Annotated in this window: 61 protein-coding genes, 1 tRNA gene and 1 pseudogene (2 of these 63 only partly in view); 10 read left to right on the forward strand and 53 right to left on the reverse strand. The window is 59.3% G+C overall.

All coding sequences use genetic code 11. The features are described 5' to 3' along the window. The 6 genes from ACO6TG_RS02345 to mgtE form a co-directional block, all read left to right on the forward strand. A protein-coding gene (locus tag ACO6TG_RS02345; RefSeq protein ID WP_422376704.1) for a hypothetical protein crosses the window boundary here: on the forward strand, window positions 1-590 show its 3' portion. Its footprint begins 361 nt before the window's first position; 590 of the gene's 951 nt are visible here — the last part of the coding sequence; its start codon lies off the left edge, out of view; the stop codon is at window positions 588-590. A 288-nt stretch (window positions 591-878) separates the two neighbouring features. Then, window positions 879-2,303 carry a circularly permuted type 2 ATP-grasp protein gene (locus tag ACO6TG_RS02350; RefSeq protein ID WP_422376705.1) on the forward strand — a complete coding sequence of 475 codons (1,425 nt, stop codon included), beginning with the start codon at window positions 879-881 and terminating at the stop codon, window positions 2,301-2,303. 7 nt (window positions 2,304-2,310) lie between these two features. Beyond that, a complete protein-coding gene (locus ACO6TG_RS02355) occupies window positions 2,311-3,261 on the forward strand; it encodes an alpha-E domain-containing protein (protein WP_422376706.1) in 951 nt (316 codons plus the stop codon). A 24-nt stretch (window positions 3,262-3,285) separates the two neighbouring features. After that, window positions 3,286-4,107, forward strand: coding sequence for a transglutaminase family protein (locus ACO6TG_RS02360; RefSeq protein ID WP_094071066.1), 822 nt, complete (start codon window positions 3,286-3,288; stop codon window positions 4,105-4,107). A 75-nt stretch (window positions 4,108-4,182) separates the two neighbouring features. After that, window positions 4,183-4,914 (forward strand): peptidase, encoded by a 732-nt coding sequence (locus tag ACO6TG_RS02365; protein WP_422376707.1) that lies wholly within the window; start codon window positions 4,183-4,185, stop codon window positions 4,912-4,914. Window positions 4,915-4,990: 76 nt separating this feature from the next. Then, window positions 4,991-6,415 (forward strand): magnesium transporter, encoded by a 1,425-nt coding sequence (mgtE, locus tag ACO6TG_RS02370; RefSeq protein WP_422376708.1) that lies wholly within the window; start codon window positions 4,991-4,993, stop codon window positions 6,413-6,415. Between the two features lie 124 nt (window positions 6,416-6,539). On the opposite strand, the gene ACO6TG_RS02375 is transcribed toward mgtE, so the two are convergent. Continuing rightward, complete coding sequence (locus ACO6TG_RS02375) at window positions 6,540-7,313, reverse strand: ATP12 family chaperone protein (RefSeq protein ID WP_422376709.1); 774 nt, start codon at window positions 7,311-7,313, stop codon at window positions 6,540-6,542. Continuing rightward, window positions 7,313-7,993 carry an HAD-IA family hydrolase gene (locus tag ACO6TG_RS02380; RefSeq protein ID WP_422376710.1) on the reverse strand — a complete coding sequence of 227 codons (681 nt, stop codon included), beginning with the start codon at window positions 7,991-7,993 and terminating at the stop codon, window positions 7,313-7,315. The genes ACO6TG_RS02375 and ACO6TG_RS02380 overlap by 1 nt, the downstream gene beginning before the upstream one ends. Window positions 7,994-8,516: 523 nt before the next feature. Between ACO6TG_RS02380 and ACO6TG_RS02385 the strand changes: the two genes are divergently transcribed. The 3 genes from ACO6TG_RS02385 to ACO6TG_RS02395 all read left to right on the forward strand — a co-directional run bounded on the left by ACO6TG_RS02385 (window position 8,517) and on the right by ACO6TG_RS02395 (window position 10,517). Next, on the forward strand, window positions 8,517-9,752 hold the full coding sequence (locus ACO6TG_RS02385; RefSeq protein WP_422376711.1) for a tlde1 domain-containing protein: 1,236 nt from the start codon (window positions 8,517-8,519) through the stop codon (window positions 9,750-9,752). 73 nt (window positions 9,753-9,825) lie between these two features. Next, window positions 9,826-9,996: a hypothetical protein gene (locus tag ACO6TG_RS02390; RefSeq protein ID WP_198338376.1), complete on the forward strand. Its 171-nt coding sequence runs from the start codon at window positions 9,826-9,828 to the stop codon at window positions 9,994-9,996. 29 nt (window positions 9,997-10,025) lie between these two features. Then, window positions 10,026-10,517 (forward strand): AAA family ATPase, encoded by a 492-nt coding sequence (locus ACO6TG_RS02395; RefSeq protein ID WP_422376712.1) that lies wholly within the window; start codon window positions 10,026-10,028, stop codon window positions 10,515-10,517. A gap of 17 nt (window positions 10,518-10,534) precedes the next feature. Here ACO6TG_RS02395 and ACO6TG_RS02400 read toward each other — a convergent pair whose 3' ends face one another. The 6 genes from ACO6TG_RS02400 to ACO6TG_RS02425 form a co-directional block, all read right to left on the reverse strand. Beyond that, a complete protein-coding gene (locus ACO6TG_RS02400) occupies window positions 10,535-11,554 on the reverse strand; it encodes an RluA family pseudouridine synthase (protein WP_422376713.1) in 1,020 nt (339 codons plus the stop codon). A 119-nt stretch (window positions 11,555-11,673) separates the two neighbouring features. Next, complete coding sequence (gene crcB / locus ACO6TG_RS02405; RefSeq protein WP_422376714.1) at window positions 11,674-12,057, reverse strand: fluoride efflux transporter CrcB; 384 nt, start codon at window positions 12,055-12,057, stop codon at window positions 11,674-11,676. Window positions 12,058-12,214: 157 nt separating this feature from the next. Next, window positions 12,215-13,003, reverse strand: a complete 789-nt coding sequence (locus tag ACO6TG_RS02410) for a sterol desaturase family protein (RefSeq protein ID WP_094071076.1) — start codon at window positions 13,001-13,003, stop codon at window positions 12,215-12,217. Between the two features lie 73 nt (window positions 13,004-13,076). Further along, window positions 13,077-13,850, reverse strand: coding sequence for a sterol desaturase family protein (locus ACO6TG_RS02415; protein ID WP_422378830.1), 774 nt, complete (start codon window positions 13,848-13,850; stop codon window positions 13,077-13,079). Beyond that, on the reverse strand, window positions 13,850-14,629 hold the full coding sequence (locus ACO6TG_RS02420; protein ID WP_422376715.1) for a sterol desaturase family protein: 780 nt from the start codon (window positions 14,627-14,629) through the stop codon (window positions 13,850-13,852). Before ACO6TG_RS02420 ends, ACO6TG_RS02415 begins: the two co-directional genes overlap by 1 nt. A gap of 101 nt (window positions 14,630-14,730) precedes the next feature. Then, entirely contained in the window at window positions 14,731-17,124 is a 2,394-nt protein-coding gene (locus ACO6TG_RS02425; protein ID WP_422376716.1) for a patatin-like protein, read from the reverse strand. A gap of 488 nt (window positions 17,125-17,612) precedes the next feature. Between ACO6TG_RS02425 and ACO6TG_RS02430 the strand changes: the two are divergent. Then, window positions 17,613-18,443: pseudogene (locus ACO6TG_RS02430) on the forward strand (adenylate/guanylate cyclase domain-containing protein); the annotation flags it as partial. 129 nt (window positions 18,444-18,572) lie between these two features. On the opposite strand, the gene ACO6TG_RS02435 reads toward ACO6TG_RS02430, so the two are convergent. The 45 genes from ACO6TG_RS02435 to tuf (ACO6TG_RS02655) all read right to left on the reverse strand — a co-directional run. Then, window positions 18,573-19,877 (reverse strand): replication-associated recombination protein A, encoded by a 1,305-nt coding sequence (locus ACO6TG_RS02435; protein ID WP_422376717.1) that lies wholly within the window; start codon window positions 19,875-19,877, stop codon window positions 18,573-18,575. An 8-nt stretch (window positions 19,878-19,885) separates the two neighbouring features. Then, window positions 19,886-21,337, reverse strand: coding sequence for a DegQ family serine endoprotease (locus ACO6TG_RS02440; protein ID WP_422376718.1), 1,452 nt, complete (start codon window positions 21,335-21,337; stop codon window positions 19,886-19,888). Between the two features lie 143 nt (window positions 21,338-21,480). Continuing rightward, window positions 21,481-23,583, reverse strand: coding sequence for a methyl-accepting chemotaxis protein (locus tag ACO6TG_RS02445; protein ID WP_422376719.1), 2,103 nt, complete (start codon window positions 23,581-23,583; stop codon window positions 21,481-21,483). 261 nt (window positions 23,584-23,844) lie between these two features. Then, on the reverse strand, window positions 23,845-24,270 hold the full coding sequence (gene rplQ / locus ACO6TG_RS02450; RefSeq protein WP_094071082.1) for a 50S ribosomal protein L17: 426 nt from the start codon (window positions 24,268-24,270) through the stop codon (window positions 23,845-23,847). 76 nt (window positions 24,271-24,346) lie between these two features. Further along, window positions 24,347-25,369 carry a DNA-directed RNA polymerase subunit alpha gene (locus ACO6TG_RS02455; protein ID WP_094071083.1) on the reverse strand — a complete coding sequence of 341 codons (1,023 nt, stop codon included), beginning with the start codon at window positions 25,367-25,369 and terminating at the stop codon, window positions 24,347-24,349. Window positions 25,370-25,459: 90 nt separating this feature from the next. After that, on the reverse strand, window positions 25,460-25,849 hold the full coding sequence (gene rpsK, locus ACO6TG_RS02460; RefSeq protein WP_006936427.1) for a 30S ribosomal protein S11: 390 nt from the start codon (window positions 25,847-25,849) through the stop codon (window positions 25,460-25,462). A 71-nt stretch (window positions 25,850-25,920) separates the two neighbouring features. Then, the gene (gene rpsM / locus ACO6TG_RS02465; RefSeq protein WP_094074593.1) at window positions 25,921-26,289 is read right to left on the reverse strand and encodes a 30S ribosomal protein S13; all 369 of its coding nucleotides are present in this window, start codon (window positions 26,287-26,289) and stop codon (window positions 25,921-25,923) included. A 177-nt stretch (window positions 26,290-26,466) separates the two neighbouring features. After that, window positions 26,467-27,063, reverse strand: coding sequence for an adenylate kinase (locus ACO6TG_RS02470; RefSeq protein WP_094071084.1), 597 nt, complete (start codon window positions 27,061-27,063; stop codon window positions 26,467-26,469). Beyond that, window positions 27,060-28,391 (reverse strand): preprotein translocase subunit SecY, encoded by a 1,332-nt coding sequence (gene secY, locus ACO6TG_RS02475; protein WP_094071085.1) that lies wholly within the window; start codon window positions 28,389-28,391, stop codon window positions 27,060-27,062. The genes ACO6TG_RS02470 and secY overlap by 4 nt, the downstream gene beginning before the upstream one ends. Window positions 28,392-28,438: 47 nt before the next feature. Beyond that, a complete protein-coding gene (gene rplO, locus ACO6TG_RS02480; protein WP_094071086.1) occupies window positions 28,439-28,906 on the reverse strand; it encodes a 50S ribosomal protein L15 in 468 nt (155 codons plus the stop codon). Window positions 28,907-28,929: 23 nt separating this feature from the next. Further along, a complete protein-coding gene (rpmD, locus tag ACO6TG_RS02485) occupies window positions 28,930-29,127 on the reverse strand; it encodes a 50S ribosomal protein L30 (RefSeq protein WP_006936433.1) in 198 nt (65 codons plus the stop codon). 41 nt (window positions 29,128-29,168) lie between these two features. Then, window positions 29,169-29,735 carry a 30S ribosomal protein S5 gene (gene rpsE, locus ACO6TG_RS02490; RefSeq protein ID WP_422376720.1) on the reverse strand — a complete coding sequence of 189 codons (567 nt, stop codon included), beginning with the start codon at window positions 29,733-29,735 and terminating at the stop codon, window positions 29,169-29,171. A 42-nt stretch (window positions 29,736-29,777) separates the two neighbouring features. Continuing rightward, the gene (rplR, locus tag ACO6TG_RS02495; protein ID WP_094071088.1) at window positions 29,778-30,140 is read right to left on the reverse strand and encodes a 50S ribosomal protein L18; all 363 of its coding nucleotides are present in this window, start codon (window positions 30,138-30,140) and stop codon (window positions 29,778-29,780) included. 13 nt (window positions 30,141-30,153) lie between these two features. Further along, window positions 30,154-30,687 carry a 50S ribosomal protein L6 gene (gene rplF / locus ACO6TG_RS02500; RefSeq protein WP_422376721.1) on the reverse strand — a complete coding sequence of 178 codons (534 nt, stop codon included), beginning with the start codon at window positions 30,685-30,687 and terminating at the stop codon, window positions 30,154-30,156. A 41-nt stretch (window positions 30,688-30,728) separates the two neighbouring features. Beyond that, window positions 30,729-31,127: a 30S ribosomal protein S8 gene (rpsH, locus tag ACO6TG_RS02505; protein ID WP_422376722.1), complete on the reverse strand. Its 399-nt coding sequence runs from the start codon at window positions 31,125-31,127 to the stop codon at window positions 30,729-30,731. Window positions 31,128-31,139: 12 nt separating this feature from the next. After that, window positions 31,140-31,445 (reverse strand): 30S ribosomal protein S14, encoded by a 306-nt coding sequence (gene rpsN / locus ACO6TG_RS02510; RefSeq protein WP_094071091.1) that lies wholly within the window; start codon window positions 31,443-31,445, stop codon window positions 31,140-31,142. Window positions 31,446-31,466: 21 nt separating this feature from the next. Further along, window positions 31,467-32,024 (reverse strand): 50S ribosomal protein L5, encoded by a 558-nt coding sequence (gene rplE, locus ACO6TG_RS02515; protein ID WP_094071092.1) that lies wholly within the window; start codon window positions 32,022-32,024, stop codon window positions 31,467-31,469. Continuing rightward, window positions 32,017-32,334, reverse strand: coding sequence for a 50S ribosomal protein L24 (gene rplX / locus ACO6TG_RS02520; protein WP_094071093.1), 318 nt, complete (start codon window positions 32,332-32,334; stop codon window positions 32,017-32,019). Before rplX ends, rplE begins: the two co-directional genes overlap by 8 nt. After that, the gene (gene rplN / locus ACO6TG_RS02525; RefSeq protein WP_008191626.1) at window positions 32,334-32,702 is read right to left on the reverse strand and encodes a 50S ribosomal protein L14; all 369 of its coding nucleotides are present in this window, start codon (window positions 32,700-32,702) and stop codon (window positions 32,334-32,336) included. The genes rplX and rplN overlap by 1 nt, the downstream gene beginning before the upstream one ends. 68 nt (window positions 32,703-32,770) lie before the next feature. Continuing rightward, window positions 32,771-33,001: a 30S ribosomal protein S17 gene (rpsQ, locus tag ACO6TG_RS02530; RefSeq protein WP_094071094.1), complete on the reverse strand. Its 231-nt coding sequence runs from the start codon at window positions 32,999-33,001 to the stop codon at window positions 32,771-32,773. 10 nt (window positions 33,002-33,011) lie between these two features. Beyond that, on the reverse strand, window positions 33,012-33,212 hold the full coding sequence (rpmC, locus tag ACO6TG_RS02535) for a 50S ribosomal protein L29 (RefSeq protein WP_094071095.1): 201 nt from the start codon (window positions 33,210-33,212) through the stop codon (window positions 33,012-33,014). Window positions 33,213-33,230: 18 nt separating this feature from the next. After that, complete coding sequence (gene rplP / locus ACO6TG_RS02540; protein ID WP_422376723.1) at window positions 33,231-33,644, reverse strand: 50S ribosomal protein L16; 414 nt, start codon at window positions 33,642-33,644, stop codon at window positions 33,231-33,233. A gap of 47 nt (window positions 33,645-33,691) precedes the next feature. Further along, window positions 33,692-34,420 carry a 30S ribosomal protein S3 gene (rpsC, locus tag ACO6TG_RS02545; RefSeq protein WP_094071097.1) on the reverse strand — a complete coding sequence of 243 codons (729 nt, stop codon included), beginning with the start codon at window positions 34,418-34,420 and terminating at the stop codon, window positions 33,692-33,694. Next, window positions 34,420-34,800, reverse strand: coding sequence for a 50S ribosomal protein L22 (gene rplV / locus ACO6TG_RS02550; protein WP_094071098.1), 381 nt, complete (start codon window positions 34,798-34,800; stop codon window positions 34,420-34,422). The genes rpsC and rplV overlap by 1 nt, the downstream gene beginning before the upstream one ends. A gap of 2 nt (window positions 34,801-34,802) precedes the next feature. Next, window positions 34,803-35,081, reverse strand: coding sequence for a 30S ribosomal protein S19 (gene rpsS / locus ACO6TG_RS02555; RefSeq protein ID WP_022998243.1), 279 nt, complete (start codon window positions 35,079-35,081; stop codon window positions 34,803-34,805). Window positions 35,082-35,092: 11 nt separating this feature from the next. Then, on the reverse strand, window positions 35,093-35,926 hold the full coding sequence (gene rplB, locus ACO6TG_RS02560) for a 50S ribosomal protein L2 (protein WP_094071099.1): 834 nt from the start codon (window positions 35,924-35,926) through the stop codon (window positions 35,093-35,095). A gap of 18 nt (window positions 35,927-35,944) precedes the next feature. Beyond that, window positions 35,945-36,238 (reverse strand): 50S ribosomal protein L23, encoded by a 294-nt coding sequence (locus ACO6TG_RS02565; RefSeq protein WP_029061773.1) that lies wholly within the window; start codon window positions 36,236-36,238, stop codon window positions 35,945-35,947. Continuing rightward, window positions 36,235-36,855, reverse strand: coding sequence for a 50S ribosomal protein L4 (gene rplD, locus ACO6TG_RS02570; protein WP_422376724.1), 621 nt, complete (start codon window positions 36,853-36,855; stop codon window positions 36,235-36,237). The genes ACO6TG_RS02565 and rplD overlap by 4 nt, the downstream gene beginning before the upstream one ends. Next, window positions 36,855-37,565, reverse strand: a complete 711-nt coding sequence (gene rplC / locus ACO6TG_RS02575) for a 50S ribosomal protein L3 (RefSeq protein WP_422376725.1) — start codon at window positions 37,563-37,565, stop codon at window positions 36,855-36,857. The genes rplD and rplC overlap by 1 nt, the downstream gene beginning before the upstream one ends. A 24-nt stretch (window positions 37,566-37,589) precedes the next feature. Beyond that, window positions 37,590-37,898 (reverse strand): 30S ribosomal protein S10, encoded by a 309-nt coding sequence (gene rpsJ, locus ACO6TG_RS02580; RefSeq protein ID WP_006936455.1) that lies wholly within the window; start codon window positions 37,896-37,898, stop codon window positions 37,590-37,592. A gap of 75 nt (window positions 37,899-37,973) precedes the next feature. Further along, window positions 37,974-39,164: an elongation factor Tu gene (gene tuf, locus ACO6TG_RS02585; RefSeq protein WP_422376726.1), complete on the reverse strand. Its 1,191-nt coding sequence runs from the start codon at window positions 39,162-39,164 to the stop codon at window positions 37,974-37,976. A gap of 46 nt (window positions 39,165-39,210) precedes the next feature. Next, window positions 39,211-41,286, reverse strand: a complete 2,076-nt coding sequence (gene fusA / locus ACO6TG_RS02590; RefSeq protein WP_422376727.1) for an elongation factor G — start codon at window positions 41,284-41,286, stop codon at window positions 39,211-39,213. A gap of 25 nt (window positions 41,287-41,311) precedes the next feature. Then, window positions 41,312-41,782: a 30S ribosomal protein S7 gene (gene rpsG, locus ACO6TG_RS02595; protein WP_094071104.1), complete on the reverse strand. Its 471-nt coding sequence runs from the start codon at window positions 41,780-41,782 to the stop codon at window positions 41,312-41,314. Between the two features lie 12 nt (window positions 41,783-41,794). Further along, on the reverse strand, window positions 41,795-42,166 hold the full coding sequence (rpsL, locus tag ACO6TG_RS02600) for a 30S ribosomal protein S12 (protein ID WP_094071105.1): 372 nt from the start codon (window positions 42,164-42,166) through the stop codon (window positions 41,795-41,797). Window positions 42,167-42,838: 672 nt separating this feature from the next. Beyond that, on the reverse strand, window positions 42,839-43,132 hold the full coding sequence (locus ACO6TG_RS02605) for a regulator (protein ID WP_422376728.1): 294 nt from the start codon (window positions 43,130-43,132) through the stop codon (window positions 42,839-42,841). A gap of 75 nt (window positions 43,133-43,207) precedes the next feature. After that, on the reverse strand, window positions 43,208-47,407 hold the full coding sequence (gene rpoC / locus ACO6TG_RS02610) for a DNA-directed RNA polymerase subunit beta' (RefSeq protein WP_094071107.1): 4,200 nt from the start codon (window positions 47,405-47,407) through the stop codon (window positions 43,208-43,210). Window positions 47,408-47,498: 91 nt separating this feature from the next. Next, window positions 47,499-51,638: a DNA-directed RNA polymerase subunit beta gene (gene rpoB / locus ACO6TG_RS02615; RefSeq protein WP_422376729.1), complete on the reverse strand. Its 4,140-nt coding sequence runs from the start codon at window positions 51,636-51,638 to the stop codon at window positions 47,499-47,501. A gap of 287 nt (window positions 51,639-51,925) precedes the next feature. Then, on the reverse strand, window positions 51,926-52,306 hold the full coding sequence (gene rplL, locus ACO6TG_RS02620) for a 50S ribosomal protein L7/L12 (protein WP_422376730.1): 381 nt from the start codon (window positions 52,304-52,306) through the stop codon (window positions 51,926-51,928). Between the two features lie 60 nt (window positions 52,307-52,366). After that, window positions 52,367-52,885 carry a 50S ribosomal protein L10 gene (rplJ, locus tag ACO6TG_RS02625; protein ID WP_422376731.1) on the reverse strand — a complete coding sequence of 173 codons (519 nt, stop codon included), beginning with the start codon at window positions 52,883-52,885 and terminating at the stop codon, window positions 52,367-52,369. Window positions 52,886-53,205: 320 nt separating this feature from the next. Then, on the reverse strand, window positions 53,206-53,904 hold the full coding sequence (gene rplA / locus ACO6TG_RS02630) for a 50S ribosomal protein L1 (protein WP_422376732.1): 699 nt from the start codon (window positions 53,902-53,904) through the stop codon (window positions 53,206-53,208). Between the two features lie 4 nt (window positions 53,905-53,908). After that, window positions 53,909-54,337, reverse strand: coding sequence for a 50S ribosomal protein L11 (gene rplK, locus ACO6TG_RS02635; protein ID WP_094071112.1), 429 nt, complete (start codon window positions 54,335-54,337; stop codon window positions 53,909-53,911). Between the two features lie 177 nt (window positions 54,338-54,514). After that, a complete protein-coding gene (gene nusG / locus ACO6TG_RS02640) occupies window positions 54,515-55,045 on the reverse strand; it encodes a transcription termination/antitermination protein NusG (protein ID WP_094071113.1) in 531 nt (176 codons plus the stop codon). Between the two features lie 54 nt (window positions 55,046-55,099). After that, window positions 55,100-55,297 carry a preprotein translocase subunit SecE gene (gene secE, locus ACO6TG_RS02645; RefSeq protein ID WP_422376733.1) on the reverse strand — a complete coding sequence of 66 codons (198 nt, stop codon included), beginning with the start codon at window positions 55,295-55,297 and terminating at the stop codon, window positions 55,100-55,102. A gap of 104 nt (window positions 55,298-55,401) precedes the next feature. Then, window positions 55,402-55,477: transfer RNA gene (locus ACO6TG_RS02650), tRNA-Trp, on the reverse strand. 109 nt (window positions 55,478-55,586) lie between these two features. Next, on the reverse strand, window positions 55,587-56,106 hold the 3' portion of the coding sequence (tuf, locus tag ACO6TG_RS02655; protein WP_422376726.1) for an elongation factor Tu. 671 nt of this gene lie beyond the right edge of the window; only the last 520 of its 1,191 coding nucleotides appear in the window; the start codon falls outside the window, past its right edge; its stop codon occupies window positions 55,587-55,589.

A 56,106-nucleotide genomic window follows, 5' to 3' on the forward strand; every position in this document is an offset into this window, starting at 1 on the left:
TCTACGTGCATTCCATTCCAACACCGCCCAATCCCAAGGTCATCAAGACCCCGAAAAAGATGAAACCGAAGCCGAAGAAAGCCTCCACCATGTGGGTCGGTATTGGCGAAAGCCACTCGGGAGATCTGGTTGCGGTCGGACGTTACAACTGGAATGGGCGCCTTTACCGCGCCAGTGCGGATGATGGCGGCTTTGTCGACTATGTCGACCTGATGGCCGATGGCTGGAAAATCGGCGGTGGCCTCGGCGGCAGCGTTGGCGCCATCGTCATCGTGGCCCATGGCGTGAAGTCACCGCAGGAGTTCAACAAGAAGGGCGAGTGGTCGGACTGGGATCTCGATCTGGCGATCGGCGGCAAGCTTGGCGATGTGCTGAAGGGCCTGAAGGGGATCGGCAAGATCGTCTCGACGATGGAAAAATACGAGGAACTGAGCCATGCGGCGATCGAAATCACCAAGAACAAGGGGTTCGTGAAAAAGGGCCTCTACACAATCCCCATGCTGGGTGTCGGTGCCGGTTTGCATGTCTGGACCGGTCGCAAATATGGCGATGTGACAGTCATCTCGACCGGTCGTACAAAGATGACCTAGGTCATCCGGCATCGGGCGGCGCGGCCTCCACAAGTCTCACCCGTTGCCGGACTGCCGACAAACTGAACAGCAAAGGCCGCTGTCCGTCAGCCGGCCGCTGCCCGTATGCCGTGCAACTTGCAAAGCCGTTCACCTTAATGGGCCTGTTTGCCCGGGAAAGCTTTTGGTTTGCCGCAAGTTTTTGTGTCCGCCTAAATTCTAGGCAGCAACGCCGCGACATTGCACTTTGACACCCTTCAGAATTTTGTCATGATTGCTCAAGAAGGTAGCAGTGACAAAGGGGAGGCAATGTCGAACGACCGCACGTTTTTTAACGAAATGCTCGACGAGACCGGGGGGCCACGCCAGTGCTACTCCAGGCTTGCCAGGTGGCTGGAAGACAAACCCTCCAATTTTCTTTCCCGCAAAAGCAAAGACGCTGAAACGATATTTCGACGCCTCGGCATCACCTTTGCAGTCTATGGCGCCGACGAGGCCACCGAACGGCTGATCCCATTCGATCCGATCCCGCGCATCATTTCCGCGTCCGAATGGCGCCGCCTGTCGGCAGGCATTGACCAGCGGGTGCGCGCGCTCAATGCCTTCCTTCATGACATCTACCACCGCCAGGAAATCCTGCGCGCCGGCAGAATCCCTGCTGACCTTGTCCTGCAGAACGAAGCTTTCCTGCCGGAAATGGCTGGTTTCACCCCAGCCCGCAAAGTCTATTCGCACATCATCGGAACAGATCTGGTGCGGGTCTCCGAGAACGAGTTCTACGTTCTGGAAGACAATACCCGCACGCCTTCCGGCGTCTCCTACATGATGGAAAACCGCGAAACGATGATGCGGCTGTTTCCGGAACTGTTCCAGACCCATCACGTCGCCCCGGTCGAACAATATCCGGAGAACCTCCTGCAGACCCTTGAGAGCGTTGCCCCGGATCCGGCCAAATCCAGCCAGACCATCGTTGTGCTGACGCCCGGAATTTACAACTCCGCCTATTTCGAACATGCGTTCCTGGCCGATTCCATGGGCGTGGAACTGGTGGAGGGCCGCGACCTCTTCGTGGATGCCGGGCATGTCTACATGCGCACGACGCGGGAACCGAAGCAGGTCGATGTCATCTATCGGCGCATCGACGACGCGTTCCTCGATCCACTCACCTTCAATCCGGACAGCATGCTCGGTGTCCCCGGCCTGTTCGATGCCTACCGTGCCGGCAATGTCACCATCTGCAACGCACCGGGCACCGGCATTGCCGACGACAAGGCCATCTATGCCTATGTCCCGGACATCATCGAGTTCTACACCGGCCAGAAACCGATTCTGAACAATGTTCCGACCTGGAACTGTTCGCGAGCGGATGATCTGGCCTATGTGCTCGACAATCTTCAGGACATTGTTGTCAAGGAAGTTCACGGCTCCGGTGGCTACGGCATGCTGATCGGCCCGACGGCCTCCAAGCGGGAGATTGCGGAGTTCCGCAAGGTGCTTGAGGCCAATCCGTCCAACTATATTGCGCAGCCGACTTTGGCTCTGTCGGCCTGTCCGACGCACGTCAATTCGGGGGTGGCTCCCCGCCATGTCGATTTGCGTCCGTTCGTTTTGATTGGTGACCAGGTGCGCATCACGCCAGGCGGCCTCACACGCGTTGCCCTCAAGAAAGGCTCTCTCGTCGTCAACTCCAGTCAGGGCGGCGGCACCAAAGACACCTGGGTTCTGGAGGACTGAAAGACAGATGCTCGGAAGAACCGCCTCGTCACTGTTCTGGATGTCCCGCTATCACGAGCGCGCCCAGAACATCACGCGCCTTTTGGAAGTCGCCTATCGCGGCGCCATCATGTCCCACTCCGGACAGGAACACGGCACCCATTGGACCTTCGCGCTCGCAAACACCGGATCAGAAGCCGGCTACAGGGAAAAATACGACGAATTGCAGCTTCGTCATGTCATGTCCTACATGATTTTTTCCAAGGACAATCCGACCAGCATCCGCTCCTGCCTGGAACTGGCGCGCAACAATGCGCGCGCCGTTCGCACCGGGATCACGGCTGAACTCTGGGAAGCCATCAACACCACCTGGATCGAATTTGCCGAAGCCAACCCGCAATCGATCACCCAGGACAAGCTGCCGGATTTCCTGGCCTGGGTGAACCAGCGGGCCCATCTGTTCCGCGGTGCCTTGCTGAACACGATTTTGCGCGATGACGGCTATTTCTTCAGCCAGCTGGGCAATTTCGTGGAGCGGGCCGACAACACGGCGCGGATCCTCGACACCCAGTACTGGGCGCTGCTACCCGATAATGACATCGTGGATGACGGTGCAATGGAGCGCTACCACTGGTCTGCGATCCTGCGCGCGCTCGGTGGCCGTCGCAGCTATCGCTTCGCTTATCCGAACTCCAGGCTCAAGGCTCACAACATCGCCGAGTTCCTGATCCTGCGAACAGAGATGCCCCGGTCCCTTGCCCATTGTTACGACTGGATCGCCGAGACGGCCGAAGACCTTGCCCAGTTCTACGGCTCAAGAGAACCCAGTCTCGATCTCGCAGCCGATCTCTCCCGCGAACTCTCTGAAAAGCAGATGCGTGAAATCTATCAAATGGGTCTGCATGACTTCCTGAACGACTTCATTGGAAAGAACAACGCCTTCGCAAGACAGCTCTCCGAAGACTATAATTTTGCCTGACCTTTCAACCCGACCCGGTGCCTCATGCGACTGACCGTCCGACACACCACCCGATACCGTTATGAAACGCCGCTGGCCAACGCCATGCAACAGTTGCGGCTGACGCCGGAGAACGGTCCGACGCAAACCATCGTCAACTGGACGATCGAAGCTCCGGGGATCGAACGTGCGACCACCTACAAGGACGCGTTCGACAACCAGGTTCACATGGTGTCACGCAGCGAGCCCGTCGAAGACGTTGAAATTACGGCGACCGGGACCGTCGACACGGTCGATACCAGCGGCGTCATCGGCCATGATCCCGGTGCAAGTGCCCCCAACAGGATCTACACGCGCGTCACCCCCCTCACCCAGGCCAATCAGGCAATCCGGAAGCTTGCCTCGCTCGCCGATGTCCATGACAAGATCGCCGGCTTCCATGCGTTGATGCATGCCATCCGTGACAAGGTCGACTACAAGGTGGGCGTGACGGAAACACATGCGCCGGCCGCATCTGTTCTGGCGGCAGGCGAAGGTGTCTGCCAGGATCACGCCCATATTTTCATCGCGGCCGCCCGCTCGCTGTCCATTCCCGCACGTTACGTGTCGGGTTACATGCTGCTGGAAGATGAACAGGCCTCCGAAGCACACCACGCCTGGGTCGAGGTCATGATCAACGGCCTCGGCTGGACCGGCTTCGACATATCCAACACAATGTGCCCCACAGATCGATATATTCGCTTGACGGTCGGCCTGGATTCCCGTTCTGCTGCGCCGATCAGGGGGATCCGTTTCGGCGGGCTGGAGGAAAACCTGCAAGTTGAGGTCGACGTGGCACAGGCCGCGTTTCAGCAGCAACAGCAGTGACCGTCATGCTCCGGACGCCACAAACCGTTTATCTCCTGATCCAGACTGACTGAACGGTTCCCGAAGGGCATTTGCATGACATATTGCGTTGGCTTGAAACTGGATCGCGGCCTTGTGTTCGCCGCCGATACCCGCACGAATGCCGGCGTCGACAACATTTCCACGTTCAAGAAGCTGCATGTCTGGGAAGAGCCCGGGGAGCGGGTCATCACGCTGATGTCCGCCGGCAATCTGGCCGTGACCCAGGCCGTCATTTCGCTGCTGACGGAACATATTTCCTCTGCGGAGAAAGACCGCACAACCCTGATGACCGCAAAGACGATGTTCCAGGTGGCACGGCTGGTCGGCAGCGCTGTGCGCGAGGTCAAGGCGATTGACGGCGAGGCCCTGGCCACTAGTGCAGAGAGTTTCTTCGTCACCTTCATTCTCGGCGGCCAGATCAAGGGCGAGGAACCGCGCCTGTTCCAGATCTACGCGGCCGGAAACTTCATCGAGGTGGGCAGCGACACGCCCTTCCTGCAGATCGGCGAGCACAAATACGGCAAGCCCATTCTGGACCGCGTGACACGGGCGGACATGCGCCTCGGAGAAGCCGCCAAGCTCGTCTTGCTGTCTTTCGACAGCACACTCCGGTCCAACCTGTCGGTCGGCATGCCGATCGACATGCTGCTTTACAACACCGACAGCTATTCCACGGACCGTCAGGTCCGGATCGAGCAAGATGATCCCTATTTCAGGAAGCTCTCCCAGGGCTGGTCCGACAAGCTGCGCGAGGCCTTTGCCGACATCGACGAATTCGAGGTCTGAGCAACGCGCGCGCTGTCAGCGGATCGTCACAATGCGGCAGTAGAAGCGGTCCGATCAAACGGTAAGGTGCGTATCCATGAACAGTTCAGGCGCTGTCTCTGACCTACAGGATCTGTCCTGGACCCGCGAACCTGCACAGGAACCGCTCGAGGAGAACGACGCGGTCCAGACTGCGGTGCGCGAGCTGATCAAGGCCGGCAAGCGCAATCAGGTGGTCGAGCTACTCAAGCGCTGGGACCCGATTGACGTCATGCAGCTCCTGACAAGGCTGCGCCTCAAACATGCCCGCAAACTGTTCCAGTGGCTGCCGGCAAATCCGTCCATCAAGGTGGTTGCGGAGCTGCGTCCGGAATTCCGCTCCATTCTCATGGAGGAATCCACGCTTGAACAGTTTCACGACATCCTGGACGGACTGGATCCGGAAGACGCCGTTGAAATTCTGAACGAGTTTCCGGACGACGTCGCCGACGAACTGATCGCCCGCCTGAAGGACATTGACGAGATCGGCACGCGCGGCAGTTATGCCGACGACACGGCCGGCCGCGTGATGGCACGGAAATTCGTTGCCCTGCCGGAAGATTGCACGACCGGCGAGGCCGTCGCCCAGATGCGCGCGGAAGCAGATCGCATCCGCCGTGTGTTCACCGTCTATGTCACCGACCGGGAAGGCAAGCTGACCGGGACCATCGAAGTCGGCCGCCTGCTTCTTGCCCCTGCGGACACGCCGCTTCGGGACATCATGAACCGGGACGTCCTGACGGTTTCTGCCGACACCGACCAGGAGGAAGTCCTGCGTGTGGCGCGAAAACGCGACATGCGGACTGTTCCGGTGGTCAGCGCGGAAGGACATCTGATCGGGCGTGTGACCCCCAAGCAGCTTACGCGTATTGCCTCAGACGAGGCCAACGAAGATATGCTTCTGATGAGCGGTGTCTCCGGCGAATCGCGGGCGGACGACACGGTTCTGAGAATCGTCCGCCGCCGCCTGCCCTGGCTGCTCGCCGGACTGGTCGGCGCCAGTGTTGCCGCGACCGTCGTCGGTTCTTATGAGGATCAGCTGGCAGAGGCGGCGATCCTGGCCGCCTTTATCCCAGTGACCATGTCCATGGCCGGCAATGCCGGTCTTCAGGCCTCTGCCGTTGCCGTCCAGGGCATTGCCACCGGAGCCCTCTGGTCCGGTGACATTTTCTTCCGGCTGATGAAGGAACTGGCAGCAGCGCTGTTCAACGGTGCTATTGCGGGCACGATCCTGGGCTGTCTGGTGCTGATCGCCTCTTTCGTGGTTCCCCTGGAAGAACCCATGCGTCTTGCGCTTGCGACATCCTTGTCGCTCCTGTGCGTCACCACCCTCGCCGCCATGGTCGGCGCCACGGTTCCGATCATCCTCGACAAGATCGGCATCGACCCCGCCATGGCCATCGGCGTCTTCATCACCTCGTCAAATGACGTCCTCGGTGTGCTGATCTTCTTCCTGATGGCGACAACGTTCTATCTGGGGTGAGACTGGACCGTGTTGCCAATCACTATGTCCAGCCATTGAATTTAGGAGCTTTCCCGGATCCCCGCGAAAGCGAGGAACCAGGACTCTTCATCATCAGCCGAATTTCCTCGAAAGGCAGTGCCCCTCACCCTTCCCTGAGAACCAGCGCGGCCGCGTCGAACTCGGTCCGCTTGTAGGCACGGATCTGGGTGGCTTCAGCGTCCGCGCCCCAGCGTTCGATGTTGAAGTCTTCTTCCACGTGTGCCGCTGCCCATACGGCATCTGCCTCCAGCCGGCCTTCCTTTAGCGCCAGTGCCAGCAAGGCCGATCCTGTCAGGCTGGTCGCCGTGTGCAAGGCGGCAAGGCGGAGCGGTGTCTCGTCGGCAATGCGGGCCCGGTAAGCAGCCAGCAGCTGTTCGGATTGCGGCACATGGATCAGGCCCTCGATCAGAACGAACCGGCCACCCAGCAGATCCCCGGCCCAGTCCACGACCGGGTCCCAGAGGCGCCGCTGTGTCTCCACTAGGCTGTCCGGATCGTCTGCGCGATAGCAGAGCGCGTCATTGCCGGCGAACTTCGTGATATCGTCCGCGACTTCGTCAAAGCGAACACTGACAGCGTCCTGCGCCGAGTTGGCAATCCGCGTCAGCGGCATGTTCGCCGGATTGATTTCCTTTTCCTGCGCCTGCCATTCGGCGGCAACGGCAGATCCGAGCGCCTGGTTCGGCAGCAGGAGCAGCGTTTTGCCTGGCGTCTTGACCGGGCGGCCATCCAGGTGAATGGCGTAGCCGCCGTCGACGGCAACATGCGCTGCGTCCTTGTAGAACCGCTTGGGCAATTCGCGCCGGGACAGTTCCCGGGCACGCTGTTCCGGATCCTTCGCTGCGTCTTCCTGCAAAACTTCAAGAAAGTCACGCATCAGATTGTTTCCTTGTCGAAATTCAAAATGTCACCCAGAGCCTCATCCAGATCTGAGTAAGAGCTGATAATGCGGTCAGCACCATTTTCCCGAAGCCGGGAATGATCGTGATAGCCCCAGGTCACCCCAAGTGCATGCGCCCCGGCAGCCTTTGCCATGGCCATGTCAAAACCGGTGTCACCAATCATTACGGTGTGCTCAGGCGCAACAGCTGTTTCCGCCATCGCCTGGTGCACCATGTCCGGATGTGGCTTCGACGGCGAGGTGTCCGCCGTCTGGATCGTAGCAAAGCGTCCATGCAGATCATGGTTGTCGAACATGTGCCGCACACCGCGCATGGCCTTACCGGTGGCAATCCCCAAAAGGATCTCGTCACGGCGGTGCAGTCTGTCAACCGCCTCGCGCGCACCTGGATAAAGCGGATCCAGATCCAGTCCCTGTTGTCGCCGGCTGATTTTGGCCTGCCGGTAAGCGGTTGCCATGGCGGGTACATTGTCAGCCTGCTCCGGTCCGACCAGATCCAGAAACGCTTCTTCCAGCGACCGGCCGACAATGGACAATGCCGTTTTCCTGTCCGGCATCTCCAGACCGACCGCTTCAAATCCCACCTCAAGGCCGTGCAGGATCGTGTTCTGGCTGTCTACCAGCGTGCCGTCGACATCAAATAGGATCAGATACATGAAGGACCTGGCTTTGGGGCTGTTGCGGCCCGCATGTGCAGGGTTTTGCGGAAAACGTCAAGATCTGCCTGTGAAAGTTCACCTGTTGAAACGAAGAGCGCCCTCCCCGCATGTCCAAACACGCAGATCATGCTCCAACGCCAAAAGGGTGTCCCACAGGAAAACGGACGCCCGAGACATCTACGTTTCAATTCTCCTCAGACGATCTTTCCAATTCACGCCTGATCCTAGTACTTTTAACAATAGGCAAAGATTACCGGCATTAACCTTCAATTAACCGCCAATCTTTGGATATCGACTATTTTGGGCGAGCGCCCGAAAATTGCCTCTTTATCTTGGGAAACGAACACACGATCCGGCGCTTCAGGATTGGTTAACCACGTTTCTAAACGCACTGGTTACCTTAACGGCTGATAATCATAAGCGCGGGTGGGCACGATCGTTTGGGGCAAGCTTGTCACCAAAACATACGAATTGACACACGCGGCCATGACAGGCTGCGCGACAGAATGGTTTTGTCTGAATGCTTGGGAAAAAACGGGAAAACAGCCGGCAAAAAGGTCACGCGAAGCGCAAGGGCGACCGGACCTTCTATGCTGTGCTTGCAAGCGCAACCCTGCTCATGTCCGGCCTTGCGGCCACGGTTGTCGGGATCGGAGCAACCCTGTCTCCAACACATCTGTCGGCCGACAAGGCCCCTTCCCGCAGCCTGACACTCACGCAGATTGAACCGACCTCCTTCATCGCCGGCGCTGACACGTTGCAGGTGCAGGTCGCCGCAGCAGCAAGGGCGCCCCTTGCCGGCGGAGGCCTGGCGCAAGCCTCCATCGATCTCCTGGAGGTCGAGCGGCAGAAGGCGGACGCAGCCCGGCAGGCAGCCAAGTCTGCCCTGGCGGTGAAACTTGCCAGATTGAAGCTGGCGCGGTCCCTGCTTGCTGCCCAGGCTCGCACACAAGCCGAACAGCCTACTCAGCTCGCTGAAACGGAAGACAATCTGCCGGCGCCGACGATAACAGTCGCTGCGCTGCAGACAGTTGGCACCGCCGCCTCGGCGACAGTTGACGTGAAAGCCGCCCCGGCGGCGAACCTGGTCGCCGGCCTTTCCACATCGGTTCCGGACAAACCGGGCGCAATCGTTCCCCCGCCACCAGGTGCCAAACCGGCCGCGCCGCGCCGTGTGGCCAGCGCAGACAAGCCGCGCCGCACGGCCAAGCCGGAAAATGCATCTCCTGTTCTGGCCTATGCCCGCCCGGGCAACCCGGAAGACGACGAAAACGGCGTTTTTGGCGGCCTCGGCAAACTGTTCAGCGGCCCTAAAGGCCTGCCGGGCCCGGCCAGCAAAGTCGCCGTCTACGACATCAGCGCCGCGACGGTGCATATGCCCGACGGCACCAAGCTGAAGGCACATTCCGGCATTGGTCACCGGATGGACAATCCGAAATACGCCTATGTGAAAAATCTCGGCCCGACCCCGCCGAATATCTATCGCCTGCGCATGCGGGAACGGCGGTTCCATGGCGTTGAGGCCATCCGCATGCTGCCCCAGGACCGGGCTGCCATGAAAGGGCGCGACGGCATGCTCGCCCACACTCCCCTGCTCCGCAATTCCAAGGGCTCTCATGGCTGCGTTGCCTTCCGCGACTACAACAAGTTCCTGAAAGCGTTCAAGGCCGGCAAGGTCAAGACCATGATCGTTGTGCCGTCCATGGAAAAGCTGCCCACCTATCTGGCCAAGCTGAACCGGGGCGCAGGCGCCTAATCACCTTGCGGCGGCGGCCCGGATTGGCTATGCCCGAAAGGCAAATGCCATTCCTGCCCCGCCGGAGGTCTTCTTGACCAAGATCCTTATCTTTCTGCTGTTTCTGGTCGCCGCCGTTCAGGTCATCAAACCGATCGGCTGGCCGGGCCTCAAGCAGCGAAAGGACGCCTGGAAGCTTGTCGCCGGGGTCGTTGGGGTGACCATAGCTTCCGTGATCCTGACCGCCCTGTTTCAGGGTCTCTGAGAGCCGACCAGGAACTGGTATCCCACGCCATGACCACGCCTATCCTTCACCTGTTGTGCGGCAAGGTTGCCTCCGGAAAGTCAACGCTGGCCGACAGGCTTGGCGATGCGCCCGGCACCGTGGTGCTGCGCGAGGACGCCTGGCTCGCAGGCCTCTTCGGCGAGGAGATGCGCACGCTCAGGGATTTCGTGACCTATTCCAGCCGGCTCCGGCGCACCATGGCGCCTCACATCATCTCGCTGCTGGAAAACGGCACATCAGTCGTGCTCGATTTTCAGGCCAACACGATTGAGGCCAGGCTCTGGATGAAGGAACTGATTGAAAAATCGGGATGCACGCACCGGCTCCACGTTCTCGACATTCCGGACGCGGTCTGCAAGAAGCGGCTCAGGCGGCGGAACGCTGCCGGCACACACCAGTTTTCGGTGACAGAAGACCAGTTCGACCGGATCAGCGCCCATTTCCAGCGCCCGACGGACGACGAGGGTTTCACCCTCGAAATCCATCACATCGCGGATTAGGGCTCTGACCCTGGGCCCTACCGCTTGTTGAGCGCATCGTCCGGATCATCGACTTCCGGATCGTAGTCCGTTGCATCGAACCCGAGCAGGTTCCAGGTCTGCTGCATATGCGGCGGCAGAGGCGCGGACACATCGATCTGGCCGTGACCGGAGGGATGCGGGATCACGATCCGGCGGGCGAGCAGATGCAGCCGGTTCTGAATGCCGCCCGGCAGCTCCCAGTTCTCGATGTTGAAATACTTGTCGTCGCCAATGATCGGATGGCCGATATGGGCGGCATGGGCCCTGAGCTGGTGGGTCCGGCCGGTGACCGGCTTCATCGTCACCCAGGACAGCTTCTGCCCGGATTTTTCAAACACCGAATAAAGCGAGACGGCGTGCTGGGCATCGTCGTCGCCCTGACGCACGACCTGCATGCGTTCATCGCCTTCATTGCGGGCCAGAAAGGTCGAGATGCGGCCCTGGAACGGCTTCGGCACGCCGGCCAGCATCGCCCAGTAGATCTTGCGTGTGTTGCGGTGACGGAACGCCTTGGTGAGTTCCTGCGCCGCCTGGCGTGTGCGCGCCACCAGAATGATGCCGGAGGTCTCCTTGTCGAGCCGGTGCACAAGGCGCGGCTTGTTGCCCTTGCGGTCCGTAAAGGCTTCCAGCATGCCGTCCAGATGACGCTTCAGGCCGGAACCGCCCTGGACCGCCAGACCAGCCGGCTTGTTCAGAACCATCACCTGATTGTCTTCAAACAGCAGCATGTCCTCGATGGCCTTGCGGTCATCGGCAATCAGCTTGGTCGATTTCGGACGGGCGTTTTTCTTGTCATCCGCAGGCAGATCGACGCCGAGCGGCGGAATGCGGATCAACTGGCCCTTGGCGATGCGGGTGTTGGTCTCGGCACGCTTGCCATCGACGCGCACCTGACCGGTGCGCAGCAGCTTCTGCAGTCGGCCGAAGGCGAGCCCCGGATAGTGGGACTTGAACCAACGGTCGAGGCGCATGCCCGCCTCGTCGGCGGTCACTTTGATCTGTTCAATCGCGGACATATTGTTCTCAGTCTTGGCTTGCGGGCCTGTCGCCGCGCAAATCCCCGGCCACCGCGGATATGCGGGGCAAAATCGTTCCGCTGCGTATAGGCGGAATCGCTGCGGAAAGAAAGCAGTTCTTAGCTAGCAACGTGCCGCATGATCATGAGACCGGCGAAAACAGCCCCGATGGAGAGGAGAACAGAAGCCAGAACATAGACCAGGGCCAAATGGGTGTCGCCCCGTTCCCAAAGGACCGACGTGTCCAGGGAAAACGCCGAGAAGGTGGTGAAGCCTCCCAGGAAACCGGTGGCGAAAAAGTACCGCAAGGACTGCAGGTTTCCGGTTTCATGTTTCACCAGCCAGCCGATGAACAGGCCCATCAGCAGCGAACCGACCACGTTGACGGTGAGCGTACCGACCGGAAACCCCAGGCCGAACAACCGCACCGAAAGCAGCGACACCAGATGGCGCCCACCTGCCCCGAGACCACCGCCAAGCATGACCAGAAGGAGATGTTTCAAACCCGCGCCCCATATCCGTTGAATTTGTCATCCCGGCCAAGCGCAACGCAGAGCCGGGATCCAGTATTCACTTGATTATCGAGTTGGACAACAAAGGCTTCGGGGTACCGGCTCCCGGTCTTGCCGCTGCGCGTCAAACCAGGATGACAAGAGTAGGCTATTCCCCCGGCGCAGCGGGCTTTTGCTCGACTGGCTGCCCCAGCTTCTCGAACACCTTGACCTGCTCGTCATATTTCGGATCGATCGTGCCGCAGACCCGGTCCCAGAACGAGAAGAAATTGGCGAAATTGTACTTGAACCGGGAATGATGCTGGTCATGGAAGGTGACGCAGACCATGGGCGACGGCATGCGCGACATGGGTGAGGCCCAGAACTCGAAACCCGAGTGACCGATGGTGCCGTTGAAATGATCCCACAGGCGGTGAACGATCAGCACCGGGATCGGAATCGGCAGGAAGATCACGGCCCACAGGTAATAGCTCTGCATCACGAAGGCATCGACCAGATCGTCGGAATAGGTGCTCCAGACGGTCGGGGCGACCGAGCGGTGATGTTCGGCGTGAAAGCGGTAGAGCCACTTGGTGTGCATCAGCCGATGGCCCCAGTAGAACCAGGTGTCGAAGGCAATGATGGACACCACGAACATCAGGATGGCCGACCACCAGGTCAGTTCCAGCGGTGCCACCAGCGTCCAGCCTTTCATCGACAGGAAAATCCCGCCTGCCAGGCAGCCGGCGGTTACCGTCAACGACCAGACGCTCGCGCGGATTTCCTTCCACATGCGCTTTTCGCCGCGCCGGTTCTGCTGAATACGCCGTTCCGGGTGGCGGTTCTGGATCTGCACCAGAACCCAGCCGGTCGCAAAATACAGAAACACGTTCACGCCGTAGCAAGCCGCATAGATCGGCAGAAACTCAAGCAATACTGTCAGCGCTTGATCAAGCATGTCTTGTCTTACATCCAGTTGGTCGGTTGGCTGACACGGCCAAAAGCGTGCGGGCTACCCGGTTGTCTTGAGGTCAGGCCTTGACCTTGGTTTCTTCCGTGTCCGGAATCTCGCCGGTCTCTTCCATCGACTTCACCAGCGCATCATATTTCGGATGCACCGTGCCGCAGACCCGGTCCCAGAACGAAAAGAAGTTACCGTAATTGTAGTGGAACTGCGAATGATGCAGATCATGGAAAGTCGTGCAAATCAGCGGTGACGGGAAACGCGACGATTTTGACGCGAAATATTCAAACCCCGAATGACCGACCATTCCGGAAATCTGGTCGAACAGTCGCAGCGCGAACACGCTCAGGGCCGGCACCGGCAGCACGAACCAGACCAGAAAATAGAAAAAGTGCTCAATCAGGGTATCCACCGTGGTGGAGGAGTCGTTGCTCCAGGCGGTCGGGGCGATCGAGCGGTGATGTGGCACATGAAACTTGTAAAGCGCCGGCACGTGCAGCAGCCGGTGTCCCCAGTAGAACCAGGCATCGAACAGAATGAAGCAGACCGCGAACATCAGCGGAAACGACCACCAGCTGAGCTCCAGCGGCGCGAACAGCACCCAGCCTTGAAGCTGCGCAAAAAAGCCGGCGGACATCAACACGGAGGACGTTGCCAGCGCCGACAGCGACGCCTTGATCTCTTCCGCCTGGCGTTTCATCCCGTCGCGGTGTTTCTGGATACGCCGTTCCGGATGGCGCGCATTGATCGCCAGCAACGTGAACCCGGTCGCAAAATAAACCGCCACCATGGCAAGATAGGTCAGCGCGAACACGACCAGATAGTCGATCAGAAGCTCCATCACGCCTGATCCCTCTTGCCGGCATACAGCTCCTCAAAGCCTTCGACCCGATCGTCATAGGTCGGGTGAATGGTGCCGCAGAACCTGTCCCAGAAGGAAAAATAGTTGGCGTAATTATAGACAAAATACTGGTGATGCTGGTCGTGGTAGAGCGTGCACAGCAACGGCCAGGGCTTGCGTGCGCTCGGGCTTGCAAAATGCTCGTACCCGCAATGACCGATCGCGGCGGAGACCTGATCGAAGAGCCGGTGCCCGAGGAAGACCAGCGGCGGCATTGGCACAACAAACAGCACCAGTGCGTAATAGGAATGCGCAAACAGCGTATCGACGCTCGAGCCGGCATCATTGGACCAGACCGTCGGTGTGACTGTCATGTGATGTGGTTTGTGGAACCGGTAGAACAGCTTGGTGTGCAGGATCCTGTGTCCCCAGTAGAACCAGGTGTCGTGCAGCATCAGGGACAAGACGAAGAACAGCGGCACCGACCACCAGGACAGTGCAACCGATTCAAACAGCGTCCAGCCCCGCATCTGGGCAAAGAGACCGATCGACAGACAAGAACTGGTGATCGACAGCTGCACCATGGAGGAGCGGATATCTCTCAGCGCATCATGGGTCGGCTCACGCTTCTGGATCTTTCTGTCCGGGTGCCGGCGGTTAAGCAGCGTCATCGTGATCCCGGTGGTGAAAAGGATCACCAGGCTTGCGGCATAGAGACAGCCGAAAAGGGCCAGAAAGGCCAGCGGGCCGCGCCCGACACTATCGAAGAAAAAATCCATTCAACTGACAATCCGTGGCTACTGCACTCTTATCATCAGTGGGTAGCCAACCTGCAGACCTCACGTCAAGGAATCCCTTGCCGATTTTAGCTCATGTTGCGCTAGACCTCCTCAGCGACATGGGCAAAATCGGGAAAAATGGATCGAACCAGAGCATCGATGCGCTCAATTTCCTCTGGTATTTCAGTGAGTTTACCGCGCTCTTCCTCAAGAACAGCCAAAAAGATCCGTGCCCGTGCCTGATTGACCTGCGGCTGCGGCAAAGTGCCCACTCCGGCAGCTGACAACACGATGCTGACCAGCCGGTCTGCAGCATTGAGCCGTCCCCAGAGGTAATCATGCTCGCGCCAGCCCCGGTTGAAGAAGGCCCCGAAGGTATTGAGCGACTTGCCTTTCAGATCAAAGCCTTCCGTATAAAGACTGGTTGCATCCCGCGGGCTGATCCGGTCGACCAGGATTTCGGTGACTTCCGAAAAGTCGTTGCGCTGCAAGACCGGGAACGTGATCAGGTCGAAGAAACCAAAGCCGATGTAGGATCGCATCAAGGACATGTGCCGGTCCTTGTCGAGCAGATCGCGCGCCCTTTCCGAGAAAAGCTCATCCTGGAGCCGGTCGAGATCGGCAAGTCCCATCATCTGGACATAGGAATTCAGCAGCGGTTCAACATGCTCGTGTGCTGCACTCGACCCCGCTTCCAGGTCGGCGAGAAAGGTTTTGGCCAGTTCCCGGCTGGCACCGCCGAAGAAGCGGTCGTTCCAGCGCCAGCCCAGATGATCGATCTGTTCGTAAAGCAGCGCCTTCATCTGGTCGAGCGACGCCGTGTCCGGCGGAGGCAGATCTTCTCCCGGTCGATAGTGGTAGAAACCGTTCAGCTTGCGGATGGCAACACGAAGCCGCCGGATCCGGTAGTCTACATCCAGACCGCGCAACAGCGCGACAATGTGAGGATCGGTGCGACCGAGCAGGTCCTTGCTGGCTGCGGTCATCTGGTTGAAATGATCCGAGATCAGCCCGAGCAGCGCCTCTTCCTGACCGCGCGCATGCTCAAGACCACTTAGCCTGGCCGTCAGCTGCGCAAGCCTGTCGGCAAGCGAATGCAATTTCAGCGACTGATAGTTCAGAAACGCAAAGCCCGCCTGCTCGAACGCCGCCACGGTGGCCTGCTTTCGGCATTTCGACAACAGGTCCGTGGTCACCTGGCGCCGCTTTGGCAAAAGGCCGGACACCGCCTGGTCGACCATCGGGCTGGCGCTGTCGATGAGCTGGGAGAGCCAGCGGCTGCGCCGATTGTTCCGTTCCAGTTCCATCAGGTCGTCGCCGATCGGCTCGTTGCGTGGAATATGCGCCAGAGACGCAAGGATGACCCGGAAGAAGCCGGGAAGCTCTGCGCCGCCTTGCCCTTGCCTGGCGGTTTCGACAGGAGCCGGGTCCACATAAATCAGCCTGCGCGCAACTTCCCTTGCGGCCGGCCGGTCCTGGATCACATCGATGACCGGGGCAAACGGCTTGTTCATCACCACACTGCCATCGACAAAACAATGTTGGCCCATGGTGTCTTTGGTGAGGTTCAGACCGCGTGCGAGAAAGGCGTCCTTGTGACGCCAGTTCAGGTTCTGGTCGGCAAGCACCCGCTCCATTTCAGCCACCGTCGCCGGCGGAAACGCGCCTGGAAACGACGAAGTCGCACGGGCAGCGAAGACAAGTTCCGGAATGTTTTCCCTGTCAAACTGACTGTCGACATAACCCGGCGTCCGATGCGCTGCGTGAAACTTCAGGATCCGCCGGTGATCCCATTCCTCCACATAATCCGGGTCGTCCAGATGGATCCTGCGCTTGACGCCGTTGTAGTCGGTGATCGTGACAAACAGGTCCAGCGTCTGGCCGCGCGGAATGAGGCTCCGACCTGGTTTCGCCTCCTGTTCCATCTTCTGGCACGCATCCAGCATCCAGCCAATGAACCGCTCGCCGGAAAACGGCGGTGAAAACCAGCGCGCCTGCATGAACAGGCGCAGTTTTTCACGCGTTTCAGCGCTTTCGATCTGCTTGTCCAGCCGCGAAGAGATCAGCTGGTCGAGCACCGGGGAAATCGAGATCTTCAGATAGCGGGAAAGGCCGTTTTGCGGACGTGCCAGGCGCGTGACATCGGCATTCTTGAGCCACATCTCGCTGTGGCTGTCGAGCGGCAGGTCATGTGCCAGCGCCCGTGCCAGCATGATGCCATTGACGCCGCCTGCCGACGCACCGGCAATGGAATCGACGACGACCCTGATATCGGCGACGGAGGACAGGAGATCGAGCAGGTCACGATAGGCGCTCTGCACGGGAGGCAGCTCCTGGGAATCCGTCCGCTGTGCCTGATTGACGCTCTTCCGGTCCAGCCGGAAGCTTGAAGCCCGCACAAGGTTCAGGATCTCGCGGCTGACCCCATGCATGTAGATGGCCAGCGAAACGCCGCCATAGAGCACCAGCGCCAGTCTGAGTTCGATTTCCTTCATGCAATCACCATGACAGCCAGGGTGCGATTCTGGATCAAAAAAATGGTTACATTCTTTATCTGGCTATCAAATTGGAGCACCAAAGAGGCACGCTCTCGAACAGCGATCATTTCCGATCACTTTACTGATGGGGAAAAGTGTAAAACATCGTCGCGAGAAACCAACGCGATACAAAAGATTACAAATTTCGCAGTCCTGCCAGTCGTCTTCCGCTAAGATGATCCTAGATTTCCAAAGTGATTCTGATTTCTTCACTTTACTGGAACCACATCGACGCCCCGATGACGACCACGCAGACCGATATGGCCAAGGCAAGCAAGACAAAAGCGCAGACCTCCGATGCGAAAGCAAACGGTGCAGACGCTTCTCTCCTTCTCGATCTGCGCGAGGAAAACGAAAATCTGCGATCCGAGCTGGAAGATCTGCGTGTCCTTTACGAGGCGACGATCGAGCATGGTGAAGCGGTCGAGGACCAGCTGGCCGATCAGTCCATACGGCTGGAAAACCTCTCCCAGCAGCTGGCCAAATACCTCTCCCCGCAGGTGTATCAATCGATTTTCGAAGGCCGCCAGGAAGTCAAGATCGAGTCGAGCCGCAAGAAACTAACCGTTTTTTTCTCCGATATCGCGGACTTCACGGAGACTGCCGACCGATTGGAATCGGAAGAACTGACATCCGTTCTCAATCAGTATCTGACGGAGATGTCGAACATCGCGCTCAAACATGGTGCAACCATCGACAAATATGTCGGCGATGCGATTCTGATCTTCTTCGGCGATCCGGAAACCCGAGGCGTGACGGAAGACGCCCTCGCCTGTGTGCGCATGGCAATCGAAATGCAGGCGCGCATGAAAGACCTTCAAGCGGTCTGGCAGGAAGCGGGCATTGCAAAACCGCTGAAATGCCGCATGGGCATCCACACGGACTATTGCACGGTCGGCAATTTCGGCAGCGACAACAGGCTCGATTACACCATCATTGGCCGCGGTGTGAACACGGCGTCCCGTCTGGAAAGCCTGGCGATGCCCGGTTCGGTCCTGATCTCCTTCGAGACCTATTCCCAGGTCAAGGACCACATCAAATGCGCCGAGAACGGTGAAGTCACGGTCAAGGGCATTGCCTATCCGGTGACGACCTATGAAGTGATTGGACTAAAGGAACCGGTGAGCGAACAGCGCGTTCTCGACCTGTCCGCCGTCACCCAGCAACTGTCCGACCTTGCCCAAGGGCTGCCTGACTCCATCAGTCCCGATGTGCGTGACAATCTCATCACGTCCCTCAAGACGGCGCTTGACCGGCTCAGCACCGACAAGTCCTGATGGAACGACCATCGAATTCGTTAGGCCATCTCGTTTCAACAAGCATGCCGCATCATCCTTCGAAACGGACCTGACTGTGTCCTGCGGGACAAAGCCGGGCAGGTCGGCAACGTTGATTGCGAAACTATCTCAGCCGCGTTCCTTGCGGAGCTTGTCCCAGTAGTCCAGCCGCTTCCGCAGTTCACGTTCAAACCCGCGCTGCGGCGGGGCGTAGTAGCTCTTGCGGCCCATCTGTTCCGGGAAATAGTCCTGACCGGAAAAACCGTCCGGCGCATCGTGATCATATTGGTAGCCCGTACCGTAGCCTTCCTCTTTCATCAGCTTGGTCGGCGCGTTCAGAATGTGTTTGGGGGGCAGCAGCGAACCGCTGGATTTGGCGTCGCGCATCGCCGCCTTGTAAGCGACATAGGCCCCGTTGGATTTGGGCGCTGTTGCCAGATAGATGACCGTTTGCGCAAGAGCCAGCTCTCCTTCAGGAGACCCCAGCATCTGGTAGGCGTCGCGCGAGGCATTTGCCTGAACCAGGGCATTCGGATCCGCCAGCCCGATATCCTCCACGGCCATGCGGATGAGACGCCGGGCGAGAAACATCGGGTCCTCGCCTCCATCCAGCATGCGGCAGAACCAGTAAAGCGCAGCATCCGGGTCTGAGCCGCGGACAGACTTGTGCAAGGCCGAGATCAGATTGTAGTGGCCGTCGGCCCCCTTGTCGTAGATCGGTGCCCGCCGCTGCACGATTTCCTGCAGGCGCTCGGCATCAAACACCTCGCCCTCATCGGCGGCGCGCCAGACATCCTCGGCCAGCGTCAGAGAGGATCGGCCATCACCGTCCGCCATGCGGATCAGGACCTGGCGCGCGTCTTCATCCAGCGGAAGGGTCTTGCCTTCTTCTTCCTCGGCCCGGCTGAGCAACTTTTCGATCGCCTCCGGTGAAAGCGACTGAAAGGTCATCACATGCGACCGTGACAACAGGGCCGCATTGAGTTCGAAGGACGGGTTTTCCGTGGTTGCTCCGACCAGCGTGATCGTGCCGTCTTCCATCACTGGCAGGAAACTGTCTTGCTGCGCCCGGTTGAACCGATGGATCTCGTCGACAAAAAGCAGCGTCGCCCGGCCGCCCATGCGCCGCGCCCGCGCTCCTTCGAATACTTTCTTGAGGTCCGCAACGCCCGAAAAGATCGCGGAGATCTGCTCAAAAGCCAGATCCGTCTCATTGGCCAGGAGCCGGGCAATCGTGGTTTTGCCAGTCCCGGGTGGTCCCCAGAAGATCAGCGACCCGAGCGACCGCGTTTTCAGCATGCGCGTCAGCGTGCCATCCGATCCCAGCAGATGGTCCTGCCCGACCACATCGGCGAGCTGCGTCGGCCGCATCCGGTCAGCAAGCGGACGCGGACCGGCCTGGCTCAATCCGGACGCTTCAAAAAGGTCACTCACGGGTAAGCCTAACGCAGAACGAGTTGGGACACCTTGCCATCACGCTCGATCTCCAGCCGCCAGACACGCGGAGGCGTCTTGGTCACGGTTTCCAGCATGCGCGTTGTCTTGATCTGCTGATCGTTCACGGCGCGCACGATGTCACCCGGTCGCAGACCGACCTGATTGGCCGTGCTGCCCCGGTTGACCGCAGCAATCACGACACCTTCAAACAGGCCGTCCAGTCCGAGCTCGGTGGACACGGCGGGCGACAGGTTCATGACCGTTGCCCCTTCAAAAGGAGAGAATTCGAGCAATTCGCGCGTGTCACGCGGGACGGTTTCCGGTGCGGGTTTCAGGGAAACGGGCAGAACCACTTCCTTGCCGCTCCGCACAACCAGAAATTCCGTGTCCTCACCAATCATCTTGGTGGCAAACCGGTAGCCGAATGAATTCGGGTCGGTGACCTCCTTGCCTTCAATCGCAATTACCAGATCGCTGACCCGCAATCCGGCCTCATGCGCAGGCGAACCTTCGAAAACGGCGGTGACGAGAACCCCCTGCGGCCTGTCGAGAGACAGGGCTTCCGCAATTTCGGCATTGACCTGCTGCACCGTTGCGCCAAGCCACGGGCGCTGCACCTTGCCGCCCTGATCAGCCGCACGGGCCACAAACCGGGCCATATGGGCCGGAATGGCAAAGCCGATGCCGTTGGAGCCACCAGAGCGCGAGAAGATCGCCGTGTTGATACCAACCAACCGACCGGTCATGTCCACAAGAGCGCCACCGGAATTGCCCGGGTTGATGGCCGCGTCGGTCTGGATGAAGAACTGAAAGTCGGTCACGCCCACCTGTGTCCGTGCGGTTGCAGAAACGATGCCTTGGGTCACCGTCTGCCCGACACCGAACGGGTTGCCAATCGCCAGAACGATGTCGCCAACTTCAAGGCTGTCAGAATCGGCAAATGCCACGTGCTCGAAGGGGCCCCCCTCACGGATCTTCAGAACCGCCAGATCAGTACGCTCATCCAGCAGAACGATGTCGGCATCGAATTCCCGCCGATCGTTCAATGCCACACGGACCTCGTCTGCATCCTTGATGACGTGGTGGTTGGTGATCACGGTGCCGTCCGCTGAGATGATCACGCCGGATCCGAGCGAGGATTCAACGCGTTCCCGCGGCCTGTCGAAGCCACCACCCGGCTGACCAAAGAAACGGCGAAAGAACGGATCATCGAAAAACGGCGACACACGCTGTCGCTGCACGACCTTGCGGCTCGCATAGACATTGACCACGGCCGGTGCGACCTGTTTCACGATCGGCGCAAAGGACAGCTTGATCTGGGCATCGCTCTGGGGAACCAGGCGCAGATCCGCAGCGGAGGGTTGGGCCGTCTGAGCAGAAGCCGCAGACACGCCGATCAGACCTGCCAGGAGCAAGGTCGTCAGCGAGCGGACGGAGCCGGAGAGTGTCAGGCGCATGGAGGGTGCCTCTTTTTCGATTCTTTCGTGACCATGGCGATACATGGCAGATAGGGTGGAAGAGAGGCAAATACAAAAGCGAAAGGCCGCCGGGTTTCCGGCGGCCTTCACGGTCTTTTGTGCCTGGCTTTGGCCGTTGGCCGTCAGGCGGAGCGAACCTGGGACAGGAAACTGCGCACTTCGCGGTCAAGCTCGTCGGCCTGGTTGGCCATGTCGGCAGCTTCTTCGGAGAAGTTCTGCGCTGCCATATTGGTGTCGTTGGACAGCGACGAGACGTTGCGGATGTCCTCGGTCACCTTGGAGGTGCCGCCGGCCGCCCGCTGGGTGTTTTCCGCAATGCCCTGGGTCGCATAGCTCTGCTCGGTGACCGCTGCCGCGACTTCGCTGACCGACTGCGTGATGTCGTCGATGGTCTTCTGGATGTCGCCGATGGCACCCACCGCATCGTCTGTCGCACCGCGGATCGCATCGATCTGCTGCTGGATTTCGCCGGTGGCCTTGCCGGTCTGCGCTGCCAAATCCTTGACCTCGGAGGCAACAACCGCAAATCCCTTGCCCGCTTCACCGGCTCTGGCCGCCTCGATGGTGGCATTGAGCGCAAGCAGATTGGTCTGGTCGGCAATGTCGGAGATCAGCGTCACAACTTCACCGATCCGGTTGGCGGCTTCCGCGAGCGACTTGACGGTTTCGTTGGTCGTCTCGGCCCGTTTGGTGGCTTCGGCTGCCACACCGGAAGAACGTTCGATCAGGGTGGAGATTTCCTGGATCGAGCTGGACAACTGGTCGGACGCTGCCGCAATGGATTCCACCTCCGCCAGCGTCTCTTCCGACATGGTTGCCGCATTGGCTGACGTTTCGCCGGCACTGTCGGTCATGCTGCGCATGTTGTTGGCCGATTCACGCAGTTTGCCGGCCGACTGTGCAACGCGATCAACAACGGTGCCGACGGTCGCTTCGAAATCGCCCGCAAGGCTCGCCAGCATTTCTTGGCGTTGCTCGGCCTGCCGCTGCGCTTCTTCAGATTCTTCAGCGGCACGGCGTTCATTCTCTTCAGCTGCATTCTGGCGGATCTGCAACACGGCACGGCCAATGTCACCGATTTCGTCCTTGCGGCTTGCCGCCTTGATTTCCGCGCCGAGATCGCCGGATGCAATCGCATTCAAGGCACCGACAAGCGTTGTCAGCGGCCCGGTAATGGAACGGGAGAACAGGAGCGCGATGACCGTCGCCACGGCAATGGTGGCCAGTGACCACATGAACATCTGGTCGCGCATGTTGGTGACTGCCGAAAGTGTTTCCTCAACACTTTTTTCAGCCACGATCGCCCAGCTCTGCCCCTGGAAGGACAGCGGCCGCGCCACCATCAGATCGGCCACACCGTCGGCGCCGGTGACAATCTCTGCTGTTTCCAGACCGCCGGTCGCCGCCAGAACGGGTGCTGCGTCCGTGGTTGCCACGAGAGCCGTCGGCGCATCCGCGAGCGGCATGTCGCTCAAGACGAGGCCGTTTTCGTCAACCACATAGACCTGACCGGTTTCGCCAAGATCATTCCGGCTGGCAACGATGTTGTTCAGGAAGTCGGCATCGAGGCGCATCACGGCAACGCCGCTCAGGCTGACAGCACCGAACGAGTTCATGAAGACCGGAGAAGCGATGAACAAAGACCCTTCATCATCGGCCGGGCCATACTGTTCAAAGCTGCTGGAGGCAATCTCACCCTTCTCCAGGCCCTTGGCTGCGTTGAAAACGGTCTGAAGACCCGTGTTGTCGGCGGCGCTGCCCTCGCCCAACTTGGACAGGAATTCATCGCCCTTCGTCACGGAGTAAAGAACCAGCCCGGCCGGGTCGAGCAGGTAGATATCCGCGTAACCGCCATTCTTCCAGACGTTGTAGAAGGCCGGGTGCGCCTCGGAGTGACGCCAGGCATACATCGTCTTCTGCTCGGTTCCCGTAATTTCCGCACGTTCTTCCGGTGTCGTGGGCTTATGGAACAGATCCAGAATGTCTTCTTTTTCCTTGGAGAGATTCATCGTGGCGTTGCCGAGATTGCTGAGCGGATCAGCAACGCTGGAGGCCAGATTCACGATCTCGGATTCGGCCGCATGCAGGCGGGACTCCAACAGCGCACTGCGCGCTGTAATGACCATGCCAAGTTCCGCTTCGGCCGCTTTTTGCAAGCCGTCGCGCCCGGTCATGTAACCGATCATGCCAACCGCCGTGCAGGCCGCCACGGTTACAACGATCATCAATGCCGGAATGACAAATGAAAGACGAAGAGAAGGCGAGCTTTTCTTCGCTGCAGAATTCTTTGAGCCGATCACAGTAGTTCTCCCCAGCCTCTCGCACATCTCCACGAGGCATGCTTTCAGGTTAGGCAGTTTTCCTTAAATCATTGATAATCGGCGGTCTCACTATCCGGCACAGCGCGGCAGATCGGGCGCTGTACCGGCAAAACAAAAAGGCGGGCATAGCGCCCGCCTTTTCAGATACTTGCGAGGTGGAGAAGCTTACGCTGCGTTTTCAGCAGCTTCTTCAGCTTCAACACGTGCACGGTCTTCAGCACCGCGTGCTTCCGGATCGCGGTCGACCAGCTCGATGACAGCCATCGGAGCGTTGTCGCCATAGCGGAAGCCGGCTTTCAGAACGCGGGAGTAGCCGCCGTTGCGGTCCTTGTAGCGCTCACCGAGCGTTTCAAAGAGCTTGGCAACCATGGCCGTGTCGCGAATCTGCGAAATGGCCTGACGACGTGCATGGAGATCACCGCGTTTGCCCAGGGTGATGAGCTTGTCGATGATCGGCTTCATTTCTTTAGCCTTCGGCAGGGTCGTGACGATCTGTTCGTGTTTGATCAGCGACGCTGCCATGTTCGCGAACATAGCCTTGCGGTGGCTAGAGGTCCGGTTGAGCTTGCGGCCGGATTTACCGTGGCGCATGGCCCTCTCCTTTTCCTGTCGGGAAGTCTGCCTAAGGCACTTTCCCGGTTGATCCTAACAGGGACGCGTGCGCCCCTTAATACTGATGGTCTTCGTAGCGCTTGGCGAGATCGTCGATGTTCTCCGGCGGCCAGTTGGCGACTTCCATGCCGAGATGGAGACCCATCTGGGCGAGAACTTCCTTGATCTCGTTGAGCGACTTGCGGCCGAAATTCGGGGTCCGCAGCATTTCCGCTTCGGTCTTCTGAATGAGATCGCCAATATACACGATATTGTCGTTCTTCAGGCAGTTTGCAGACCGGACAGACAGTTCCAGTTCGTCGACCTTCTTGAGAAGGGCCGGGTTGAACGCCAGTTCCGGGACAGTGTCCTCGGCGACTTCGCGCTGCGGCTCTTCGAAGTTGACGAAGATGGACAGCTGATCCTGCAGAATGCGAGCAGCGAACGCCACAGCATCATCCGGCTTGACGGAACCATCGGTTTCGACGGTCAGGGTCAGCTTATCATAGTCAAGAACCTGGCCTTCACGGGTGTTTTCCACCTTGTAGGAGACCTTCTTGACCGGGGAGTACAGGCTGTCGACCGGGATCAGGCCGATCGGCGCATCTTCCGGACGGTTCCGGTCCGAAGAATGGTAGCCCTTGCCGGTGTTGACGGTGAATTCCATGCGGATTTCAGCGCCTTCATCGAGCGTGCAGAGCACCAGTTCCGGGTTGAGAACCTCGACATCGCCAACGGTCTGGATGTCACCTGCGGTCACAACACCCGGGCCCTGCTTGCGCACGACCATGCGCTTCGGACCTTCACCTTCCATCCGGATGGCGATTTCCTTGATGTTGAGCACGATGTCGGTGACATCTTCCCGGACACCCGGGATCGACGAGAACTCGTGGAGAACGCCATCGATCTGAACCGCGGTCACTGCAGCGCCCTGAAGCGAGGACAGCAGGATACGGCGCAGGGCATTGCCCAGTGTCAGCCCGTAGCCACGCTCGAGCGGCTCGGCAACAACAGTTGCCAAGAAGCGCGGATCTTCACCCGGCTTGATCTCGAGTTTGGTCGGCTTGATCAGTTCTTGCCAGTTTTTCTGAATGGTCACGTTTTCGTCCCTTCGGCTATCCCGCCCGGCTGATCAAGGCCGAGCCATTCTTTGCCATTTGGAGAAACAGGTACCTAAAGCCGAAAAGCCTTAGACGCGGCGACGCTTACGCGGACGGCAGCCATTGTGCGGAATCGGCGTCACGTCACGGATGGACGTAATCAGGAAACCGGCAGCCTGCAGGGCGCGCAGAGCAGATTCACGGCCAGAACCGGGACCACGGACTTCAACTTCCAGAGTGCGCATGCCGTGTTCGGCAGCCTTCTTGGCAGCGTCTTCAGCAGCAACCTGGGCGGCATACGGCGTGGACTTACGGGAGCCCTTGAAGCCGAGTGCACCAGCAGACGACCAGGAGATCGCGTTGCCCTGGGCATCGGTGATCGTGATCATGGTGTTGTTGAACGTGGAGTTCACATGCGCAACGCCAGAAGAGATGTTCTTGCGTTCGCGGCGACGCACGCGCGTCGTGTCTTTAGCCATTCTGTTATCCTTGTATTGATCTCGTCACTGCCGTAATGCCGGCAGCTCCACCACCAATCGCGGGGCGATGATTATTTCTTCTTACCAGCGATCGGTTTCGCCGGACCCTTGCGGGTACGGGCGTTCGTGTGCGTCCGCTGACCGCGAACCGGCAGGCCGCGGCGGTGACGCAGGCCGCGGTAGCAGCCAAGGTCCATCAGACGCTTGATGTTCATGGCGGTGTCCCGGCGAAGATCACCTTCCACGAGGTAGTCGCGGTCGATGGTTTCACGGATGGACAGCACTTCTGCGTCGGAAAGCTCGTTCACACGGCGGGCAGCATCGATGTTGTTCTTTTCGATGATTTCCTGGGCATATTTTTTGCCAATGCCGTGGATATACTGAAGCGCGATGACAACGCGCTTGTTCGTCGGGATGTTAACGCCAGCAATACGTGCCACGTTCGTCTCCATGTTATGCGTCGGACCGAGGCCTGATCGCAGTGGGTAATGCCCGCGTCCGGTGGAGTCCGGCCCTTGCGGGTACGAAAATGCCGGGGCAGCCCCGGCACAGAGAATGCCGGTCCCACTTACATGGAACCGGCTCAACTGTAAGGTAGAGCGCGTCGTTTAACGGCTCTAAACCTTTTCGTCAAGTCCTTGAAGAACGGATTCTATCGAGGCCGTTACTTGTTCAATGGACTGCATGCCATCGATTACGGAAAGCAGGCCTGCCTTCTCGTAATAGGGCACGACATCTGCGGTGTAGCGGTTGTATTCCTCAAGGCGTTGCTTGAACACTTCCGGGTCGTCGTCCTTGCGCACCGGCTGACCGGCAGCCTTGGCATCTTCGGCCCGCTTGATGATCCGGTCGACCAGGTTGTTCTGGTCGACACGCAGCTCAAGAACCGCGTTGATCTTCACGTTGCCCTGCTGAAGCATCTGCGCAAGCGCGTCGGCTTGAGCCACGGTCCGCGGGAAGCCATCCAGGATAAAACCGCCCTTGGCATCGTCTTCGGCAATCCGGTCCCGGATAATGCCGACCACGATCTCGTCGGAGACAAGGCCACCGGAATCCATCGCTTCCTTGGCCTTGAGGCCGACCGGGGTCTGGGCCGCAACCGCTGCCCGCAGCATATCTCCGGTGGAGAGCTGCGGGATGCCGTATTTGGCAACTAGATGCGCTGCCTGCGTCCCCTTCCCCGCTCCTGGCGGTCCTACCAGAATTAGCCTCATCGACGTTTCCCCCTGAGCTTCGCTTTTTTCACCAGACCTTCATACTGATGCGCAAGCAGGTGGCCCTGGATCTGTGACACGGTATCCATTGTCACACTTACGACAATCAGCAGAGAAGTCCCCCCGAAATAGAACGGAACGCCTGTCGCCGAAATGAGGAATTCGGGTAATAGACAAACGATGGTGATGTAAATGGCACCTACCACCGTAATGCGCGTGAGAACGAAGTCAATGTACTGCGCCGTACGCTCACCCGGGCGGATACCCGGAATGAAGCCGCCATGTTTCTTCAGGTTGTCCGCGGTGTCGCTCGGATTGAAGACAATCGCGGTATAGAAGAAACAGAAGAAGATGATCATGGCCGCATAAAAGACCATGAACAGCGGTTGCCCGTGACCAAGCGCCGCAGTGATGTAGGTCAGCCATTCATTGCCGCCACCCTGGCCGAACCCGGACAAGGTCGCAGGCACCAGCAGCAGAGACGAAGCAAAGATCGGTGGAATCACACCGGCGGTGTTCAGCTTGAGCGGCAGGAACGAGGTGTTGCCCTCGAACATGCGGTTGCCCATCTGGCGCTTCGGATACTGGATCAGAAGCCGGCGCTGCGCGCGTTCCATGAACACGATAAAGCCGATGACGACCACTGCCAGGATGATGACGGCCAGGATGATCCAGGTCGCAAGAGAGCCCTGACGGCCAAGCTCAAGCGTCTGCACCACGGCCGACGGCAGCCCGGCGACGATGCCGGCAAAGATGATCAGCGAGATACCGTTACCGATACCGCGCGACGTGATCTGTTCACCCAGCCACATCAGGAACATGGTGCCGCCGACCAGCGTGATCACCGTGGAGGCCCGGAAGAACCAGCCCGGATCGGTAACGACGTTGGTCGCGCTTTCCAGCCCCACCGCAATGCCGTAGGCTTGGAACGCTGCCAGGATCACAGTGCCGTAGCGGGTGTACTGGTTGATGACTTTCCGGCCCTGCTCGCCTTCCTTCTTCATCTGCTCAAGCGTCGGGACGACCGTCGTCATGAGCTGCATGATAATGGAGGCAGAAATATACGGCATGATGCCGAGGGCGAAGATCGCCATGCGCTCGACCGCACCACCGGCAAACATGTTGAACATGCCGATAATGCCGGACTGGGCCTGGCTGAAGGCCTGCGCGAAAGCTTCAGGATTGATACCGGGCAGCGGAATGTAAGTGCCCAGTCGATAAACCAAAAGCGCCCCCAGTGTGAACCAGATGCGCTTTTTGAGTTCTTCAGCCTTGGCGAAAGCTGAGAAATTGAGATTTGACGCCAGTTGCTCGGCGGCGGATGCCATGCCCTACTCCGGTATGCTTGCCCAGGAAATGGGTGAAGCCCAGGCTGTTAAGCCTGAGCTCCCAGGACGGCTACCTTGCCGCCTGCTTTTTCGATCGCTGCAACAGCGCCTTTGGAGGCACCGGCAACTTCGAAGGTCACTGCAGCGGTGAGTTCACCGTTGGCAACGATGCGCACACCGTCACGGACCCGCTTGACTACACCAGCAGCCTTCAACGCTTCGACGGTAACCGTCTCGGACGCATTCAGCTTGCCTGCGTCGATCGCCTTCTGAACACGGCCAACGGACACAGTGTTGTAGTCCTTGGCAAAAATGTTCGTGAAGCCGCGCTTCGGCAGACGGCGGTGAAGCGGCATCTGACCGCCTTCAAAGCCTTTGATGGCAACGCCGGAACGGGATTTCTGACCTTTGACACCACGGCCGCCAGTCTTGCCCTTGCCGGAACCGATGCCGCGACCGACACGCATGCGGTCTTTTACGGCACCTTCATTGTCACGAAGTTCGTTGAGCTTCATGTTCTTATCTCCTCACCCCGTTCTTATGCGTTGTCTTCGACGACGCGAACGAGATGCTGGACCTTATTGATCATGCCGCGCACTTCAGGAGTGTCCTTCAGTGTGGAACGGCGGTGCATCTTGTTCAGGCCGAGACCGACAAGCGTCGCGCGCTGGTCCTTAGGACGGCGCAGCGGGCTGCCGATCTGTTCGACCGTTACAGTCTTTTCGGTGTTCGCCATGGAACCTACCCTCTATCAGCTGGGGACCGGAGCCGCCGAGATCAAGCCTCGGCAGCAGCCGGAGCCGCATCATCGGTGTTGTCACGACGCCGGGACTGCAGAACCGAGACCTTGAGGCCACGGCGGGCAGCGACGGAGCGCGGGCTGTCTTCCTTGGTCAGTGCGTTGAAGGTTGCACGAACCATGTTGTAGGGGTTGGAAGTCCCCAGCGACTTGGCCACAACGTCCTGAACACCGAGCGTTTCGAAAACGGCACGCATCGGGCCGCCTGCAATGATACCGGTACCGGCCGGAGCCGCACGCAGCAGAACCTTGCCAGCGCCGTGACGGCCTTCCACATCGTGGTGAAGGGTCCGGCCCTCGCGCAGCGGCACACGGATCATGGTGCGCTTTGCAGCTTCAGTTGCTTTCCGGATGGCTTCCGGCACTTCGCGTGCCTTGCCATGACCGAAGCCGACACGGCCCTTCTGATCACCAACCACTACCAGCGCGGCAAAGCCGAAACGACGGCCACCCTTGACCACCTTGGCAACGCGGTTGATGTGAACGAGCTTGTCGACGAATTCGCTGTCTCGCTCTTCGCGATCGCGATTTTCCTGTCTCGCCATTTTATTTGTCTTCCGTTCTTAAGAGCGCTTCAAGAGCGCTGATCAGAATTCAAGTCCACCTTCGCGGGCCGCATCAGCAAGCGCCTTGACGCGCCCGTGAAACATGTACCCGCCACGGTCAAACACGACTTGCTTGACGCCGGCAGCGACTGCGCGCTCGGCAACAAGCTTGCCAACGGCAGCAGCTGCTGCAACGTCGGCGCCTGTTTTCAGGCTGCCCTTGAGATCCGACTCGATCGTAGAAGCAGAGGCAATGGTGTGCCCCTTCGCATCGTCGATGATCTGGGCGTAGATCTGCTTGGACGAGCGGAAGACAGAAAGGCGCGGACGACCGTTCGCGGCTTTCTGGATCGAACGACGCACGCGATCGCGGCGGCGCTCGAAAGCTTGTTTGCTATTCGCCATGATCTAAGGTCCGTTACTTCTTCTTGCCTTCTTTGCGGACGATGAACTCGTCTGCATAACGAACGCCTTTGCCTTTATACGGCTCCGGCGGGCGGAATTCGCGGATTTCAGCAGCCACCTGGCCGACACGCTGTTTGTCGGTACCGGTGATGTTGATTTCCGTCGGTTTCGGGCACTTGATTTCGATGCCTTCCGGGATCGGATAGACGACGTCGTGCGAGAAACCCAGCGCCAGCTGAAGATTTTGACCCTGGACCTGTGCACGGTAACCGACACCGGTGATAGCGAGGTCTTTCTTGAAGCCCTCGGTCACACCCGTGATCAGGTTCTGCACCATGGTCCGGCTCATGCCCCACATGGAGCGGGCCGGCTTGGAAGTGTTGCGCGGATCGATTTTGATCCCGTCATCCGTCATTTCGGCCAGAACAAGATCATTGAGCACGAAAGACTTTTCGCCTTTCGGGCCCTTGATCACAACTGTCTGACCGTCGATCGATGCCGTTACCCCGCTCGGCACGGGGACTGGCTTTTTGCCAATACGAGACATTTGACCAACCTTGTCGTTGTTTCAAAAGCGAGGATGCCGCATCAGAAGACGCGGCAAAGAACCTCACCACCTACGTTTTCTTCCCGCGCCTGATGGTCGCTCATGACGCCACGCGGGGTCGAAATGATCGACACGCCCAGGCCATTAGAGACATGCGGGATGTTTTTCACCGACGAGTACACGCGGCGACCCGGCTTGGACACCCGCTCAATCGTGCGGATAACCGGCTCACCGTCGAAATACTTCAGTTCGATTTCCAACTCGGACTTACCGCCCTCGTATTCCACCGTGGTGTAGCCACGGATGTAACCCTCTTTTGCCAGCACATCAAGTACATGTGCACGCAATTTGGATTTTGGTGAACTGACCTTGTTCTTGCGACGCATCTGCGCGTTGCGAATCCGGGTCAGCATATCCCCCAACGGATCAGAAATTGCCATCGGAGTTTCTCCTTACCAGCTCGACTTGACCAGGCCCGGGATCTTGCCCAGGGAGCCCAGTTCACGAAGCGCAATACGCGACATCTTCAGCTTGCGGTAGAAACCGCGCGGACGGCCGGACACTTCGCAACGGTTGCGAACGCGGTTCGGCGCGGAGTTCCGCGGCAGTTTCGCCAGCTTCAGGCGGGCGTTGTAGCGCTCTTCCAGGGACAGGCTTTCATCTTTAGCCATTGCCTTCAGAGCAGCGCGCTTCTCAGCGTATTTCTTGACAAGCTTCTCGCGGCGCTTGTTTTTTTCGACTGCGCTTTTCTTCGCCATCGTCGTTCCCTTCCTTGCCCGTTACTTCGTGAACGGGAAGTTGAACGCGCGCAGAAGCTCGCGCGCCTCGTCATCCGTCGGCGCCGTGGTGCAAACGATCACGTCCATGCCCCAGATCTGGTCGACCTTGTCGTACTCGATTTCCGGGAACACGATGTGTTCTTTGATGCCCATGGCGTAGTTGCCGCGACCGTCGAAGCTCTTCGGATTCAGACCACGGAAGTCACGAACGCGCGGCAGCGCGATGGTGATCAGGCGATCCATGAATTCGAACATCTGCTGGCGGCGCAGGGTCACCTTGGCACCCAGCGGCATGCCTTCGCGGACCTTGAAGGTCGCGATGGATTTCTTGGCCTTGGTGATGACCGGCTTCTGACCGGCGATTGCCGCCAGGTCTTCAGCAGCGGTGCGCGCCTTCTTGGAATCGCCAACTGCCTCACCGACACCGATGTTCAGGACGATCTTTTCCAGCTGCGGAACCTGCATGACGTTCTTGTACTGGAACTTCTCAAGAAGCTGCTTGCGCACGACTTCATCATAATGCGTCTTGAGACGCGGCACGTAAGTGGTCTCAGCCATCGATCAGATCTCCCGAGCGCTTGGCCACACGAACCTTGGTGCCGTCTTCCTGCACTTTGAAGCCGACGCGGGTCGCCTTGCCGTCCTTCGGATCGGCCAGCGCGATGTTGGACAGGTGGATCGGAGCTTCCTTGGCCACGATGCCTGCTTCCTGCGTCTGGGTCTGCTTCTGGTGACGGCGGACCATGTTGATTCCGCGGACCAGGGCCTTGTTGTCGGCCGGCAGCATCTGAACGACTTCGCCGGATTTACCCTTGTCACGGCCGGTCAGCACGACCACCGTGTCGCCTTTTTTAATTTTCGCAGCCATCAGAGCACCTCCGGCGCGAGCGAAATGATCTTCATGTGGTTCTTTGCGCGGAGTTCACGCGGCACCGGACCAAAGATACGGGTGCCGACAGGCTCCTTGTTGTTGTTGACCAGCACGGCCGCATTGCGGTCGAACCGGATCACGCTGCCATCGGGACGGCGGATATCCTTTGCCGTGCGCACGACGACAGCCTTCATCACGTCGCCCTTCTTAACGCGGCCCCGCGGAATAGCCTCTTTGACGGAGACGACGATGATGTCGCCTACCTGGGCATATTTACGCTTGGAGCCGCCGAGCACTTTGATGCACATGACACGACGGGCGCCGGAATTGTCGGCGACGTCGAGGTTTGTTTGCATCTGAATCATGACTGGCTGCCTTGTTCTTTTCTTGGCGCTCGGGTCACGAGCGCCTGATGCTCACTATTGAACAGCGGTCACTGAGTGACCACGGTCCAACGCTTGTTTTTCGAGATCGGCGAGCACTCTTCAATCTGAACAGAATCGCCAACCTTGTACTGGTTGTTTTCGTCGTGTGCGCGGTACTTCTTCGTCCGGCGCACAGTCTTCTTGAGCAGCGGGTGCGTGAAGCGACGCTCCACGTTCACCGTCACCGTTTTGTCATTGGCGTCGCTGACAACGGTGCCCTGCAGGATACGCTTCGGCATGGCCGTCTCCTTACGCGTTCGCCGACACGCGCTTCTCGCGCATGATCGTCTGGATACGCGCGATGTCGCGGCGGATCTGCCGGACACGCGCAGTGTTTTCAAGCTGACCCGTTGCCTTCTGGAAGCGCAGGTTGAACTGCTCTTTCTTCAGGCCTTCGAGTTCCGTGCGGAGCTCGTCGAGGGTCTTAGCCCGTACATCGGTCGCCTTCATGGCTTAAACTCCTCTGCCTTACTCGCCGATACGCTGAACGAAACGGCATTTGATCGGCAGTTTGGCAGCGGCAAGACGCATCGCTTCACGTGCGATCTCTTCCGACACACCGTCAATCTCGAACATGATCCGGCCAGGCTTGACACGGCAAGCCCAGTAATCCGGAGAACCCTTACCTTTACCCATGCGGACTTCAGCAGGCTTCGAGGAAACCGGCAGGTCCGGGAAGATCCGGATCCAAACACGACCAGCACGCTTCATGTGGCGGGTCATAGCACGACGGGCCGCTTCGATCTGACGTGCAGTCACACGCTCCGGCTCAACAGCCTTCAGACCGAACGCGCCGAAGTTGAGGTCGGTGCCCCCCTTCGACAAGCCGTGGATGCGGCCTTTGTGCTGCTTGCGGAACTTAGTGCGCTTCGGTTGCAGCATCGTTCTTCTCTCGTCTTTCTTATCTTACGAGCGGCAGGCAGCTTGAATTAAGCTGCGCGCTCGCGGCCCCGATCCCGGCGTCCGCCGCGATCACCCTGGTTACCTTCGGAAGCAGACGTCGCACGGCGTTCAGACGCCATCGGGTCGTGTTCCAGAATTTCACCTTTGAAGATCCAGACCTTCACACCGCACACGCCGTAAGCCGTGTGTGCGCTGGCAACACCGTAGTCGATGTCGGCACGCAGGGTGTGGAGCGGCACGCGACCTTCGCGATACCATTCGATACGAGCAATTTCCGCACCGCCGAGACGGCCGCCGCAGTTGATCCGGATGCCCTGGGCGCCGAGACGCATGGCGGACTGAACGGCCCGCTTCATGGCGCGGCGGAAGGCAACACGGCGTTCCAGCTGCTGAGCGATAGACGCGGCAACCAGGGTCGCATCGATTTCCGGCTTGCGCACTTCAACGATGTTGATGTGCACTTCGGAATTGGTGATGTCGGCGATCTTCTTGCGAAGACGCTCGATGTCAGCACCCTTCTTGCCGATGACCACACCCGGACGACCGGAATGGATGGACACGCGGCACTTCTTGTGCGGACGTTCGATGACCACTTTGGACACCGCAGCCTGCTTCAGTTCCTTCAGCAGCAGTTCACGGATGCGGAAATCTTCGTGCAGAAGATCGCCGTATTCGTTCTTGTTTGCATACCAGCGGGAATCCCAGGTGCGGTTGATCCCGAGGCGCATGCCGATCGGGTTTGTCTTGTGTCCCATCAGGCAGTCTCCTCAACTTCGCGCACGACGATGGTCAGGTTCGAGAAAGGCTTCTCGATCCGGCCAACACGTCCGCGTGCACGGGCCTGGAAACGCTTGATGACAAAAGCCTTGCCAACATGAGCTTCGGCAACCACCAGGTTGTCGATGTCCAGGTCATGGTTGTTTTCCGCATTGGCAATGGCGGACATCAGGGTCTTCTTGACATCCTGCGCGATGCGCTTGCGGGAGAATGTCAGGTCCGCAATCGCGGAGCCGACCTTTTTGCCACGGATCGAGGCCGCAACGAGGTTCAGCTTACGGGGGGAGACGCGGATCATCCGCGTCATTGCCCGAGCCTCATTGTCAGCGAGCGTCCGCTCACTCTTCGGCTTGCCCATCGTTACTTCCTCTTCGCCTTCTTGTCGGCGCCGTGTCCGTAGTAGGTCCGGGACGGCGAGAACTCGCCGAACTTGTGACCAATCATCTCTTCAGACACCAGCACCGGAACGTGCTTTTGACCGTTGTAGACGCCGAAGGTCAAACCGACGAACTGCGGCAGGATCGTCGAGCGGCGGCTCCAGGTCTTGATGACCTCGTTCCGGCCGGACTCACGTACCTTGTCCGCTTTCTTCAGCAGATACCCGTCGACAAACGGACCTTTCCAGATCGAACGTGCCACGATCTTGCCCTTTACTTCTTACGCGCGTGGCGGCTGCGGACGATATACTTATCAGTCTGCTTATTGCGCCGCGTGCGCTTACCTTTGGTCGGTTTGCCCCAAGGGGTAACCGGATGACGACCACCGGAAGTCCGGCCTTCACCACCACCATGCGGGTGGTCGATCGGGTTCATGGCAACACCGCGGGTGTGCGGGCGAATGCCAAGCCAGCGGGAACGGCCAGCCTTGCCGAGGTTCACGTTGGCGTGGTCCGGGTTGGACACGGCGCCAATGGTTGCCATGCAAGTACCAAGCACACGGCGCTGTTCGCCAGACATCAGGCGAAGCGTGGTGTAACCCTGGTCGCGGCCAACGATCTGAACGAACGCACCGGCGGAGCGGGCGATCTGAGCGCCCTTGCCGGGCTTCAGTTCGATGTTGTGCACGATCGTGCCGACCGGAATGCGCGACAGCGGTGCTGCGTTGCCCGGCTTCACGTCGACGTTTTCGCCAGCAACAACGGTGTCGCCTTCAGCCAGGCGCTGCGGCGCCAGGATGTAGCTCAGCTCACCGTCTTCGTAGCGGATCAGTGCGATGAATGCGGTCCGGTTCGGATCGTATTCCATGCGCTCGACCGTTGCCGGTACGTCCCACTTGCGGCGCTTGAAGTCTACAAGGCGGTAGGTCCGCTTGTGACCGCCACCGCGGTTCGGAGACGTCAGGCGGCCGGTGTTGTTGCGGCCACCGGACTTGGACAGGCCTTCGGTCAGGGTCTTGACCGGCTTGCCCTTCCACAGACCGGAGCGGTCAACCTGTACCAGCTGACGGCGGCCTGGGGACGTCGGGTTGAATGTCTTAAGTGCCATTTTCTTCTGGTCCCCGTCTTAGAGCCCGGTGGTCACGTCGATGCCGTGACCTTCCTGCAGCGTAACGACGGCCTTCTTGAAGTCGGACTGACGGCCAAGGCGACCGCGGAAGCGCTTCACCTTGCCCTTGCGGACCAGGGTATTCACTGCCGTGACCTTGACACCGAACAGTGCTTCGACTGCGGCCTTGATTTCCGGCTTGGTTGCATCGTTTGCAACCTTGAAGACAACCTTGTTCTCTTCGGAAGCCATCGTCGACTTTTCGGTGATCACCGGGCCGACAATCTTGTCGTAATGAGGAAGTTTGCTCATTTGAAGCGCTCCTCAAGTGCGGACACCGCAGCCTTGGTCAACACCAGGGTGTTGGCCCGCAGGATGTCGTAAACGTTGATGCCCTGAACCGGCAGCACATCCAGATGCGGGATGTTGCGGGAGGCCAGTGCGAAGTTGTTGTCGACTTCGGCGCCGTCGATGACCAGCGCGCTGGTCAGTCCAAGCTTGTTCAGCTGGGCCTTCAGAGCCTTGGTCTTGGCTTCAGCAGCCTTGGCGTCTTCAACGACAACGATGCTGTCTGCCTTGGCTTTTGCCGACAGAGCGTGCTTCAGGCCGAGGGTGCGAACCTTCTTCGGCAGGTCATGGCCGTGATCGCGGACGATCGGGCCGAAAGCCTTGCCACCACCGCGGAACTGCGGAGCCTTCTTGTTGCCGTGACGTGCGCCGCCGGAGCCCTTCTGGCGGACGAATTTCTTCGTCGTGCCGGAGATTTCCGAACGCTGCAGCGCTTTGTGGGTGCCAGCCTGGCGTTTCGCCAGCTGCCAGCGCACCACGCGGTGGATCAAATCGGTGCGCGGCTCGAGACCGAAGATCTCGTCAGACACCGTGATCGAACCGGCCGCCCCACCTTCGAGGGTCTTGACCTGGAGTTCCATCACTCACTCTCCTTCCCGGCAGCCTCAGTCGCTTCGGACGCCTTGAAAGCACCCGGAACCGGAACGTTTTCCGGCAGCGCCTTTTTGATCGCGTCGCGGACCAGGATCCAGCCGCCCTTGGCGCCCGGAACAGAGCCCTCGACCATGATCAGGCCACGCTCAACATCAGTGCGCACAACCTTCAGGTTCTGCGTGGTCACGCGGGCATCACCCATGTGACCGGCCATTTTCTTGCCCTTGAACACGCGGCCCGGGTCCTGACACTGACCGGTAGAACCGTGTGAACGGTGCGAGATCGAGTTACCGTGCGATGCGCGGCCACCACCGAAGTTGTGACGCTTCATTGCACCGGCAAAACCCTTACCGATGGAGGTGCCGGTCACGTCGACGAACTGACCTTCGACGTAGTGGTCAGCGGTCAGTTCCGCACCAATGTCGATCAGGTTGTCCGCGGAAACGCGGAATTCGGCGACGGTCCGCTTCGGCTCGACCTTTGCAACTGCAAAGTGGCCACGCAGCGCCTTCGGCGTGTTCTTTACCTTGCGGGTACCTGCACCGAGTTGCAGTGCAGTGTAACCATTCTTCTCATCAGTCCGCTGAGCAACGACCTGGCAATTTTCCAGCCGCAGCACGGTGACCGGAACATGCTCGCCTGCATCGTTGTAGATGCGGGTCATGCCCACTTTCTGAGCGATCACTCCAGAACGCATTGGATGTGTCCCCTTCGAACCGGCTTACAGCTTGATCTCGACGTCGACACCAGCCGCCAGGTCGAGCTTCATCAGCGCGTCCACGGTCTGGGGAGTCGGATCGACGATGTCGAGAAGACGCTTGTGCGTACGCATCTCGAACTGATCGCGGCTTTTCTTATCGATATGCGGTCCGCGAAGCACGGTGTACTTCTCGATCCGCGTCGGCAGCGGCACGGGACCCCGTACCTGAGCACCGGTCCGCTTGGCCGTATTGACGATCTCCTTGGTGGAGGCGTCCAGAATACGGTGGTCAAACGCCTTGAGGCGGATCCGGATGTTCTGACCGTTCATTGTTATTGTTCCCAACAAATCTGCGGGCCTGCCCGCGTAACCAAATTCAGTTTCGCCGGCAGGCCCGGCTGTCGATTATTCGATGATGGATGCGACGACGCCGGCGCCGACGGTACGGCCACCTTCGCGGATAGCGAAGCGCAGGCCTTCTTCCATGGCGATCGGCACGATCAGCTCAACGTCAACGGAGACGTTGTCGCCCGGCATCACCATTTCCGTGCCTTCCGGCAGGGACACCACACCGGTCACGTCCGTCGTACGGAAGTAGAACTGCGGGCGGTAGTTGGTGAAGAACGGGGTGTGACGACCACCTTCTTCCTTGGTGAGGATGTAAGCCTCGGCCTTGAACTTCGTGTGCGGGGTCACAGAACCCGGCTTACACAGAACCTGGCCACGCTCAACGTCCTCGCGGCCGATGCCGCGGATCAGGGCGCCGATGTTGTCGCCTGCTTCACCGCTGTCCAGCAGCTTGCGGAACATTTCAACACCGGTAACGGTGGTCTTGGTGGTGTCCTTGATGCCGACGATCTCGACTTCTTCACCCACGTTGATCACACCGCGCTCAACACGGCCGGTCACAACGGTACCGCGGCCGGAGATCGAGAACACGTCTTCGATCGGCATCAGGAACGGCTGATCCTTCGGACGCTCAGGCGTCGGGATGTAGTCGTCTACCTGAGCCATCAGCTCACGGATCGCGTCACGGCCGATGGCCGCATCGCGGTTCTCAACGGCTGCCAGAGCAGAACCCTTGACGATCGGAATGTCGTCGCCCGGGAACTCGTAGGAAGACAGCAGCTCGCGGATTTCCATCTCAACCAGCTCAAGCAGCTCTTCATCGTCGACCTGGTCGACCTTGTTCATGAAGACAACCAGAGCCGGAACGCCGACCTGACGGGCAAGCAGGATGTGCTCACGGGTCTGCGGCATCGGGCCGTCTGCGGCAGAACACACCAGGATCGCGCCGTCCATCTGGGCAGCACCGGTGATCATGTTCTTCACGTAGTCAGCGTGGCCCGGGCAGTCGACGTGGGCGTAGTGACGGTTGTCCGTCTCATACTCAACGTGTGCCGTGGAGATGGTGATGCCGCGTGCCTTTTCTTCCGGCGCGCCATCGATCTCATCATAGGCTTTCGCTTCAGCACCACCGGCTTCAGCCAGCGTCATGGTGATTGCAGCGGTCAGCGTGGTCTTGCCGTGGTCAACGTGGCCAATCGTGCCAATGTTAACGTGCGGCTTATTGCGCTCAAACTTTTCTTTCGCCATCGGATTACTCCGTTTCTCTAATTCTTTTTGACTTCAAGAGGTGGGATCAGGCGTATTTCGCCTGAACCTCTTCGGCGACAGCCTGCGGCACCTGCTCGTAGTGATCGAACACCATCGAGTACTGCGCGCGGCCCTGGGACATGGAACGCAGGTTGTTCACGTAACCAAACATGTTGGCCAGCGGCACCATTGCGGTGATGACAGTCACGATGCCCCGGTTTTCCGTACCTGCGATCTGGCCGCGGCGGGAGTTCAGGTCACCAATCACATCACCCATGTAGTCTTCCGGGGTAACAACCTCGACCTTCATGATCGGCTCGAGCAGTTTCGGGCCGGCCTTCTGGATCGCTTCGCGGAAGCCGGCACGGCCGGCGATTTCGAAGGCGAGCACAGAGGAGTCAACGTCGTGGTATGCACCGTCGGTCAGGATCGCCTTGATATCCAGCATCGGGAAGCCGGCGATAGGACCGGACGACATAACGCTTTCGATACCCTTGGTCACGCCCGGGATGTATTCCTTCGGAACGTTACCACCGACAATCTTGCTCTCGAACACATAGCCTTCATTCGGCTCAGCGGGCTCGATGGTGAGCTTGATGCGGGCGAACTGGCCAGAACCACCGGACTGCTTCTTGTGGGTATAATCCACTTCAGCCTGTTTGGTGATGGTTTCACGGTAAGCAACCTGCGGCGCACCGATGTTGGCCTCGACCTTGAATTCGCGCTTCATGCGGTCGACGATGATGTCCAGGTGCAGTTCGCCCATGCCGGCGATGATGGTCTGACCGGATTCTTCGTCTGTCTTGACGCGGAAGGACGGATCTTCAGCAGCCAGGCGGTTGAGCGCGAGGCCCATCTTTTCCTGGTCGCCTTTGGTCTTCGGCTCAACGGCGATCTCGATCACCGGCTCAGGGAATTCCATGCGCTCCAGGATCACCGGCTTCAGCGGGTCACACAGGGTGTCGCCGGTCGTGGTGTCCTTGAGGCCCGCGATAGCAACGATGTCGCCTGCATAGGCCACGTCGATGTCTTCACGGGAGTTGGAGTGCATCTGCATCATCCGGCCGACGCGCTCACGCTTGTCTTTCACGGTGTTGAGCAGGGACACGCCCTTGTTCAGGACACCGGAGTAGATGCGGCAGAACGTCAGGGAGCCGACAAACGGGTCGTTCGCGATCTTGAATGCCAAGAGGCCGAGCGGCTCGTCGTCAGAGGATTTACGCTCGACTTCGCCTTCGGTTTTCGGATCGATGCCCTTAATGGCAGGAACCTCGACCGGGCTCGGCAGGTAGTCGACAACAGCGTCGAGCAGCGGCTGAACGCCTTTGTTCTTGAACGCGGAACCGCAGAATACCGGAACAAAGTCGTTGTTGATGGTGCCCTTGCGGATCAGTTTCTTGATCGTCTCCATGGAGGGCTCTTCACCTTCCAGGTAGGCTTCCATGGCTGCTTCGTCGATTTCGACAACGGTTTCGATCAGCGCATCGCGTGCTTCCTGAGCACGGTCAACCTGATCGGCCGGGATGTCGACAACGTCCCAGGCAGCGCCCAGGTTTTCCGACTGCCAGATCAGGGCCTTCATTTCCAGAAGGTCGATAACGCCGGCGAATTCGCTCTCGGCACCGACATTCAGCTGCATGACCAGCGGCGTGCAGCCGAGGCGCTTGCGGATCATCTCGACACAACGGTCGAAATCGGCGCCCAGCTTATCCATCTTGTTGACGAAGATCATCCGCGGGACGTTGTACTTGTCGGCCTGACGCCAGACAGTTTCGGTCTGCGGCTCAACGCCAGCGTTGGCGTCCAGAAGAGCGACGGCACCGTCGAGTACACGCAGGGAACGCTCAACTTCAATCGTGAAGTCAACGTGGCCCGGGGTGTCGATGATGTTCAGGCGCTTTTCTTTCCAGAAAGCGGTGGTCGCAGCAGAGGTGATCGTGATGCCACGCTCCTGCTCCTGCTCCATCCAGTCCATGGTGGCTGCGCCGTCATGAACTTCGCCGATCTTGTGGCTCTTACCCGTGTAGTAGAGGATCCGCTCGGTGGTCGTCGTCTTACCGGCATCGATGTGAGCCATGATGCCGAAGTTGCGGTAGTCCTCGATATTATGCGTGCGCGACATAGCGTCAGCCCTTCGAAGTAACTTATTACCAGCGATAGTGCGAGAATGCGCGGTTGGCGTCGGCCATCCGGTGCGTGTCTTCGCGCTTCTTAACTGCGGTACCACGGTTGTTTGCTGCATCGAGCAGTTCGCCGGAGAGACGGTCAACCATCGTGGTTTCATTGCGGTTGCGCGCTGCGGCGATCAACCAACGGATTGCGAGCGCCTGACGGCGATCGGTGCGAACCTCAACCGGAACCTGGTAGGTCGCACCACCAACACGGCGGGACCGAACTTCCACTTGCGGCATGACGTTCTCAAGAGCAGCGTGGAACACCTCGATCGGGTTCTCACGGGTCTTGTTTTCGACTACGTCGAAGGCACCGTAGACGATGCGCTCGGCGGTAGACTTCTTGCCGTCATACATGATGGAGTTCATGAACTTGGTGACGACAATATCCCCGAACTTCGGATCCGGGTTGATTTCGCGTTTTTCTGCGCGGTGACGACGGGACATCTGACGTGCTCCTTACTTCGGCCGCTTGGCGCCGTATTTCGAACGACGCTGCTTACGATCTTTAACGCCCTGGGTGTCAAGCACACCACGGATGATGTGGTAGCGCACACCCGGCAAATCCTTGACGCGGCCGCCGCGGATCATCACCACCGAGTGTTCCTGAAGGTTGTGACCTTCACCCGGGATGTAGCCAATGACTTCGAAGCCGTTGGTCAGGCGGATCTTGGCCACCTTACGCAGAGCCGAGTTCGGCTTCTTCGGCGTCGTCGTGTAAACGCGGGTGCAAACACCACGCTTCTGCGGGCAGGCCTCCATGGCCGGCACCTTGTTCCGCTTCGCCGGAACTTTCCGCGGGTTGCGGATCAACTGGTTGATGGTCGGCATTCTGTGCCCTTTACCTTGTCCATCCAAAAATTCGTATGCAACTGCAGTCCTCCGCTGATCCGCAAGCCATCAAGCATGCAAAATCGCGCCCGCGCGCTCAGAAAAGAGCGGCAGGCGCTGCGAAAAACCAGAGGACCACGAGTTGCCTCGCGGTCATGCAATCGACGCGTATTCGCCTATGTAACCCGGCAGCGTTTAAGAGGACTTGGTCCTGCGCCTTGTTCAGCGCTGGACGGCTTCACTCTTACCGCCTGCCCTTGGGATGCGCGGAACCTACTCATATGCACCCTTTGCGTCAAGTGCTTTGTCCAAAAAACCGCGTTTCTGCGCGTTACGCTTTGGCAATCCAAATTTCCGGAACGTTTTCCGACAGATACGCAACTTTACGACAGGTTTGTGACGCTGTTTTTGAAACAATATTTCGCAGGCAGATTCTTCCGCACGTCACAAGTCTGAACCAAGTCTGAATCAGGTCAGTCAAATTGGATCAATACTGATCAGTCCGACCGATCGTCGACTCATCTTGCTCCTTGAAATAACGGCCTGATTCCAGGAGCGGCCCGATCTCCCCTGCCCATTCGCCGGTCCAAGGTGCCAGCTGGTGCGAAAACGCATTGCAGCCAGTCCCTCACCGCAGAACTGCCTTCCGGGTCGAGCAGCAACGCGGCGCCGCTATTCGGTGAAGGTCACGATCGCAACATTTCCGGCAAGCGCATCCTGATAGGCACCCTCATAGACCGGATCATCCGGTTCGCCGTCCATGACACCGATCTGATCGAGTTCCGCTTCCGCAAAACCTTGCGCAGACAGGGACTCCAGTGTCTTGCGCACGGCATCGTCGTCATCGGGCGCCATCAGCAGCGCGTGGATGGTGATGGCCGATTCCGGAGAAGCGTCTTCACCTTCCCAGACCCGGCCAATCACGATGTAAACGGTCGGGTCGAGTTCAAGGTCATTGTCGTTCATGGGTTTCCCCTTCCAGCTCTTGATACAAGAAAGGCCGCCCGAGGGCGGCCTTCCGAACTTTCAAGGATGTACCGATTATTCGGCTGCACCCGTCATGTCTTCCAGGAGGCCTTCTTCGGCGCTGTCCGAAGACTGCTGGCGCTGCGCTTCCTGGATCAGGTCGTCGCGGTGCGTTGCAATCTGGCGGATGCGCTTCATGACCCCACCGGTACCGGCCGGGATCAGACGGCCGACAATCACGTTTTCCTTCAGGCCGACCAGCGGGTCGGTCTTGCCGTTGACCGCAGCGTCGGTGAGGACGCGGGTCGTCTCCTGGAAGGAGGCGGCAGAGAAGAACGAACGGGTCTGCAGCGATGCCTTGGTGATACCGAGCAGAACCGGAACACCCTTGGCAGGATCGCGTGCGTTGTCGATCGCCTTGCGGTTGGCTTCCTCGAAGTCGAGCTTGTCAATCTGCTCGCCGGAGAAGAACTCCGTGTCGCCCGGATCGGTAATCTCGATCTTCTGCAGCATCTGGCGGACAATCACTTCGATGTGCTTGTCGTTGATGGTCACGCCCTGCAGGCGGTAGACTTCCTGGATCTCGTTGACGAGATATGCGGCGAGCGCTTCCACGCCCTTGACCGCCAGGATGTCATGCGGTGCCGGGTTGCCGTCGAGGATATACTCACCCTTTTCAATGGCATCGCCTTCCTGAAGGTGGAAATGCTTGCCTTTCGGGATGAGATATTCGACGGGCTCGACGCCCTCTTCCGCCGGCTCGATGATGATGCGGCGCTTGTTCTTGTAGTCGCGGCCGAAGCGGATCGTACCATCGATTTCAGCGATGATCGCGTGATCCTTCGGACGGCGAGCCTCGAACAGTTCCGCAACGCGCGGCAGACCACCGGTGATGTCCTTGGTCTTGGCGCTTTCCAGCGGAATACGCGCCAGAACATCACCAGCCTTGACCGTGGCCCCCGGCTGAACCGAGAGAACCGCGTCAACGGACAGCATCAGGCGAGCATCGGAGCCGCGATCGGTCTTGGAGACCGCGCCCTTGGCGTCCTTGATGACGATGGCCGGCTTCAGATCGGCACCGCGCTGCGAGGAACGCCAGTCGATGACGACACGCTTGGTGATACCAGTTGCCTCGTCGGCCGTTTCCTGAACGGACTGACCATCGACCAGGTCTTCGAAGTCCACGACACCGTCGACTTCGGCCAGCATCGGACGGGTGTAAGGATCCCATTCCGCGATGCGCTGGCCGCGCTTGACGCTGTCGCCCTCGTCGACATGCAGCTTGGAGCCGTAGGCGACACGGTGCACGGCACGCTCGTTGCCGTCGCTGTCGATGACAACGATGGACATGTTGCGGACCATGGCAACCAGGTTGCCTTCGCTGTCGCGATTGACCGACCGGTTCCGGATCTTGATCGTGCCGTCGACATTGGACTCGATGAACGAGCTGTCGACAACCTGCGCCGTACCACCGATGTGGAAGGTACGCATGGTCAGCTGCGTGCCCGGCTCACCGATGGACTGCGCGGCGATGACGCCGACAGCTTCACCCATGTTCACAGGCGTACCGCGGGCCAGGTCACGACCGTAACAGGTCGCACAGACGCCGGTCTCGGTTTCACAGGTCAGAACCGAACGGATCTTGATCTGCTGCACCTTGGCGGCCTCGATGGCATCAACGTCCTTCTCGTCGATGAGCGTGCCCTTCGGCACCAGCACTTCGCCGGTCTGGTTGTTGATGACGTCTTCAGCGGTCGTGCGGCCGAGAACGCGCATGCCCAGAGAGGCAATGACGTTACCGGCATCGACGATCGGCGCTACGGTGATGCCGCGCTCGGAGCCACAATCCGGTTCAAGGATGATGGAATCCTGGGCAACGTCCACCAGACGGCGGGTCAGGTAACCGGAGTTCGCGGTCTTCAAGGCGGTGTCAGCCAGACCCTTACGGGCACCGTGTGTGGAGTTGAAGTACTCCAGAACCGACAGGCCTTCCTTGAAGTTCGAGATGATCGGGTTCTCGATGATGGAGCCGTCCGGCTTGGCCATCAGGCCGCGCATGCCGGCCAGCTGCTTCATCTGCTGGGGCGAACCACGGGCACCGGAGTGGGACATCATGTAGACCGAGTTCATCGGCTTCTGGCGTCCGCTCTCCTCGTCGACCTGGACCGCCTTAATGCGGGCCATCATCTCGTCGGCGATCTTGTCGGTACATTTCGCCCAGGCGTCGACAACCTTGTTGTACTTCTCGCCCTGGGTGATCAGACCGTCATTGTACTGCTGCTCGTATTCGGTTGCGAGCGACGCGGTTTCGGCCACCAGCTTCTGCTTGGTGTCCGGGATGACCATGTCGTCCATGCCGAAGGAAATGCCGGCGTTACAGGCATTCTTGAAGCCAAGCTGCATGATCCGGTCACAGAAGATGACCGTCTCCTTCTGACCGCAGGCACGGTAAACCGTGTCGATCATCTTGGAGATGTCCTTCTTGGTCATCAGCTTGTTGCAGACCTCGAACGGCACTTCGTGGTGCTTCGGCAGAAGTTCCGCGATCAGCATCCGGCCAGGGGTGGTTTCGATGATCTCCGACGTCGGGTTGCCCTCGGCGTCGACAGAGCGGAAACGGCCCTTGATCTTGGTGTGCAGCGTGATGACCTTGTTGGCCAGCGCATGATGGATCTCGCCGATATCGGAGAAGGCCATGCCTTCGCCCGGCTCGCCTTCCGCCATGATCGAGAGATAGTAGAGACCGAGAACGATATCCTGCGACGGCACGATGATCGGACCACCGTTTGCCGGGTGCAGAATGTTGTTCGTCGACATCATCAGCGTCCGCGCTTCCAGCTGGGCTTCCAGCGACAGCGGCACGTGAACAGCCATCTGGTCACCGTCGAAGTCGGCGTTGAACGCGGAGCAGACGAGCGGATGCAGCTGGATGGCCTTGCCTTCGATCAGGGTCGGTTCGAACGCCTGGATACCGAGGCGGTGAAGCGTCGGCGCGCGGTTCAGAAGAACCGGGTGCTCGCGGATCACCTCGTCGAGAATATCCCAGACTTCCGGACGTTCCTTCTCAACCAGCTTCTTCGCCTGCTTGACCGTGGACGAGAAACCCTTGGCGTCGAGGCGCGAGTAGATGAACGGCTTGAACAGCTCAAGCGCCATCTTCTTCGGCAAACCACACTGGTGCAGCTTCAGTTCCGGACCCACGGTGATGACCGAACGGCCGGAATAGTCGACGCGCTTGCCGAGCAGGTTCTGACGGAAGCGGCCCTGCTTGCCTTTCAGCATGTCGGACAGCGACTTCAGCGGACGCTTGTTGGCACCGGTAATGACACGGCCGCGGCGGCCGTTGTCGAACAGGGCGTCAACGGACTCCTGAAGCATACGCTTCTCGTTCCGGATGATGATGTCCGGAGCACGCAGTTCCATCAGGCGGCGCAGACGGTTGTTCCGGTTGATCACGCGGCGGTAGAGATCGTTCAGGTCCGAGGTCGCGAAACGGCCGCCGTCCAGCGGAACAAGCGGACGCAGATCCGGCGGGATCACCGGCACCACGGTCATGATCATCCATTCCGGGCGGTTACCGGATTCCATGAAAGCTTCGATGACCTTCAGGCGCTTGGCCAGCTTCTTCGGCTTCAGCTCGGTGGTCGCCTCGGCGATTTCCTGGCGCAGCTTTTCGGATTCGCGCTCAAGATCCATGCTCATCAGGATCTCGCGGATTGCTTCCGCGCCGATCATGGCGGTGAAAGCATCTTCGCCATATTCGTCCTGAGCGGCAACGAAGTCCTCTTCCGAGAGCAGCTGGTGCTGCTTGAGCGGGGTCAGGCCCGGCTCCAGAACCACATAGTTCTCGAAATAAAGAACGCGCTCCAGATCCTTCAGCGTCATGTCGAGCAGCAGACCGATGCGGCTCGGCAGGGACTTCAGGAACCAGATATGCGCAACCGGCGCGGCCAGTTCGATGTGGCCCATGCGCTCACGGCGAACCCGCGACAAGGTGACTTCAACGCCACACTTTTCACAGATAACACCTTTGTATTTCATGCGCTTGTATTTGCCGCAAAGACATTCGTAGTCCTTGATCGGGCCAAAGATACGCGCGCAGAACAGGCCGTCCCGTTCCGGTTTGAACGTACGGTAATTGATGGTTTCCGGCTTTTTGATTTCGCCGAAAGACCAGGACAAGATCTTCTCCGGGCTCGCCAGCGAGATCCGGATATTGTCGAAGGTCTGTGTCGGAGCCTGCTGATTGAACAGGTTCATGACTTCGTGATTCATGATCCATCTCCTTCGATGCGCGGCCGGGGACGGGACTTTCTTGCCCCTCCCCGCGACCGGCATGCCAAGTCATATTGGTCCGTTGCCGGGGTTACTCTGCAGCGTCTGCAGTTTCTTCCTCGGCAATCGCTGGGGCATCCGTCCGTTGCAGTTCAACGTTGAGACCCAGGGACCGCATTTCCTTCACAAGCACGTTGAAGCTTTCCGGAATGCCCGCCTCGAACGTGTCGTCGCCGCGAACGATGGCCTCGTAGACCTTCGTACGGCCGGCCACGTCGTCCGACTTGACGGTGAGCATTTCCTGCAGCGTGTAGGCTGCACCGTAGGCTTCCAGTGCCCAGACCTCCATCTCGCCGAAGCGCTGGCCACCGAACTGCGCCTTACCACCCAGCGGCTGCTGCGTGACGAGCGAGTACGGGCCGATCGAACGGGCGTGGATCTTGTCATCGACAAGGTGGTGGAGCTTCAGCATGTAGATGTAGCCCACCGTGACCTGGCGATCGAACTCTTCACCGGTCCGGCCGTCATAGAGGGTCGACTGACCCGACGGCTTGTAACCAGCGATGTTGAGTGCCTCGACAACGTCCGGCTCGCGTGCGCCGTCAAAGACCGGCGTAGCGATCGGCACACCCTTTTTCAGCTGTTCCGCCAGGCGCACGACGCCTTCGTCGTCGAACTCCTTGACGTTGTCGCCCTTCAGGTTGTCGCCGTAGATCTCGATGACCTTGCCACGCAGGTTCTCGATCTCACCGGTCTTGCGGTACTCATCATACATCTCGCCGATGCGCAGGCCCATGCCGCGGCAGGCCCAACCCATGTGGGTCTCAAGGATCTGGCCGACGTTCATGCGCGACGGAACGCCGAGCGGGTTGAGCACGATGTCGACATGCGTGCCGTCTTCCAGGAACGGCATGTCTTCGCACGGGTTGATCTTGGAGACCACGCCCTTGTTGCCGTGACGGCCGGCCATCTTGTCGCCCGGCTGCAGCTTGCGCTTCACCGCAACAAAGACCTTGACCATCTTCATGACGCCCGGCGGCAGTTCGTCACCGCGCTGCAGCTTCTCGACCTTGTCGATGAAACGCTGCTCGAGACGCTTGCGGCTGTCGTCATACTGACCGCGCAGAGCTTCGATCTCGGACATGAACTTCTCGTCGTCGGTGGCAAACTGCCACCACTGCGAGCGCGGGAAGTCGTTGAGAACGTCCCCGGTCAGCTGCGTGTCCTTCTTGAAGCCCTTCGGGCCGGCAACGGCGGTCTTGTCCATCAGCATCTCGGCCAGACGGCCATAGACGTTGCGGTCAAGGATTGCCTGTTCGTCGTCGCGGTCTTTCGCGAGGCGTTCGATTTCCTCACGCTCGATCGCCATCGCGCGCTCGTCTTTTTCAACGCCGTGGCGGTTGAAGACGCGCACTTCGACGACGGTACCCGAAACCCCCGGCGGCAGGCGCAGGGAGGTATCGCGAACGTCGGATGCTTTTTCACCGAAGATGGCGCGCAGAAGCTTCTCTTCCGGCGTCATCGGGCTCTCGCCCTTCGGTGTGATCTTGCCGACCAGGATATCACCCGGGTTCAGCTCGGCACCGATATAGACGATACCGGCTTCGTCGAGGTTCTTGAGCGCTTCTTCCGAAACGTTCGGAATGTCGCGCGTGATCTCTTCCGGGCCGAGCTTGGTGTCACGCGCCATCACTTCGAATTCCTCGAGGTGGATGGAGGTGAAGACATCGTCAGACACGATGCGCTCGGACAGGAGGATGGAATCCTCGAAGTTGTAGCCGTTCCAGGGCATGAACGCGACAAGCACGTTCCGGCCGAGTGCCAGATCGCCGAGATCGGTCGACGGACCGTCGGCAATGATGTCACCCTTGTGGACCCGGTCACCGACGCGTACCAGCGGACGCTGGTTGATGCAGGTGTTCTGGTTGGAACGCTGGAACTTCTGCAGCCGGTAGATATCGACGCCGGACTTGCCCGGGTCGAGTTCTTCGGTCGCCCGGATAACGATACGCGTCGCATCGACCTGGTCGACCACACCTGCGCGGCGGGCACCGATGGCCGCACCGGAATCGCGGGCCACGATCGGCTCCATGCCGGTGCCGACAAACGGTGCCTCGGCGCGTACCAGCGGCACGGCCTGACGCTGCATGTTCGAGCCCATCAGTGCGCGGTTGGCGTCATCGTTCTCGAGGAACGGAATGAGCGCTGCGGCAACCGAGACAAGCTGCTTCGGCGAAACGTCCATGAGGTCGACCTTGTCGGACGGAACCATCATGTTTTCACCGGCGTGACGGCAGGTGATCAGCTCTTCGGTGAAGCGGCCTTCATCGTCATAGACGGCGTTGGACTGCGCCACGTAGTGCTTGGCTTCTTCCATGGCCGAAAGGTAGACGACGTCGTTGGTGACGGCACCGTCCTTCACCTTCCGGTACGGGCTTTCGATGAAGCCGTACTTGTTGACACGGGCGAAGGTCGCAAGCGAGTTGATCAGACCGATGTTCGGGCCTTCCGGCGTTTCAATCGGGCAGATACGACCATAGTGCGTCGGGTGAACGTCGCGGACTTCGAAGCCTGCGCGCTCACGGGTCAGACCACCCGGGCCAAGGGCCGACAGGCGGCGCTTGTGGGTGACTTCCGACAGCGGGTTGGTCTGGTCCATGAACTGCGACAGCTGCGAAGAACCGAAGAACTCGCGCACGGCAGCAGCAGCCGGCTTGGCGTTGATCAGATCCTGCGGCATGACCGTGTCGATCTCGACGGAGCTCATACGCTCCTTGATCGCACGTTCCATGCGCAGCAGACCGACGCGGTACTGGTTTTCCATCAGCTCGCCGACAGAACGGACACGGCGGTTGCCGAGGTTGTCGATGTCGTCGATCTCACCCTTGCCGTCACGCAGCTCCAGAAGAACACGGATGACTTCCAGGATGTCTTCCTTGCGCAGAACACGTACGGTGTCCTCACACTCGACATCAAGACGCATGTTCATCTTGACACGGCCGACCGCGGACAGGTCGTAGCGCTCGTCGTCGAAGAACAGCGACTGGAACATCGCTTCGGCAGTGTCGATGGTGGGCGGCTCACCCGGGCGCATCACGCGGTAGATGTCAAAGAGCGCATCCTCGCGGGATTCGTTCTTGTCGACATTGAGCGTGTTGCGGATGTAAGGGCCCGTGTTGACGTGGTCGATGTCGAGCATCGGCAGATCGTGGTACCCACGCTCGACCAGCTCCTCGAGCACCTTGCCGGTGATTTCGTCGCCGGCTTCCACATAGATCTCACCGGTCTGGGTATCGACAATATCCTCGGCCAGGTACTGGCCGTGCAGATCCTCGTCGGTCACTTTCAGGGCGGTGATGCCCTTTTCCTCGAGCTGGCGGATCGTACGCGCGGTAATCTTGCGACCGCCTTCGACCACCACATCACCGCTGTCTGCGTCGATCAGGTCGTAGGACGCCTTGGTGCCTTTCAGACGCGCACCGTCAAACGGCATGCGCCAGGAGCCGTCCTTCTGACGGGTGTAGTCGATCCGGTTGTAGAACGTGTTGAGGATTTCCTCACCGTCCAGGCCGAGCGCCATCAGCAGCGACGTGACCGGGATCTTCCGGCGACGGTCGATACGGGCATGCACGATGTCCTTTGCGTCGAACTCGATGTCGAGCCAGGAGCCGCGATACGGGATCACGCGTGCGGCAAACAACAGCTTGCCGGAAGAATGGGTCTTGCCCTTGTCATGGTCGAAGAACACGCCCGGAGACCGGTGCATCTGGGAGACGATGACGCGCTCGGTGCCGTTGACGATAAAGGTGCCGTTGTCGGTCATGAACGGCATGTCGCCCATGTAGACATCCTGTTCCTTGATGTCCTTGACGGACTTGGCACCGGTGTCTTCATCGACATCAAACACGATCAGGCGCAGGGTCACCTTCAGCGGCGCTGCGAAGGTCATGTCGCGCTGACGGCACTCGTCGACGTCGTATTTGGGGGCTTCGAATTCGTAGGAAACAAATTCCAGCAGGGACGTGCCTGCAAAATCGGAGATCGGAAATACGGACTGGAAGACCGCTTCAAGGCCTTCATTTTTGCGACCACCGCCCTGCATCTCGTCGACCTGAAGAAACTGGTCGTAGGATGCTTTTTGTACCTCGATGAGATTGGGCATAGCCGCGACATCGCGGATCGATCCGAAATATTTACGGACCTTTTTGCGACCGTTGAACGTTTGGGTCATTGTCGCTCCTCGTATCGGCCGGGTAACGGCTTCCCGAAACGCCCCTTGTCCAATCGGGCTCACTGCCCGGGCGCTTCGGAAAACCGTCCCCCTCAGATCAACCTGCTTGTCGTGACCTCACAAAAAGCAGACGCGTTGATCGGTCTGTGGGGTCTAGAACATGACGGTTCGATGGGAACCGCAACACCATGCCCTAGTGGGACGTTCGCCCCGGAAACGGGTCAGACCCGCCGGGGCAAGCAACGGTCCCGGCCAGGCCGGGACCGCCAAAGGCTTGAAAAGCCTTATTACTTCAGCTCGACAGAAGCACCAGCTTCTTCCAGCTTCTTCTTCAGCTCTTCAGCTTCGTCCTTGGCAACGCCTTCCTTGACAGCCTTCGGAGCGGACTCAACGAGTTCCTTGGCTTCCTTCAGGCCCAGGCCGGTGATGGCACGGACTTCCTTGATGACGTTGATTTTCTTGTCGCCGGCAGAAGCCAGAACAACGTCAAATTCGGTTTTCTCTTCAGCAGCAGCACCTGCATCACCAGCAGCGCCGGCAACAGCAGCAACAGCAACCGGAGCAGCGGCGGAAACGCCCCACTTTTCTTCCAGAAGCTTGGAAAGTTCTGCAGCTTCCATGACGGTCAGTGCGGACAGTTCTTCTACGAGCTTTTCAAGATCAGCCATTTTCTTAGTACCTTAGTTCGAACCAGTGTTTGGTTACGTGAGACAGTGTGTTTGGACGCCTTATGCGGCCTCGTCCTTCTTGGCGTACGCGCCGAAGACACGGGCAAGCTGCCCGGCCGGTGCGGCGGTAACCTGAGCCATACGGGAAGCCGGGGTCTGGATCATGCCAACCAGTTTCGCACGCAGCTCATCGAGCGACGGCATGGTTGCCAGAGACTTGACCCCATCCGGGTTCAGGTTGGTCGTACCAAGAGCACCGCCAAGGATCGCAAACTTCTCGTTTGCCTTGGCGAAGTCGACGGCTGCTTTCGGAGCGGCTACCGGATCGTCGGAATGGACGATGACGGTCGGGCCCTGAAACAGGTCGGAGATGTGCTCAAGGTCGGTGCCTTGAAGGGCGAGTTTCACAAGGCGGTTTTTTGCGACTTTTACAGTGCCGCCGGCTTCACGCACCGATGCCCGCAACGCGGTCATCTGTGCAACCGAAAGACCTGCATAGTGCGCGACAACAACAACACCGGTGTTACCCAGCTCGGCGTTGAGAGCCGTCACGAACTCGTGCTTTTCCGCTCTTTCCACTTGCCTTCTCCATTTGGCGGCGTTTCCGCCGCCGGTTTACCTTTGCCGCCTCGGAAGGAGGTCCCGAACCCGGAACCGCTTCTAGGCGACGCTCAGGGTCCTGTCCCCTCACCCTCACGCCTCGAAGCGCGCGGCAAGGTCTGGTTCGAACCGGGTTGCCCGCCAGTCGGCGGAGAATTCGGTTCTCACCCATCTATGCAGGCCAATAAGCTTAAGCCAGTCACCCGGCACCTGCAGTCTCGGACAGGGCAACCCGGCAGCTTGCCGCCGGGTCTATCCGGCCTTTCGGCCGAAATCTTCAAAAAATCCGGAACCCCGGATTACTCGCCAGCAACGCTTGCGAGATCAACCTTCACGCCCGGGCCCATCGTGGAGGACACGGCAATGCGCTTCAGGTAGGAGCCTTTTGCACCGGACGGCTTGGCCTTCTGAACAGCGTCGATCAGAGCCTTGACGTTCTGGGAGATCGCTTCTTCGGAGAAGGACACCTTGCCAACGCCGGCGTGAACGATACCGGCCTTCTCAACGCGGAACTGAACAGCGCCGCCCTTGGCGTCGTTGACAGCTGCGGTGACGTCCGGGGTCACGGTGCCGACCTTCGGGTTCGGCATCAGGCCGCGCGGGCCGAGAACCTTACCAAGACGGCCGACGAGCGGCATCATGTCCGGGGTCGCAATGCAGCGATCGAAGTCGATCTTGCCGCTCTGGACTTCCTGGACCAGCTCTTCCGCACCAACGATGTCGGCGCCGGCGGCCTTGGCTTCGTCAGCCTTGTCGCCACGTGCGAAGACGGCAACCTTGACGGTCTTGCCAGTGCCGTTCGGCAGAACACACACGCCGCGGACCATCTGGTCTGCGTGACGCGGGTCAACACCGAGGTTGATCGCCACTTCGACGGTTTCGTCGAACTTGGTCTTGGACCGGCCTTTGACCAGACCGATTGCCTCGTCGAGGGCATAGAGCTTGTTGCGGTCGATGCCGTCACGCGCTTCTTTGATACGCTTTCCAACCTTCGCCATGATCTTACCCCTTCACCTCAAGGCCCATCGAACGGGCGGAGCCTTCGACCATCAGCATCGCTGCATCGACGTCGTTGGCGTTCAGGTCCTTCATCTTGGCTTCTGCGATTTCCTTGACCTGGTCACGGGTCACGGAACCGACGGTGCCGCGGCCCGGGGTCTGGGACCCCTTCTGCAGCTTGGCAGCTTTCTTCAGGAAGAAGCTGACCGGAGCCGTCTTCACTTCGAACGTGAAGGACTTGTCGGAGTAGTAGGTAATCACGGTCGGGCACGGAGCACCCTTTTCAACATCCTGGGTCTGCGCGTTGAACGCCTTGCAGAATTCCATGATGTTCAGACCACGCTGACCGAGTGCCGGCCCGATGGGCGGCGACGGGGTCGCGGAACCTGCCGGCACCTGAAGCTTCAGGAAGCCTTCAATTTTCTTCGCCATGTGTCTCTCCAATCATTTGCAACCGGACGGCAATCCGGTTGCCTGGGAGGTGGTGGTCTGGCCCTTGAACGGGACCCGGCGATGAGCCCCCGAACCTTCCACCGTAGGGATCCTGACCGCGCGCTTCATGAGCGGCATGTCAGGCATTCACGCCACCCTGTCCAGGGCAGCAAACAGTCAGAGCTTGTCGACCTGACCGAATTCCAGTTCGACCGGCGTTGCGCGACCGAAGATGGACACGGCCACCTTGAGACGTGCACGCTCGTCGTCGACTTCCTCGACAAGGCCGGAGAAGGACGCGAACGGACCGTCGGAGACACGCACCTGCTCACCAACCTCGAAGCTGACGGACGGCTTCGGCCGGTCGACGCCTTCCTGCACCTGGTTGATGATGCGCATTGCCTCTTTTTCCGGGATCGGCATCGGCTTTTGATCCGCGCCCAGGAACCCGGTGACTTTCGGCGTATCCTTGATCAGGTGGAACGCCTCGTTCGTCATCTCCATCTTCACCAGGACATAGCCCGGGAAGAATTTGCGCTCCGTATCGACCTTGCGGCCACGGCGCACTTCGACGACCTTTTCCATCGGAACCAGGATTTCCTCAAACAGATCGGTCAAGCCTTTCTGTTCGGCCTTCTCGCGGATGGAATCGGCGACCTTCTTCTCGAAATTGGAATAGGCGTGCACAATGTACCAGCGCTTGGCCATGGATTTCAGTTCCGCTTCTTGTTCTTTGTCTTCAAACCGGGGAGCAGCGCAAAATCAGCTGCCGACACCCAGGATATAGCCGATCCCCCACCCCATCAGCTGGTCAGCCAACAGGAAGAAAATCGAAGCGATCAGCACCATGACGAACACCATGATGGTGGTCACAGCGGTTTCCTTGCGCGTCGGCCAGGTCACCTTGGACGTTTCGGCGCGCACTTCCTGGATGAATTTAAAGGGATTGGTCTTGGCCATTCCGATTCCGGTCTTTTAAATACGAGTGGGCGCGCGAAAATTCTTCGCGCGCCTCACTCGAGGAAACTCTTTAAGCCCTCGAGGCAAATTAATCAAGAGCTAAATGGCAGGGGCAGCAGGGTTCGAACCCGCGACCTACGGTTTTGGAGACCGTCGCTCTACCAGCTGAGCTATACCCCTTCAAGATGTCCGCCTTCAGCGAACCAGCTCCTGATACCTCCATAAGCCGCACATGGCAACACTTAGGAGGCGGGACCGCCGGGCACAAGCCCGACGGCCCGAAATCATCTTATTCGATGATGGATGCGACGACGCCGGCGCCGACGGTACGGCCACCTTCGCGGATAGCGAAGCGCAGGCCTTCTTCCATGGCGATCGGCACGATCAGCTCAACGTCAACGGAGACGTTGTCGCCCGGCATCACCATTTCCGTGCCTTCCGGCAGGGACACCACACCGGTCACGTCCGTCGTACGGAAGTAGAACTGCGGGCGGTAGTTGGTGAAGAACGGGGTGTGACGACCACCTTCTTCCTTGGTGAGGATGTAAGCCTCGGCCTTGAACTTCGTGTGCGGGGTCACAGAACCCGGCTTACACAGAACCTGGCCACGCTCAACGTCCTCGCGGCCGATGCCGCGGATCAGGGCGCCGATGTTGTCGCCTGCTTCACCGCTGTCCAGCAGCTTGCGGAACATTTCAACACCGGTAACGGTGGTCTTGGTGGTGTCCTTGATGCCGACGATCTCGACTTCTTCACCCACGTTGATCACACCGCGCTCAACACGGCCGGTCACAACGGTACCGCGGCCG

This window comes from Roseibium sp. (assembly GCF_965233565.1).
In the GTDB taxonomy this organism is placed as follows: Bacteria; Pseudomonadota; Alphaproteobacteria; order Rhizobiales; family Stappiaceae; genus Roseibium.

Coding starts and splice junctions, on each gene's coding strand:
- ACO6TG_RS02350 (WP_422376705.1), top strand. CDS start 879: ATGTCGAACGACCGCACGTTTTTTAACGAAATGCTCGACGAGACCGGG.
- ACO6TG_RS02355 (WP_422376706.1), top strand. CDS start 2,311: ATGCTCGGAAGAACCGCCTCGTCACTGTTCTGGATGTCCCGCTATCAC.
- ACO6TG_RS02360 (WP_094071066.1), top strand. CDS start 3,286: ATGCGACTGACCGTCCGACACACCACCCGATACCGTTATGAAACGCCG.
- ACO6TG_RS02365 (WP_422376707.1), top strand. CDS start 4,183: ATGACATATTGCGTTGGCTTGAAACTGGATCGCGGCCTTGTGTTCGCC.
- mgtE (WP_422376708.1), top strand. CDS start 4,991: ATGAACAGTTCAGGCGCTGTCTCTGACCTACAGGATCTGTCCTGGACC.
- ACO6TG_RS02375 (WP_422376709.1), bottom strand. CDS start 7,313: ATGCGTGACTTTCTTGAAGTTTTGCAGGAAGACGCAGCGAAGGATCCG.
- ACO6TG_RS02380 (WP_422376710.1), bottom strand. CDS start 7,993: ATGTATCTGATCCTATTTGATGTCGACGGCACGCTGGTAGACAGCCAG.
- ACO6TG_RS02385 (WP_422376711.1), top strand. CDS start 8,517: ATGCTTGGGAAAAAACGGGAAAACAGCCGGCAAAAAGGTCACGCGAAG.
- ACO6TG_RS02395 (WP_422376712.1), top strand. CDS start 10,026: ATGACCACGCCTATCCTTCACCTGTTGTGCGGCAAGGTTGCCTCCGGA.
- ACO6TG_RS02400 (WP_422376713.1), bottom strand. CDS start 11,554: ATGTCCGCGATTGAACAGATCAAAGTGACCGCCGACGAGGCGGGCATG.
- ACO6TG_RS02410 (WP_094071076.1), bottom strand. CDS start 13,003: ATGCTTGATCAAGCGCTGACAGTATTGCTTGAGTTTCTGCCGATCTAT.
- ACO6TG_RS02415 (WP_422378830.1), bottom strand. CDS start 13,850: ATGGAGCTTCTGATCGACTATCTGGTCGTGTTCGCGCTGACCTATCTT.
- ACO6TG_RS02420 (WP_422376715.1), bottom strand. CDS start 14,629: ATGGATTTTTTCTTCGATAGTGTCGGGCGCGGCCCGCTGGCCTTTCTG.
- ACO6TG_RS02425 (WP_422376716.1), bottom strand. CDS start 17,124: ATGAAGGAAATCGAACTCAGACTGGCGCTGGTGCTCTATGGCGGCGTT.
- ACO6TG_RS02440 (WP_422376718.1), bottom strand. CDS start 21,337: ATGCGCCTGACACTCTCCGGCTCCGTCCGCTCGCTGACGACCTTGCTC.
- ACO6TG_RS02445 (WP_422376719.1), bottom strand. CDS start 23,583: ATGATCGTTGTAACCGTGGCGGCCTGCACGGCGGTTGGCATGATCGGT.
- rplQ (WP_094071082.1), bottom strand. CDS start 24,270: ATGCGCCACGGTAAATCCGGCCGCAAGCTCAACCGGACCTCTAGCCAC.
- rpsK (WP_006936427.1), bottom strand. CDS start 25,849: ATGGCTAAAGACACGACGCGCGTGCGTCGCCGCGAACGCAAGAACATC.
- ACO6TG_RS02470 (WP_094071084.1), bottom strand. CDS start 27,063: ATGAGGCTAATTCTGGTAGGACCGCCAGGAGCGGGGAAGGGGACGCAG.
- secY (WP_094071085.1), bottom strand. CDS start 28,391: ATGGCATCCGCCGCCGAGCAACTGGCGTCAAATCTCAATTTCTCAGCT.
- rplO (WP_094071086.1), bottom strand. CDS start 28,906: ATGAAGCTCAACGAACTTCGTGACAATGAAGGTGCCGTAAAAGACCGC.
- rpmD (WP_006936433.1), bottom strand. CDS start 29,127: ATGGCGAACACCGAAAAGACTGTAACGGTCGAACAGATCGGCAGCCCG.
- rpsE (WP_422376720.1), bottom strand. CDS start 29,735: ATGGCGAGACAGGAAAATCGCGATCGCGAAGAGCGAGACAGCGAATTC.
- rplR (WP_094071088.1), bottom strand. CDS start 30,140: ATGGCGAATAGCAAACAAGCTTTCGAGCGCCGCCGCGATCGCGTGCGT.
- rplF (WP_422376721.1), bottom strand. CDS start 30,687: ATGTCTCGTATTGGCAAAAAGCCAGTCCCCGTGCCGAGCGGGGTAACG.
- rpsH (WP_422376722.1), bottom strand. CDS start 31,127: ATGGCAATTTCTGATCCGTTGGGGGATATGCTGACCCGGATTCGCAAC.
- rpsN (WP_094071091.1), bottom strand. CDS start 31,445: ATGGCGAAGAAAAGCGCAGTCGAAAAAAACAAGCGCCGCGAGAAGCTT.
- rplE (WP_094071092.1), bottom strand. CDS start 32,024: ATGGCTGAGACCACTTACGTGCCGCGTCTCAAGACGCATTATGATGAA.
- rplX (WP_094071093.1), bottom strand. CDS start 32,334: ATGGCTGCGAAAATTAAAAAAGGCGACACGGTGGTCGTGCTGACCGGC.
- rplN (WP_008191626.1), bottom strand. CDS start 32,702: ATGATTCAGATGCAAACAAACCTCGACGTCGCCGACAATTCCGGCGCC.
- rpsQ (WP_094071094.1), bottom strand. CDS start 33,001: ATGCCGAAGCGTATCCTGCAGGGCACCGTTGTCAGCGACGCCAATGAC.
- rpmC (WP_094071095.1), bottom strand. CDS start 33,212: ATGAAGGCGACCGATGTACGGGCTAAGACCCTCGACGAGCTCCGCACG.
- rplP (WP_422376723.1), bottom strand. CDS start 33,644: ATGCTGCAACCGAAGCGCACTAAGTTCCGCAAGCAGCACAAAGGCCGC.
- rpsC (WP_094071097.1), bottom strand. CDS start 34,420: ATGGGACACAAGACAAACCCGATCGGCATGCGCCTCGGGATCAACCGC.
- rplV (WP_094071098.1), bottom strand. CDS start 34,800: ATGGGCAAGCCGAAGAGTGAGCGGACGCTCGCTGACAATGAGGCTCGG.
- rplB (WP_094071099.1), bottom strand. CDS start 35,926: ATGGCACTTAAGACATTCAACCCGACGTCCCCAGGCCGCCGTCAGCTG.
- ACO6TG_RS02565 (WP_029061773.1), bottom strand. CDS start 36,238: ATGAGCAAACTTCCTCATTACGACAAGATTGTCGGCCCGGTGATCACC.
- rplD (WP_422376724.1), bottom strand. CDS start 36,855: ATGGAACTCCAGGTCAAGACCCTCGAAGGTGGGGCGGCCGGTTCGATC.
- rplC (WP_422376725.1), bottom strand. CDS start 37,565: ATGCGTTCTGGAGTGATCGCTCAGAAAGTGGGCATGACCCGCATCTAC.
- rpsJ (WP_006936455.1), bottom strand. CDS start 37,898: ATGAACGGTCAGAACATCCGGATCCGCCTCAAGGCGTTTGACCACCGT.
- tuf (WP_422376726.1), bottom strand. CDS start 39,164: ATGGCGAAAGAAAAGTTTGAGCGCAATAAGCCGCACGTTAACATTGGC.
- fusA (WP_422376727.1), bottom strand. CDS start 41,286: ATGTCGCGCACGCATAATATCGAGGACTACCGCAACTTCGGCATCATG.
- rpsG (WP_094071104.1), bottom strand. CDS start 41,782: ATGTCCCGTCGTCACCGCGCAGAAAAACGCGAAATCAACCCGGATCCG.
- rpsL (WP_094071105.1), bottom strand. CDS start 42,166: ATGCCGACCATCAACCAGTTGATCCGCAACCCGCGGAAAGTTCCGGCG.
- ACO6TG_RS02605 (WP_422376728.1), bottom strand. CDS start 43,132: ATGAACGACAATGACCTTGAACTCGACCCGACCGTTTACATCGTGATT.
- rpoC (WP_094071107.1), bottom strand. CDS start 47,407: ATGAATCACGAAGTCATGAACCTGTTCAATCAGCAGGCTCCGACACAG.
- rpoB (WP_422376729.1), bottom strand. CDS start 51,638: ATGACCCAAACGTTCAACGGTCGCAAAAAGGTCCGTAAATATTTCGGA.
- rplL (WP_422376730.1), bottom strand. CDS start 52,306: ATGGCTGATCTTGAAAAGCTCGTAGAAGAACTGTCCGCACTGACCGTC.
- rplA (WP_422376732.1), bottom strand. CDS start 53,904: ATGGCGAAGGTTGGAAAGCGTATCAAAGAAGCGCGTGACGGCATCGAC.
- rplK (WP_094071112.1), bottom strand. CDS start 54,337: ATGGCGAAGAAAATTGAAGGCTTCCTGAAGCTTCAGGTGCCGGCAGGT.
- nusG (WP_094071113.1), bottom strand. CDS start 55,045: ATGGCCAAGCGCTGGTACATTGTGCACGCCTATTCCAATTTCGAGAAG.
- secE (WP_422376733.1), bottom strand. CDS start 55,297: ATGGCCAAGACCAATCCCTTTAAATTCATCCAGGAAGTGCGCGCCGAA.